We start from the raw sequence: 57,671 nt of genomic DNA, 5'->3' as shown, positions 1-57,671 counted from the left end.
CAGTCGCACTATTGAACCCTGATTGCGTGATTTCATCTGCTGTAATGATGGTGATCGGCTCGATCGAGCTAAACTCATCCCGCCGAATACGGGAGCCTGTAACCAATATGACGCTGCTATCGTCTTCAACGAGTTCCGAATTTTCCGGTGCCGATGCTTCGGCCGCCGCCGTCTCTTGTGCATATACAGGATTTGCGGCGAATATCGCGGCGCTGACTATCGAACTTGCAAATAGCAATTGCGACTTTTTCATATTTTATGCTCCCTAACTACCCTGAGAAAATATATCTAAAGATATAGCTAGGCGGGCTTGAAAGAGATGCACAAGGGGCAATCGATAGTCAGATTACAATTTTCTTACACTGTGCTTTCATAGCAACACTATTATTATTACAATTCGCGTAGAGAAAAAACTTCCCCATATGTAAACATGTCATTTAGGACTTTTTGCTACTCCTCCTCAATCAAGCGCTGTGAAAAGGCCGTTTGATCGTCATGCGGAGTGGGCAATGGACAATCTGGCGCGGCCGGACATAGTTGGGGACTTTGGATCGTTGTTTACCGACGCCATTTTGACCGACGGCAGCGTGTCCATTGTGCAGCCACTTGCCGATTTTATCAGCGAAGGCTCCTCCCGCCCGGATTTGCGGTCTCCGTTCAAATATGCACGCGGCGCTCTGGTGGCGGATATCGCTCATTTCATAAACGTTTCGCACGGGCGGCACCCCGGTATTGTCGATCACGCCGCGCACAAAATTGCCGACGACGCGGCGCGCAAATGGCTGATCAAGGCGATTGACGGTTTTGCCATCGAGCGCAGTTTCATGAACGCATTGACGGTCGCCGCCGGGCCTGAACGCCGTCATCAGGGGGAAAATAAAGTTGCCGCCCTGATTGCAGGCCAAGCGCGCAATTTCGAAATGCTTGCCTCGTCCGAACGAAAGGGTTGCCCGGCAGGCGCCGCCCTGGCTTTTGTGATAGACTGGCATCGCAGCCGCCCCGTGTTGGAAGCAGTGGCGTTGCACGTCGGCATGGATGTGCCCCCCGTCGCCCTACCCGGCATTAACGAGTGCACCGACGTAGCCGAAAACCTCGGCGCAACCGACAATTACCGCCGCGCCATGCGCTTTGGCGCGGAACAGATTTTGGCACAGCAGCGCGGGCTATGGCGCCTGATTGCCGCACGCCATATCGAGGCATTGGCCGTCTAGATTGGTGATTTGTAAATAAAAAGGTCGCCGCACGACTGAATCGTTGACGTCACAAATGTTGATGATATCACATCAGCTTAGTGACATTCTAACGGGGCAATTGTATGAAAAAAATTGTGATTTTCGCAGCGATCGGCATTTCTCTTTCGGGCTGTGCGTCGCGATATACCGCGACCCCTTACCTTGCACCGGCGCAGCCCATTCAGGCAGTCTACCTTGTTCAGGATATCGCACCATCTGAAGCGAGCGCATTTGAAGTTGCGTCCGTGGGTTCCAATTTCGGACTCATAGGCGCACTGATTGATGCAGGTGTTCAGGATAGCCGTAAAGACAGGGTCAACGAAGCGTTGTCCAGCGTCAAATTTGATGCGGAAATGGAAATGCAATCGCTGCTTAGCGAAGCATTGCAGGGTAAAAACATCCAGGTAACAATGCTGTCAGGCGAAGATCGTAAAAAGCGTGAGCTTCTCGTAAAATATCCAAAAAGTGAAAATGGGCAGGCGACCCTTGATGTCGTCGTTCTGAACTATGGATATATTTCGGCAGGCAGCGGGCAGCCTTGGCGGCCAACGGTAATGGCAGATGTTCAAATGATCGATGCCGCTGGCAAACAGACTTTGTTGAAAAACAGGATTGCCTATAATGTCGTCAATCCGCAACAAGGTATCATCACGCTCTACCCTGATCCACAATATATATTCAGCGGCCGCGAAGAAATGATAAACAATCCTGAAAAATTGGCCGAAGGATTGCGTGTCGCATTAAAAGCCGTTGCGGCAGAATCTGTAAAACTTATCCAGTGAGATTATTGATGAATAAGGTTATTTTTTCGGCCATTGGCTGTGCCCTATTGGCTGGCTGTGCGTCCGGCGCGCGTTTTTCTTCACCGGTGACCAAATTTGCCGGCGTCAGTTGCCTTGCACAACCAGATTTAGCTTCGGCAACAAGTTTGGATTTCAAGAAAAAGAAGAAGTTTAATGAACTGTCAGTTCCCGTAGTCGAGACATCAAAATGCCTTTCTACTGCAAGTGGCAATACACCGTTCCAATTGTTTGCGCTCCCGGGTGTCATCGAGAATCGGGTATTTGAAATTGGCAGTGCAGTTGAACCATTACGCGTATTTTCCCCTGATATTGCGACACTGGATGTAAGCGGCAATGTTGTAAGGCGGTTTTCAAAGGATCAGTTTGCCTTTCGCGGCGGCGTCTATTCGGTGCAATTGCGGGCATTGGAAAATGAGAAATATATTCTTGTTACGACCGCCCCGGAAGCCGTCGGTAAATTTTTTGATAGCATTCAGACTTCGACGAGCACTACGACAGTCTACACAGGCTTTGGCGCCTCCAACTGGACAAGCGGTGTAGACCAGAATTACACGCGCGCATTTTCCTACGAAGGCACGATTATCGCGAGAGTTATCGATACGACACCATCCGAAAAGTAAGTCAGAGTCAGGCATAGGGCGCAGTTGATACTTGCATATATATCCTGCGCCACTTAACGAATTAACCGTTCGATTAAGTGATGGGATCTGATGATGCGTTTTGAAGGCACTGACAAATATGTGGCGACCGATGACCTTAAAGTTGCGGTCAATGCGGCGACAAAGCTGCGCCGTCCGTTGCTGGTCAAGGGTGAACCAGGCACTGGCAAAACCGTGCTGGCCCAGGAAATCGCAACCGCCCTTGGTGCGCCGCTGATCGAATGGAACATCAAATCCACCACCAAGGCGCATCAGGGCCTGTATGAATATGACGCCGTGGCTCGCCTTCGCGACAGCCAATTGGGTGATGAACGCGTGCACGACATCCGCAATTACATCAAGAAAGGCAAATTGTGGGAGGCATTCACCAGCCCGCAACTGCCCGTGCTGCTGATCGATGAGATCGACAAGGCCGACATCGAATTCCCGAACGATATGTTGCAGGAACTCGACCGGATGGAGTTCTTCGTTTACGAAACGCAAGAGACGATCAAAGCGGCCGAACGGCCCATCGTCATCATCACCTCGAACAATGAAAAAGAATTGCCCGACGCATTTCTGCGCCGCTGTTTCTTCCACTATATCAAATTCCCGGACCGCGAGACGATGCAGTCCATCATCGACGTCCACTTCCCCGACATCCAGAAAATCCTGGTCTCGAAGGCGATGGATATCTTCTATGAGGTCCGCGATGTGCCGGGCCTGAAGAAAAAGCCGTCGACGTCGGAACTGCTCGATTGGCTCAAGCTGCTTCTGCACGAAGACATGCCGCTCGACGTGCTTCAATCACGCGACCCGACCAAGGCGATTCCGCCGCTGCACGGTGCGCTGCTGAAGAACGAGCAGGACGTGATGCTGTTCGAACGCCTCGCCTTCATGGCGCGACGTCAGGGTGGCTAAATCGTATACGCGATTTCAAGATCGCCCCAGCGTTGGCCATTGATGCGAAGCGGCACATAGACATTGCGGACCACATTATAGGTTTTCCCGTCACCTTCATGCCGGTACACCGCCATGATAAAGTCCTTCTCGCTCGCTTTGGCCGTGATATCGCAGCCTTCGAACAGGACGCGGCCGTTACGGCAATATTTGGTGTCATGTGCCAAATCGCCGATGGGGGGACGTGAAAACTCCCTGAGATGAACGGGCAGAAAGCCTTTGTTGCTGCTGCAGACGACCGACATGATCGCGGACGGATCGGTGGCTTTCACCGATTCCAGCAAGGGTTGCCAATTGCGTTCGGCCCAATCGGTTAGACGCGTGCGGAAACGCGGCGGGTTGCTGCCGCTGATCGGCTGCAGATCTGTATCGAACAAGGCGCTCATTTCCAACGCACCTTCGGCAACCGCTGCTTCGGTCAATGCCTCGACCCGACGCGCTTGCTCCTTTGCGAGTTCCACAAATTTCAAGTCGTCCAGCGATAGCCCGCTGTGAACGATATGGTCGAACATTCCGTTCGCGAGATTTTCCAGCTCGACCAACTGATGATGGGCTTTGCCGACCGCACCGAACATCGCTCCGTTGGCCTCGGCAACCGCATCGCGGACCTGTTGGGACTCGATGAGGCTCTGGTGCACATCGGCCGTGTTTGTCGCGATATCACGGCTACGGTCGCCCATTTGGCCAATGATGTCGCTGACATTGTGGATCAATTCTTCAAGGCTGGAAAACTGGCGCTGCGCTTCGCCGCTTGTCGAAATGCCATCCTGAATTTGACCGACAAATTTGGCGGCTTCGTTGGACAGCGAATTGACCGTCCCGGTTATTTCAACGGCAGCAGCGCGCGAATCAAGTGCCAGCTTTTTCACTTCAGCGGCGACGACTGAAAATGTTTGCCCGGCGTCGCCGGCCTTTTCCGCTTCAATCGCAGCATTCAGCGCGAGCATATTTGTCGTCCGCGCAATCGTATCGATGGACTGGGATACGCGCTTTACTTGCTCCATCGCCGCTGCAAATCCGGTAATATGAGTGCCAAGATTCCCGATCAGTTCAACCAGTGCGGAAAAGCTGGCGAGCGACATTTTCACGGTGTCGTTCCCGCCCATCAGCCGACTAACCGCGGCTTCGGACATGGCGCTGGCTTCGGATGTCGCTTGTGTGACGGCAGCGAAATCGGAATCAAGGCGCAAGGTAAGTTCGGTCAGTTTCGAATGCCGCGATTTCAACCAGTCCGCCGACTGCAACGCTTCTTCAAGAACGCCCGCCGCTTCGGCACATCCGACAGTCACATCACCGCAAATCTTGGCGGTTTCCTTTACCCATTGGTTTTCAGGAATCTCGATTCTGTCCATTTTCATTACAAGCGGCCTTTTTACTGGTTCGCGTGACGTTACATACTTATGGTTATCGCTTGGTTAACCCTGTTGGGGTCAGGCGCTAGGTTGACGGACACCGCCCAAGTCGGCACAAGCTTTCCAAGCATTTTTTCGAGGGCAGAGCCGGTGTTTTTTTCATTCATGGACGAGTTGCGAACCGCGGGCATTTCCGCTTCGCTCAAGGAACATCTTGCGCTGCTAGAGGCGCTGGAAGCCGATGTCATCGCCCAGAATCCGGAGGAGTTCTATTACCTCGCCCGCACCACGCTGGTGAAGGACGAAGCGTTGCTCGACCGGTTCGACCAGGTCTTCGGCAAAGTTTTCAAAGGCATCTTCACCGAATATGGCCAGAATCCCATCGATGTGCCGTCCGACTGGCTGAAGGCGATTGCCGAAAAATATCTGTCACCCGAAGAAATGGCCAAAATCGAAAAGATGGGTAGCTGGGACGAGCTGATGGATACGCTGAAAAAGCGGCTCGAAGAGCAGGAAAAGCGGCATCAGGGCGGAAATAAATGGGTCGGTACCGGCGGGACATCGCCCTATGGCAATTCCGGTTACAATCCCGAAGGCGTGCGGATTGGTGGCGAATCCAAGCACAAACGCGCCGTCAAAGTTTGGGAAAAGCGGGAGTTTCAAAATCTCGACCACACACGAGAACTGGGCACCCGCAATATCAAAATCGCCATGCGCCGCTTGCGCCGCTTCGCCCGCGACGGCGCAGCCGAGGAGCTGGATATCAATGGCACCATCGACGGTACCGCGCGCAAGGGATGGCTCGATATCCAGATGCGGCCGGAACGCAGAAACGCCATCAAGGTGCTGTTGTTGCTCGATGTCGGTGGGTCGATGGATCCGTTCATAAAATTATGCGAAGAATTATTCAGTGCGGCGACGAGCGAGTTCAAAAATCTCGAATTTTTCTACTTTCACAACTGCCCCTATGAAGGGCTGTGGAAAGACAATAAGCGCCGGTTTGCCGAGCGCACCCCGACATGGGATATTCTTCACAAATTCCCCCACGACTATAAAGTGGTCATCGTTGGCGATGCATCGATGAGCCCCTATGAAATCACACATCCGGGCGGTTCAGTCGAACATTTCAACGAGGAATCGGGCGCGGTCTGGCTACACCGGATCAGCAACACCTATCCCGCCACCGTTTGGTTGAACCCAGTGCCCGAAAAACAGTGGGGCTATTCGCAGTCGACCAAGATCATCAAGGAAGTCATAAACGACCGAATGTATCCGCTGACGCTGGAGGGGTTGGATGATGCCATGCGGGAGTTGAGCCGAAAGCATGGGCATTGAGCGGGGTTTGCTGCTAATTGCTTTTTTTCGCTGCTTTTATTTTTCGCTAAAAGGAAGAAGGCGGCAGTTTAATTCTTATAAATCATTGTGTTGATTAAAGTTCAGGATTGTGCGAATCCGTGCATGCGACGTTTTACACGAGATTTGTTTTGTTAAAGAAATCGCAAGAGGATCACTTAGCTGCAGTCATTGATGCGGGCTATCATCTGCACAAGGAAATCGGACCGGGATTGCTTGAGTCCGTTTATGAAACTGTTTTGGCGGCGCGATTGGAACGCCAAGGATTGAAAGTTGTCCGGCAAATGCCTGCTCATATTAGAATTGATGATATGGATTTCGCCAACGCTTATCGGGTGGATCTCTTCGTTAATGATTGGCTCGTCGTGGAACTGAAGGCTTTGGAGAAACTGTCGGGCATCCACATTCGCCAAACGCAAACATATGTAAAACTTCTTAATCAGCCCATGGGACTTGTAATAAATTTCGGCTCTGCATTATATCGGCATGGGGTACGGCGAGTTTACAGCAGCAGATAATGCAATTGCCGACGCCTTCTTCCTTTTCGCCTTCTTCCTTCTAGCGAAAAAAATCCCACCTCAATAAATCAAATACCCCCGACGATCCTCAACCCAAGCCCCCTCATCAGGCCCGCAAACCGCATCCAAATCGTCCGCAGTAGAACCTTCAAAATCGACCCATTCCCGCAAACCGGTCCCGCCATTGATCACATCAATCGCCAATTTCCCGATTTCATATTCATAGGGAAAATCCCGCCAAAGGTCGTAATCCGGGTACAACCGCCGGATCGCCTTGAACGCCAGCGCCTGTATGCGCCATGGGCGAAAGGCCTGATGGTCATAAGACTTCCCTTCGGCATGAATATGGACGCCGTGGCAGAGGCTGTGGACATGTTTGTGGAAAGTCGGTTCAAACCATATTTCGCGCAACGTGCAGCCTGTGAGCCATTGGGGGGCAAAACGGCGCATTTCGGCGATGACCGCGCGGGCGTCGATGTCGGGTGCGCCGAAAATTTCCAAGGGCCGTGTGGTGCCGCGTCCTTCCGACAAAGTCGTGCCCTCCAGCATCACGGTCCCTGCATAAGCGCGCGCCATGTTGACATTGGGCGCATTGGGGCTCGGGTTGATCCAGAGCCTGTCGGATGGCCAGCCAAAGCCGGGGGCAGCATCGGGGTGATAGCCCTCCATTGCCACAACATGATAATCGACATCAATTTTATAATGATCGATAAACCATCGGCCCAGTTCGCCCAAGGTCAGGCCGTGGCGCATCGGGATTGGCCCTGCACCGACGAAACTTTCCCATCCGGGCAAAAGCGTAAGGCCTTCAACGGGCCGTCCTGCCGGATTGGGTCGGTCGAGAACCCAGACCGATTTGCCATGCTCGGCGGCAGCCTCCAGCATATAAAGCAGCGTCGTAATGAACGTATAAATGCGGCAGCCCAGATCCTGCATGTCGATCAATATGACATCGAATGTGCCCATCGATTGTCCGGTGGGGCGGCGTACTTCGCCGTAAAGACTGAACACCGGCACGCCGTGGACAGGGTCGGTGAAATCGGGCGATTCCATCATATTGTCCTGCTTGTCGCCGCGCAGGCCATGCTGCGGGCCGAATGCCGCCGTGATGTTTATGTCTTCGAGCGCGGCAAGCGCATCAAAACTGTGCGTTAGGTCCGATGTCACGGATGCAGGATGAGCGAGAAGAGCGACGCGTTTACCCTTGAGCGGGGCACGCAATTGAGGCTCGGTGAGCAGGCGATCTATTCCAAATTTCATGCCGCGCTTGGTGCCTCCAGATAAAGCGCAAAGCAATCCCTATGATGAAAATCTGGCTTTCCTTCTGGATGCGCCAAAGCCCAATAGGAATTGATGCCGCCCGTTTCGGCTATCACGGCCGACAGCCCTACCCACAACGGTTCTTCGCGCCACTCGTCGGGTAATGGCAACTCTGCTTCCAATGCAAAGTGCGTTTCGCTTGCATCGCCATAAATTTGCGGACGATAGGTCATCAATTCGGTCATGCCCGAACGATATCCTTTAAATTGATAGGCCGCCCATTGGCTGGATGGCGAGAAATTATATTCGAGATAGGCATCCCCGGCTTCGCGCCGGACGAACAGTTCGAAGCACGTGGATCTCCACAAATCATCGGTACGCATCGGGGCCAACATATCCGGAATTTCCAGCGCATTCAGATCACATTCGACATGATAGCGCAGCCATAATGCGCCACTGTTTTCCCGTGTGACAGCCACAGAGATGGTATCAGCCATGAAGGGCGGCGTGGTGGGATGGCAGGTCAGCGTAATTTCCTCTATTGAAATATTGGCCAATCTCGAAACTCCATGCTAGGCGCTGCCGCGTTATGACTGCTTACAAATCCGACCTTCTCCGCCTGCTTGATGAGCGTGGCTACATTCATCAGGCGACCGATGCCGCGGGGCTTGATGCCTTGGCGACGAAAGAAGTTGTCCCGGGCTATATCGGCTTCGATCCCACTGCGCCATCGCTTCATGTCGGCAGTCTTGTGCAGATCATGTTGCTGCGCCGTCTGCAACAGGCAGGGCACAAGCCGATCGTCTTGATGGGCGGTGGCACTGGCAAGATTGGCGACCCCAGCTTCAAGGATGAAGCGCGCAAATTGCTGACCAACGAGGTCATTCAGGAAAACTGCGCTTCGATTAAGCGGATTTTCGAACGTTTCCTGACCTTTGGGGACGGACCGACCGATGCGGTCATGCTGGACAACAGCGAATGGCTCGATGCCCTCGAATATATCCCCTTCCTGCGCGAAGTCGGACAACATTTTTCGATCAACCGGATGCTCAGCTTTGATTCGGTCAAACTGCGCCTCGACCGCGAACAATCGCTCTCCTTCCTTGAATTCAACTATATGATTTTGCAGGCCTATGACTTCATGGAATTGTCACGCCGTGCCGCGTGCCGCCTGCAAATGGGCGGGTCCGATCAATGGGGTAATATCGTCAACGGCATTGAACTTGCCCGCCGCATGGACGGCACCGAAGTATATGGCGTCACAACCCCGCTGATCACCACAGCAGACGGTGGCAAGATGGGCAAGACGATGTCGGGCGCTGTCTGGCTGCATGAGGACCAGTTACCTGCCTATGATTATTGGCAGTTCTGGCGCAACACGGATGACCGCGATGTGGGCCGTTTTTTGCGGTTGTTTACCGATGTGCCGCTCGACGAAATCGCACGACTTGAGGCATTGCAGGGCGCGGAAATTAACGCGGCGAAGATTGCACTGGCCAATGCGGCGACCGAAATGTGCCGAGGTTCGGAGGCGGCAATGCTCGCCGAAGAGACAGCGCGCAAGACTTTTGAAGACGGCGCTATGGGCGGAAATCTTCCGGTATTTGAGGCCGAGGGCGCTATTTCGATACTCGATGCGTTGATCGGATTGAACTTTGTCACCTCAAAAAAAGAGGCGCGGCGGTTGATTGAAGGTGGCGGCGCGCGCATAAATGGCGAAGCGGTTTTGGACGATAATATAATGATTCCATCCGGTCCGGATGAAATCAAATTATCGGCTGGAAAGAAAAAGCACGGAATTTTGCGCTTTTCCTAAGGTTTCTCGGTAAACACCGTTAAAGGATTATTTTACCATTTATTTGTAAATTACCACCATAACCAAGCCATTGAAGGCACAGATAAGGTCGTAATTTATGGCGCAACCCGCACCGAATACCGAAATGGATTTACGCCGCGCAGCACGCCATCGGGCGAACCACAAGGTTATTGCGGAAAGCAAGGTACATGGCGACCAGACGATCCATATCGTCAACGTGTCTGCGCATGGCTTCATGATTGATGACAACACGGTGTTCGAACGTGGTGATCGTGTGGAATTACGCTTGCCAGTCGTCGGCAGGTTAGAGGCCTTGGTCATATGGACCGTCGAGAACCGCGCCGGTTTCCAGTTTGAACGAGTCGTGCGCTTACCGGATTTCCTTGCGCTATTGGACCATGTCGCGCCCAAATTGCGGTAATCAACCTCCCCTGAGCGTCGCGATCCCGGCGTCCCGTTCAAACAGATAGAGACACAGCCGCGCGGCTTCGCCTCTTGGTCCTGCAAGCCCGCCGTCGCGGTCCAGCAACAGCCGCGCATCATCCGCCGCAACACTGATCATCGCGCGCACCTGTTCGGGGGTCGCAACACGGAACGGACTGTCGCCCGACTGCCGCGTCCCCAATAGCTCACCTGCCCCGCGCAGTTTCAAATCCTCCTCGGCAATACGAAAGCCGTCATTGGTCTCCCGCATCAGCGCCAGCCGCGCCCGCGCCGTTTCGCCAATCTGGGCGCTGCGGATCAGCAGGCAGACGGACTTCTCCGCCCCGCGCCCCACCCGCCCGCGCAACTGGTGCAGCTGGGCAAGGCCGAAGCGGTCGGCGGCTTCGACGATCATCAGGCTCGCATTGGGCACATCGACCCCGACCTCGATCACCGTGGTCGCCACCAGCAACCGGGTTTCGCCGCGGATGAAGCGTTCCATGACCGCATCCTTTTCCGGCCCCTTCATCCGCCCATGCACGACCGCCACCTGCTCGCCAAAGCGCAGCCGCAGCATTTCGGCGCGCTGTTCGGCGGCGGCAAGGTCGCTATTCTCGCTTTCCTCGACCAGCGGACAGACCCAGAAAGCCTGCTTCCCCGCCGAAAGATGGCGGGCAACGCCGTCGACAATCTCGGGTAACCGTTCCTGCGAAATCACCCGTGTCTCCACCGGCGTGCGCCCCGGTGGCAGTTCGTCAATCTGCGAGGAATCCATCTCGCCATAGGCCGCAAGCGCAAGGCTGCGCGGGATAGGCGTCGCGGTCATCACCAGCAGATGCGGCACACCCCTGCCCTTGCGCGACAGCATCAGCCGCTGTGACACGCCAAAGCGGTGCTGTTCGTCAATCACCGCGAGCGCGAGCGCCTTATATGTCACCGCCTCCTGAAATATCGCATGTGTGCCGACGAGAATATGGATGCTGCCATCGGCCAGCCCCATTAACGTGGCTTCACGCAACTTCCCCTTTTCGCGGCCGGTCAGGATGGCGATATTGATGGGCAATCCCGCCAGCAATTTCTGCAAGCCCGCAAAATGCTGCCGCGCCAATATTTCGGTCGGGGCAAGCATCGCGCCCTGCATCCCGGCCTCAACCGCGCGGAGCAGCGCACGCAGCGCGACCATTGTTTTGCCCGCGCCCACATCGCCCTGCAACAGCCGCAGCATCGGTCGCGATTGGGCAATGTCGCCCTCAATCTCCGCAATCACCCGCTGCTGCGCGCCGGTCAGCGCAAAGGGCAGTTGCAGCCTGTCCACCAACGCCCCCGTGCCCGCAATCGGCACCGCCTTGCGTTGGTCCATCGCCGCGCGCACCAACCGCATGGTGAGCTGGTTGGAAAACAGTTCATCATAGGCCAGCCGGTCCCGGTTGGCCTCATCATCCTTATGGTGGACCTGATTCACCGCCGCGTTCCACCCCGCCCAATTGCGCGCCGTCAGCAAGCTGGGCTCGATCCATTCGGGCAGGTCCGGCAAATGTTCGAGCGCCGCCGTCGCCAGCTGCCCCATCCGCTTGTTGGTCAATCCTTCCGACAGCGAATAGACCGGTTCGGCGAGGCCGGGGGCGCCAGCCTCCCCCACGGCAACGATATGGTCGGGGTGCACCATCTGCAATTCATCGCCATAACGGTCGAGCTTGCCGGAAATGATCCGCGCTTCTCCCACCGGCAACTGCTTGCGCGCCCAGCCTCCATTGCGGCCGAAGAAGGTCAACGTGATGTAATTGCCCTCCGCATCGGCGGCATAGATCCGCAAAGGTGCCCGCGCGCTGCCGCTGCTGCGGTGGTCCATCACGACCAAATGCACGATGATGTTGGAACCCACATCCGCAACATCCAACCGCTGGACAGCCTTGCGGTAGGTCCAGCTTGCGGGAAAATGGTACAGCACATCCTTGATCCGCACCAAACCGAGCTTCTCAAGCGGTTTGGCCAGCCCTGGTCCAACGCCTTTCATCGCGCGCACTTCTGCAAATAACGGATTGAGAATATCTGGACGCATGGCTAGGGCTGCTTATCCGGAAACTCTCCTAAAACCACAAGCATAAAGGATGCGCCCGATGGACGCCGACCCCTATCTTCGCAAATTACACTTTCGCGCGCACCACCGTGGCACGCGGGAGGCGGACGCCATGGTCGGCGGCTTTTTCGACACTTACCACGCCCATTGGAGCGAGGCGGATTTCGCATGGTTTGAGCGGCTGTTGGAAGAGCAGGATGTCGACATCATGGCTTGGGCCCTACAAACCGCAGCACCCGACCCGAATTTGGCAGGGTCGATGATGGACCTGCTCCAACGGCTCGATTTCATCTCTTTGCCGGAAGGACTGAACACGGCGGAAAAATGACCGACCTGCAGCGTATCATTCACAGCCCGACAGGGCTAACCCTGTCGTCGGTGCCGTCGGGCTTCGCGCCGCTATTGCTCGCGGATCTGACGCGTGCGGCAAAGGCGCGTACCTTGTACATCGCGCCCGACGATAGCGCGATGCGCGCTATTGCCGATGCGGTGCCGTTCTTTGCCCCAGAAGTCGAAATCTTGCAGCTTCCGGCGTGGGATTGCCTCCCCTATGACCGCGCCTCGCCTTCCGTCGCGGTCACATCGCAACGTATGTCCACCCTGCAAGCTTTGCAGCAACCAACATCCAAAAAGCAGTTGGTGCTGACCACCATCGGTGCGGTCATCCAGAAATATGTAACGCCCTTCCGCATCCGCCAAACCGGCGAGCGGCTGACGGCGGGACGCGAGATCACGCGCGAACGGCTGGCCTCGCTGCTGCAATCCAACGGCTATTTCCGCGTCGATACCGTTGCCGAAGCGGGCGAGTTTGCGATCCGCGGCAGTATCGTCGACCTGTTTCCGGCGGGCAGCGAATTTGGCCTGCGCCTCGATTTCTTTGGCGACGAGATTGAAAGCATCCGCCGTTTCAACCCGTCGGACCAACGCAGTATCGACCGGGTCGAGCATTTCGATATCCTGCCCGCTGTTGAAGCGTTGATGGACGAAGAAGCGATCAAGCGGTTCCGCGTCGGCTATCGCGACCGCTTCGGCGTCACCGCCACGGGCGACCCCCTCTATCAAGCCGTTTCCGAGGGCCGCCGCTTGTCGGGCATGGACCATTGGTTGCCTCTGTTCGAAGAACGCATGGCGACCATTTTTGACCATGTCGGCGCAGACGCGCTTGTGATCCGGGACGCAGGCGCCATCGCAGCGGGCCAATCCCGGCTGGATGCCATTGCCGACTATTATGACAACCGCGTCAAGGCGCAGGTTGCGGAACCCGGCAGCTACCGTCCCCTGCCACCCGAAATGCTGTATCTGTCCGGCGATGAAGTCGAAAAGATACTGGCCGACAATGCCGCACACCTGCTGACGCCCTTTGCGCAGCCGGATTCGGACAAGGCCATCGATTTCGGCATCGCGGCGGCGCGCGACTTTGCGCCCGAACGCACGCAAAAGGCCAATGTGTACGAGGCCGTAGCCGGACATTTGAAGGCCCTGCTGAAATCCGGAAGCCGCCCCATCATCGCCAGCTATTCCAACGGCGCGCGCGAACGGCTGAAGGGTTTGCTCAAAGACCATGGCGCGCCGCCGATGGCAGATGCCGATGGCTGGCAACATGCCTTGGGCACATCCGCACCTGTCGGCGGGCGTGGCACCGTCGCCATGGTCGTTCTGCCCATCGACCACGGCTTTACTTCGGCGGATATCGCGCTGATCAGCGAACAGGATATGCTGGGCGACCGGTTGGTCCGCCGCCATAAAAAGCGCAAATCCGCCGATGCCTTCCTTGCCGAATTGGCCGCGCTCAGCCCCGGCGATCTGGTGGTGCATCAGGATCACGGGATCGGCCGCTATGAAGGGCTGATCTCCATCCCGGTGGGCAACAGCCCGCATGATTGCGTGGCCTTGAGCTATGCCGGTGGTGACAAGCTCTATGTTCCTGTCGAGAATATCGACGTCCTGTCGCGCTACGGCTCGGACAGCGAGAATGTCACGCTCGACAGATTGGGCGGCGAAGCATGGCAACGGCGCAAGTCGAAGCTGAAAGAACGCATCCGTGCCATCGCGCACGAATTGCTAAAGACAGCCGCCGAACGTGCGCTGCGCCCCGGCGCGGTCATCGAGGTCGATGATCAGGCCTATGCCAGCTTTGTCGACCGTTTCCCTTATGAGGAAACCGAGGACCAGCTGCGCGTTATCGAGGAAGTACTGGAAGACCTGTCGGCGGGCAAACCGATGGACCGTCTGGTCTGCGGCGATGTCGGCTTTGGCAAGACCGAGGTTGCGATGCGCGCGGCCTTTGCCGTTGCGATGGCTGGTTATCAGGTTGCCGTCATTGCCCCCACCACCTTGCTGGCGCGGCAACATTATACCAATTTTGTCGACCGTTTCCGCGACCTGCCACTCAAGCTTGGCCGTCTGTCGCGCCTAGTACCTGCCGCCGAGGCCACAACGACCCGCGACGGGTTGGCCGATGGCACGGTCGATATTGTCATCGGGACCCACGCGGTTTTGGCCAAATCGCTGAAATTCAAGCGGCTGGGTCTGGTCATCGTGGACGAAGAACAGCGCTTTGGCGTTAACCACAAGGAACAGTTGAAGGCGCTCAAGACCGACGTCCATATGCTGACCCTGACCGCGACGCCTATCCCCCGCACCCTGCAAATGGCGATGTCGGGCTTGCGCGAACTGTCGGTCATCCAGACTCCACCGGTCGATCGTCTGGCGGTGCGGACCTATGTGATGCCGTGGGATCCGGTCGTCCTGCGCGAGGCATTGCTGCGCGAACATTATCGCGGCGGGCAGAGTTTCTTCGTCGTGCCGCGCATTGCCGATCTCACCGAGATCGAGGAATTTTTGCGCACCGAAGTTCCCGAAATCAAATATGTCACCGCGCACGGACAGATGTCGGCAACACAGGTTGAAGAGCGGATGAGCGCCTTTTACGAAAAGCGCTATGATGTTTTGCTGTCCACCACCATCGTGGAAAGTGGCCTCGATATCCCGAGCGCCAACACACTCATCATCCACCGGGCCGACCGCTTCGGCCTTGCGCAGCTTTACCAGTTACGCGGACGCGTTGGCCGGTCCAAGACGCGTGCCTATGCCTATATGACGCATGAGGCGAACCGCGTGTTGACCGAAACGGCGGAAAAACGGCTCAAGGTGTTGGGCGATCTGGACAGCCTTGGTGCAGGATTCCAACTTGCCAGCCATGACCTCGACATTCGCGGCGCAGGCAATCTGGTGGGCGACGAACAGTCGGGGCATATCAAAGAAGTCGGTTTCGAACTGTACCAGTCGATGCTGGAGGATGCGATTTTGGAAGCGCGGGCGGATTCGCAAGGGCTCGCCAAACCGCGCGGCAGCTTCTCGCCGCAGATCACCATCGATGCACCGATCCTGATCCCCGACGATTATGTCCCTGACCTGTCGGTCCGCATGGCGCTTTACCGCCGCCTGAACGAATTGGAAGAAGGTCAGGATATCGAAGGCTTTGCCGCCGAAATTACCGACCGTTTCGGCACCATTCCGGAACCGACGCAAAATTTGCTCAAGCTTATCCAGATCAAGCAAAATGCACTCGTCGCGCAGGTCGCCAAGATCGAAGTTGGCGCGCGCGGAACGCTGGTCAGCTTCCGCGAAGACACCCCGCCCAATGTTCCGGGCCTGCTCGCCTATGTCGCCAAATTGGGCGAAACGGCAAAGCTGCGACCCGACAGCAAACTCGTCATCAACCGCGTGTGGGGCGACCCTGCGTCACGGTTGAACGGATGTTTGCAGCTGTCGAAGGGCTTGGCCAATCTGGCGCGCAAGGCGGGGTAGTCGGGCGTAGGGGACAGGGTCCAATGCCTAGCCTCTCCCCTTTAGGGGAGAGGATACGAAGCCTTAGCCGTCAGGCTTAGGCGAAGTTGGTGAGGGGGAGTTCGGGCACAAACCTCACCGTCCAGCCCCTCTCCGCTGCGACTAGGCGGCAAGCCGCCAAGTCTCGCACCTCTCCCCTAAAGGAGAGAGGGAATGTCGTTGGAACTGTCCCCTTAAGCCCCCACCCTCAATTCGCCCGCAACGCAAACCGCTCAAACTCGGCTGGCGCCAGCGGCGGCGACCTCAGGAATCCTTGAAAATAGTCGCACCCTTCGGCCTTCAACATCTCCAGCTCCTCGGCCTTTTCGACGCCCTCGGCGATAATCGCCATACCCAATGCTTTCGCCATCGCGATGATCGCGCGCATGATGATCCGGTCTTTGCCGGTGCCGACAATATCCGGCGTCATGCCCTTGTCGATTTTGAGATAATCAAGCGGCAAGGATTTGAGATACGCCAAGCTGGAATAGCCGGTCCCGAAATCATCAACCGCGATCCGCATGCCCTTTGCGCGCAGCAATTCCAACTGCGCCGCCGTCCGATCCAGATCGCGGATCAGGCTCTCTTCGGTCAGCTCCAGCGTTAAGCGTTCGGGTGCAAAACCGGCTTGCGCCAGCAGTTCCAACAGATGCGCGCCATAATATTCGGTCAGTTCTTCTGCACCCAGATTGACCGCAAGGCGCAGGTCGCTCAGCGCTGCGGGCCATGCGGCGGCGATGTTGATGGCCTTGTCCTGTATCAGGTGCGACAATTCCTCGCGCAAATCGCACCGGTCCGCCGAGGCGAACAGGTCGCCGGCGCTGATTTCCCCCAATTGGGGATGGTTCAGCCGGGCAAGTGCTTCGGCGCCGACCAGGCGACCGGACGACACTTCGAACTGCGGCTGAAGCAATATCACGATCTCGCGCGCCGCAAGCGCCGAACGCAGCGCGACATCGACCTGCTCCATGGCGGGGTTGAACGGGGCCTGCGCCTCGGCAACCACATAGCGTTTGCCCTTGCGGCCATAGGCTTTGGCAAGCGCGTCGGCAGCACGGGCGGCCAGATTTGGGCGGCTTTCGGTGGGTCGCGACAAGGCGATTCCCAAGCGCGCGTTGATGTGCAGCGGGGCATCGCCCTCGCCCAGATCAACCGATACCATTTCGAGCAGTTTTTGCGCGGCGAGTTCAAGCTGCTTTCCGCCCGCATTGCCATCGACCACCAGCATGAATTCCCGCCCCGGCATCTTGGCCATCAGGCGGATGGGCGATAGCTGTTGCTCGGCAAAGGCGCGGATTTGCTGGCCTACACGCCGGATAGCCGCATCGCCCACGGCACGGCCCAAGCGGTCATTAATCTGCTTCAGATCCTTGATGCCGAGCAGCAGCACCGTCACCGGTTCCTGCGACGCTTCGGCCAGCCATTCGCGCACATGGCGCGCGCGGCGCATGGTAAGCGCGCCATGCGGTCCTATCTTGGTTTGTGTATCGCGCAATGAATGCATCCTGCGGCTTTAGCGGGAATATCTTTCGCAACTCTTGCGATTTTCGCATTTCGGCTTTGTAAGCCGCAAATTTCTGCTTACATGACCAACATGATTGACGGACAAGGGCGACACATTGATTATCTCCGGATCTCGGTCACAGACCGGTGCAATTTCCGGTGTCATTATTGCATGCCGGAAAAACAAAAGTTCCTGCCCCATGCCGATGTTCTGGACTATAGCGAAATCGCGCTATTGGCGAACCGTTTCATCGCGCACGGCATCCGAAAAATCCGCCTGACGGGCGGGGAGCCGCTGGTTCGCCGGGATATAGATATTCTTATCAATGACTTAGGATCGCATGTTCAGGCCGGACGCCTCGCCGAGCTGACCCTCACCACAAATGGCAGCCGGCTAAAACAATTCGCCCCCATTTTAGCGCGTTCAAGCTTCAGCCGAGTCAACATAAGCCTCGACAGCTTGAAACCGGAGACGTTCAAGACGATCACCAGAGGTGGCGATCTGGATCAAGTTCTGGAAGGCATTAGCGCCGCCGCAGCGCATGGGCTGCGTATAAAAATTAACATGGTCGCACTCAAAAATGAAAACCAATCCGAAATTGTCGCAATGGCCGAATTTTGCGCAGCCAATGGTTATGACCTTTCGCTGATCGAAACGATGCCATTGGGCGAAGGCGTGGCGGACCGGCATGATCGATACATTCCGATGGACGATTTTATCGCACCATTGCGGGACCGGTTCGAATTGGAACCGCTGGCGCACCGCAGCTCTGGCCCTGCCCGCTATTGGAACGTCGCGCCGCTAGGGCTCAGGCTTGGCCTGATAACACCGATGACCCACAATTTTTGTGACGACTGCAACCGCCTGCGCCTTACGACCGATGGTAAGATCTATATGTGTCTAGGCTCTTCGATGCATGTCGATTTTCGCACGGCTATGCGGGAAAATGGCATGGAAGCCGTCGACAGACTGTTGCAACAGGCCTTGCGCTTGAAACCAGCGCGCCATGACTTTGAGCGGCAATTGGCCGAACCCGACCAGCGCCTCTCGCGCCATATGAATGCGACTGGTGGATGACGGAATTTTCACGCCTCGCCGTTTTATCATCCGCGACCCCCTCCGCCCGCGAGGCCGAGATGATTTTAAGCGAGCAAATCGATTTCGTGCCGCTGGATGAAGCGGAAGCCGTCATTGTGCTGGGCGGTGACGGCCATTTGTTGCAGGTCCTGCATCAATTATACGAAAGTCGTCGTGACATTCCGGTCTACGGCATGAATCGCGGGACAATCGGTTTCCTGATGAATGTTTGGGAGCCTGGGGAACTGCTCGGCCGTCTGGCGCGCGCCAAGTCCTTCTCGGTCCGGCCGCTGGTTACGACCATCACCACCATAAGCGGCCAAAGCTTTAATTTGCCTGCTATCAATGAAGTTTCGTTATTGCGCGAGACCCGGCAGGCCGCAAAGATCGAGATATCGGTTAATGGCCGTGCGGTTATTCCCGAATTGATTTGCGATGGCATATTGGTGTCCACACCCGCTGGATCAACCGCCTATAATTTGTCCGCCAATGGCCCAATCCTGCCGCTCGATTCGTCCCTTCTCGCGCTTACCCCCATCAGTCCGTTCCGCCCCCGCAGGTGGAAAGGCGCGATCTTGCCCGACCGCTACGTTATCAAATTGAAGATTTTAGAGGCCGGCAAACGCCCGGTCAGTGCGGTCGCTGACCAACGGGAAATCCGCGACATTTCGCACGTCGAAGTGGCGCTTGACCGCAACCGCGCTCTTACGCTTTTGTTCGACCCCGAACATGCGTTGGACGACCGGATTGCGATGGAACAATTTATTGTCTGAATTGGCAAAGGGTGCTTGCCAAAGTTTAAAAAGCGCTGCTATAGGCGCGCCTCTGCCCGAGCAATCGGGCTGCTCCCTGGTAGCTCAGTGGTAGAGCAGTTGACTGTTAATCAATTGGTCGGGGGTTCGAATCCCTCCCGGGGAGCCATTTTCGCCTACATCAGGCCCCAACCCTGCCAAAGCAGGCGCAACGCGGCATATCCGACCAAAAGCGCGGTCAAAGTCTTGAGCAGGCGCGGTGTCAGGATTTTCATGCCCAACATGCTCCCAATCTGCCCACCGGCAAAAACGGCAATCAACAAAGGCCAATAATTGGTTGCCGGTTCAACCAGCGATTGCGGCCCCGCCTTGATCAGTTGCCCCGCCAGTCCGGTGACCGAGTTGATCAGAATATAAATCGAAGCAAAAGCAGCAATCCGCCGGGCATTGGACCAGCGGATAAGATGCAGCACGGGTGCCATGAATATCCCACCGCCAATTCCGGACAGGCCAGCCAACAAGCCCACACCACCTGACAGCACCAGCAGCAGCCGCTTGGAAATACGCCGCGGCGCCATTTTCTCTGGCTGTACCAAGAGCGCCACCGCCGACATCAGCAATGCGCCGCCCAATATCATCAGGAAAACCCACTGTTTCAAAGGAACAAGACCGCCAATGAAAGCCAGCGGCGCCGATACGAGCAACAACGGCATGACCTGCGGCCATTTGACCAGCCCCGCCTTTGCAAACCGGGCGCTGCCGCCAGTTACAACGATAATGTTACACAGCAACGATATGATCGGAATGAGAGCATAATCAATCCCCCAGAGGCCCAGCAAGGCGGTGTATGTCGAACCGCCACCAAAGCCTACGGACGCATAGATCAATGCGACGACGGCAAATAACCCAGTTAGCCAAAACATCGTTCGCGCTCCTTCACATAAGCAATGTCATCCTGAACTACTTATGCGCCGATCCGCAAGATTGTTTTATATTGCTTCCGATCAATAAGCGCCGTGGCAATGCTTGTACTTTTGACCAGAACCGCAAGGGCAAGGGTCATTACGGCGAATATCGGGATTACCAGCGAATGGATCTTCGCCTTGTGGAGCAGGAGTTTGGCGCACTGCACGTGTTGTTACCAGACCCATTGATGCCCCATCGATATCATTGCTGTCATCTTCACCTGTAAATGGATCAATATGCGTAGTCAGAAAATCCGGTAGTTCGGGGAGTTCCGGTGGCACCAAATCCTGCTCTGCCCTGAATTCGTTCGTTGCAATCGTTTTGGTCACCCCTTCACGAATAGCGGCAAGCATTCTTTCAAAAAGGCCAAATGCCTCCTGCTTGTACTCGTTAATCGGGTTTTTCTGTGCATAGGCACGTAGATATATAACCTGCCTTAGGGCATCGAGAGTTGAGAGATGTTCTTTCCAATGGTGATCGAGCGTTTGTAATAAAATACTCTTTTCCACTTGCCGCCACACGGTCGAATCCAAATCCACACCTTTGGCCGCGAATTTTGCTGTTGCCATTTCGGCAAGTCGGGATTCAATTATTTCCGGCTCCATCGCGTCTTCCTGAAGCCAGCTATCAATATCAGGTGCCAGCCCAAGGACGTCTGCGCATTTTTGCTTAAGGCCATCTATGTCCCATTGCTCGGGATAAGTCCCCATCGGACAATAATCACCAACCATCATATTGACCGTGTCGTTTCGCATATCTTCTATAATATCGTCTACGGCTTCGGCATCCATGATATCGCTGCGTTGCTCATAAATAACTTTCCGCTGGTCATTCATGACGTTATCATATTCCACGAGTTGCTTGCGAATATCGTAATTGCGCGCTTCTACTTTTCGCTGCGCTGTTTCAATGGCTTTGGACAGCCATTTACCACCAATTGCCTCGCCATCTTCCAAGCTCGAATTCATCATGCGCGAAAAGAGGGTTTCGGACCCAAAAATGCGCAACAAATCATCGTCCAACGACAGATAGAAACGTGACAGACCAGGATCCCCCTGACGCCCGGACCGTCCACGCAACTGGTTGTCAATCCGGCGGCTTTCATGACGTTCGGTAGCCAATACGAATAACCCACCTGCTTCGATAACTTTTGCTTTTTCAGACGCGATTTCGGCTTTTAATGCTTCGACCGCGGCATCACGTTCGGCGCCATCGGGCTTGTCTCCAAGCTCATCTTCTAACCGGAATTCGAAATTTCCACCTAACTGGATATCGGTACCACGACCCGCCATATTTGTCGCAATCGTCACACTTCCCAAACGACCGGCCTGCGCGACAATATGTGCTTCACTTTCGTGGAAGCGCGCATTCAACACGCTGTGCTTGACGCCTTCTTTTTCGAGAAATTCGGATAATAATTCAGATTTCTCAATCGATACGGTGCCCACAAGAACAGGCTGGCCGCGATCATTGGCCTCTTTAATTGTCTTTGCAATCGCTCCAAATTTGTCTTGAGTATTTTTGTAGAACTGATCGTCTTCGTCCACCCGCTGCACGGGTAGATTCGTGGGAATTTCGACGACATTCAGCTTGTATATCTCGTGAAACTCGCCTGCTTCCGTCGCGGCAGTTCCCGTCATACCTGACAGCTTGGGATACATGCGGAAATAGTTCTGGAATGTGATCGTGGCCAACGTCTGATTTTCCGGTTCGATCTGCACTCCCTCTTTTGCCTCAACTGCCTGATGCAGGCCATTGGACCAACGGCGGCCATCCATCATTCGTCCGGTGAATTCGTCGATGATAATTACTTTGCCGTCTTTTACGATATAATCAGTATCGCGCTTGAACATCACATTGGCTTTAAGAGCCTGATCGAGATGATGAACAACCAACGTATTTTCATAATCATAAAGATTGGAACCTGTCAGCAACCCTGCGGCCTCAAGCAATCGTTCAGCTTTTTCCGTGCCATCTTCGGTTAGCGTTAAATTGCGGCTTTTCTCGTCTTTTTCATAATCACCATCATCAAGCTGCAAAACGACAGCATGAACCTGCATGTACAGTTCGGACTTGTCGTCTGTCGGTCCGGAAATAATCAACGGCGTTCGGGCTTCATCAACCAGGATCGAGTCAACCTCGTCAACGATAGCAAAATTAAACGGTCGCTGCACCATTTGTGCGCGCTCATATTTCATATTGTCACGCAAATAGTCGAACCCGAGTTCGTTGTTGGTCGCATATGTGATATCGCTGTTATAAGCAGCGCGACGCTCATGTTCAGATACACTTGGAACAACCACTCCAGTTGTCAAACCGAGAAACCCGTATATCCGTCCCATCCATTCCGCATCCCGGCGGGCCAGATAGTCATTCACGGTCACAACATGCACGCCCTTGCCCTCAAGTGCGTTAAGATAGCAGGCGAGTGTTTCGGTAAGGGTTTTTCCTTCGCCAGTCCGCATTTCCGCGATCTCGCCACGGTGGAGTACGATTCCGCCAACCATTTGAACATCGAAATGCCGCATCCCCATGACACGTTTTGACGCTTCACGAACGGTCGCGAATGCTTCCGGTAAAATATCGTCCAAAGTCTCGCCAGCGGCCAAACGGTCGCGGAAAAGCTGCGTTTGTCCCGCGAGATTTTCGTCAGTCATTGCCGATATTTCGTCTTCAAGTGCATTTATTTTTTGCACTATCTTCATGATAGATTTGACATAACGATCGTTTGAAGATCCGAAAATGGCTTTTGCTACTCCACCAAACATGGGGGTTTCCTTTTATATTTCGATGTGGGTATGCGTCACCGATATCGGCGACACTAAAGAGAATATGAGTGTGTGCACGACTTCCCGCGCCTTCCAGCCTATTGCCGTGAAACGTCGTGCTTTGTTATCGGAGTCGGGTTTACCGCCGCACGCATATCAAAGGCAGCGTACAACTGCGGACGTGCAGCCTCGCCAAAACCGCTACCGACGCAAAATGGTGGCACCGTTTCCCGATCTTCCGCGAGTGAAACGGAAGCTGTAATGATGGACGCAGAGGAAATAGCTGATCCGAGCGTTGCGGGCGTCGGTGTTACTGGACGCGACGCTTCCGCTGCGGAAAATCCGCTTAACATAGCCAAAAGATAAATCAGCAAACGCATAAAGGGCCCTGTTTCGTGCTGACGGGCATATAGGGGGCCCATGAGTGTAAGTCTATCCCGAAGGCTATTTTAAGATTTGGGCTCTTCAGATGCGATAAATCTATTGTTTCAACATTTGTTTCAATAAAAATTGCTGCTAGCGCGACCGACAGGTAAATTTACCTTCAGAACGCCCCATGTTCAAAGAAAGTTTCTGGTTTTGTTAGCAACTTCACCTCTCGCCCGTCCTTTTCCAGATGCTCCATTGATCGCAGGGGCAACGGCGCGCGTCGCGCGGGCGGGTTATAAGGATTGGGGGCGGTGCGACTTGACTTTTGTGGAGCTTGATGAAGGCACAACCGTTGCGGGTGTCACCACAACCAACATCTGTTGTTCATCCGAAGTCGAATTGTGCCGACTGAATATCAAGGGTGGTACAGCGCGTGCGTTGGTGGTCAATGCCGGTAACAGCAATGCATTTACTGGTCGGCGGGGTCTTGAGGCCGTAGAAGCAATAACGACCAAAGTGGCCACGCATCTGGGATGTAGTTCAAATCACGTATTTGTATCGTCGACCGGCGTGATCGGAGTCCCCCTTCCCAAAGAAAAAGCAGAAGCGGGTCTAACCGCAATTTTCAAAGCAGAGCCTTGTTCTTGGAAGGATGTAGCCGACACCATTGGAACAACCGACACTTTTGCAAAAGGTGCGGTCGCCAGCGTTATGGTTGATGGCGTGAAGGTAAATATCGTCGGCATTATAAAAGGGTCAGGTATGATCGCGCCCGACATGGCTACCATGCTGGGCTATATCTTCACCGATGCAGCGGTTGATGCGGCATTTCTACAGCACCTGATATCGGAATCCAGCCAGAAAAGTTTTAATTGTATCACCGTCGATAGCGACACATCGACAAGCGACACAGTTCTGGCCTTTGCGACCGGGGCTGCCGGGAACACACCGCTCTCTTCATTTGCCGATTCCGGAGCTGACGCGTTTGCCTCCGCCTTTCAGGATGTCTGTTTACAACTCGCCCATCTGGTAGTTCGCGATGGCGAAGGGGCACAAAAATTTATCGCAATAACCGTCAGCGGCGCTGTGGATAACTCTAGTGCACGCCGCGTTGGTCTAGCTATTGCAAATTCGCCTTTGGTCAAAACGGCAATAGCAGGCGAAGATGCCAATTGGGGACGTGTAGTTATGGCCGTTGGCAAAGCGGGTGAGCCAGCCGACCGCGACAAGCTATCCATCCGTTTCGGCGCTACATTAGTCGCACAAAATGGCCTATCCGTTGAAGGCTATGACGAAGCACCTGTTGCTGCGCATCTGAAAGGCCATGATATCGATATCAACGTCGATCTAGGCCTGGGCAATGGCCAGGCAACGGTTTGGACGTGCGACCTTAGCCATGGCTATATCAGCATTAACGCCGACTATCGCAGCTAAAAGGCAGTATCGGGGTTGCCCCCGATACTTCTTTCACTGCGTCAAAGCGCAGCTTCGAGCCAGCCCTTGATTTGCGCCTTGGGTGCAGCGCCCACTTTGGTATCAGCAATTTCGCCGCCTTTGAAAAGGATCATGGTTGGAATTCCCCGCACGCCATATTTGGCAGGCGTATCCGGATGATCGTCAATATTAAGCTTCACGATATCAACCTGCCCACCCAATTCCTCGCTAATTTCTTCAAGGCTAGGGCCAATCATTTTGCAGGGACCGCACCATTCGGCCCAAAAATCGACAAGAACGGGTCGTTCGGATTGCAAAACTTGTGCGTTAAAATCGCTATCGGTGACGGATTTGGTGGCCATGATAATCTCCTTTGTTGGTGCCCAATCTATGCCTTGCATGATACGCTGACAAGACGATCCGGCGATAGAATTGCTATTATCCTACAGAGTCAGGTTTGTGAGGGACCAAAACTATGTCGGGCAGACGAATAAGACGGGGCCCATGTGTATATAACAAGGACGCTTCGACCACTGAACCCGGAAAGATTGCCTCCAACGCAGCGACATAATGCGCCATCTGCCGCAGATATGGTTTTATGACGTCATTCTCATTTTCCGGAACCGACCGCCCCGTCTTGAAATCGATTACACGCACCCGCCCCGGTTCGACGACCAATCTGTCCAATCGTCCTGTTATTACTGTTTCGCCCACCAAAGCCGCTAAGGGCACTTCTGCCTGTGCATTGGGTTTGAAATAATCCGCCCATTCGGGATTTTGCACGACATTTGTCACCGCTTGAAGAAGTTGACCCTTGTCGACGGCATCATCATGGACCATAGTCTCAAGCCATTTGGCTGCAGCGTCCAACGACGCCTCGTCGGTTACGCGCTCGAATAGGGCGTGCAGGATTTTTCCGCGCGTCGCGGCGGCTTGCATCGCCAAAGATGGCGGCGCCTCGCCATAGTCATCATCTTCCAACCGTGATGGCACCAACGGCCTTGGTGGCCGGGACTCCTGCGGTGCCTTTTCAAACATCCATGCAGGAGGCTCAGCTGAACTTTCAGCTAAACCCTTATTGTCATGTGATATTTCACGTGGCTGTGTCGTTAATCCATCGATGCCAACATATCGCATCACTTGACCCCAGCGGGTATCGTTGATCCAGTCGCAGCCAATCAAACGCATCGAGTTTTCGATCTTTGTATACCAACTGTCTGCGGGAGGTACGCCTTTGCTTTGCCCATTAAGGGCACCCCCCATAATCAACCGTTCTTCAGCGCGTGTTATTGCGACATAAAGCAACCGACAGTGCTCTTGCAATTCACGGCTCTGCTGAAGTTCTATGATCTCCAGCAAACTGCCGGATTTTTCGAGACCACGGATAGGCAATAAAGGAACCCTTTTGCCTTCATCTATCAGCAACTCGGATGTTCTATCGGCTTTTTTCTTGGGGTCGGACGTCGCGTCCGCCAATATTACAACAGGCGCTTGCAATCCTTTGGAACCATGTACGGTCATCACCCGAACTTCGTTCGCGCCGCCTTCACCTTCCCGTTTGATAACGTTTTCGCCGTTTTCAAACCAATGTAAAAAGCTTTGTAGTCCGCCGCCCTGTTGCTGTTGAAACAGCAGAGCCATGTTGAGCATTTCTTCTATCGGAACCAACGCTTCGGTACCCAGCCGCGAGACAAACTTGCGGCGGGCGGCGATAGAGCCTGTTAGAATATCTTCAAGAAAATCATAAACCGTAACATAATCAGCGGCATCCAACATGGTGCGCAGCGGTTCCAATTCGCCGGCCACCGGAGCTTTTTCACGCAGATGTTGCCAAAGACTAACCCTTTTTTCTCCGCGATAGCCATGTTCCAAAAGCTGTTCTTGCGTCCAGCCTATGATTGGAGACACTAGAATGCATGCAAGGCTAAGATCATCCTCCGGCTGGAGCACGAACCGTATGGCGGCAAGCAAATCCTGCACCACCAAAGGTTGCGCCAAGCGCAAGCGGTCTACACCGGCGACCGGCACTCCGCGTTCATGCAATTGTGCCACAAGCAGAGACGCAATATCTCCTCGCCGGCTTAACAAAAACATGATGTCGCGCGGTTCCAGATGTCGGTTCTGCGTGGCCAACCAGGGCCGTTCATCAATCAACTCTTTGGCGTAGTCCGCTAGCTTTTCGGCGAGTTCCCGTTTCTGGTTTGGAACCCAGCTTTCCTCTTCATCGTCGCCCGTTTCATCTTCATTCTTGGGGGATACGGGCGCTAGCAACTCGACCTGACCAACGTGCGATGACATATGGCTATAATGATCGGGCACTTCACCCACGACGCCAAAATTTTCGCTTCCCACATTATCGATCAGCGCATTCACAAAATCGAGCACTGGCGCTGTTGATCGAAAACTTTGCGACAGCGTCAGACGTGATAGCTCTCCGCCGGCTCCTGCAATTTCAGCAGAAAATTTTTCACCAGCCTCTTCATATCGTTCCGGGGCAGTGCCCTGAAAACCATAAATTGCTTGCTTAAAATCTCCCACCGAAAAAATGGTCCGGCTCTTTTCAGGCCGCTGCCCTAAACCACTGAAAAAATCCGACGCAATCGCAGAAACAATATCCCATTGTGATGTGTTCGTATCCTGAGCCTCGTCAACCAGGATATGATCGATATTCCTGTCGAGTTTGAACCGCACCCACTGCGCCATATCACTATCGTTCAATAGCGCCGCAGTTCGGCGGATCATGTCATCGAAATCGATAACCCCCCGCACATGTTTGGCACGGCCGTAAAAATGCGCGAGCCTTTTCCCGACCAGCAATGCTTTGGCAAGGCGTTCGGCATAGACCGCCCGGTTCAGTTGATCGAAAATTGACCTTGTCCAATTGTACAAATCCAGCGCCATCGTCGAATATGTGTCATCCAACGGCGTATGACCCGATGAACAAACCAATGCCTCATTCTGGGCATTTGACCAACAACGATGGAGCGACATGAATTCAGCCGCCCTTTGCGCCGGTTCGAGCGCCAGCCAATTGTAAATTATCCGCGCACGCTTCCCCCCGCGACTGTCCGGCTTCCCTTTCGCCCAAGTCATATTCTGCTCGGCAATCGACTGAATATCGGCACGATTTATTTTGGAGTCGGTCAATTCGCGTTCAAGCATCTCGTCCGGCGAGCCTTCAAAAGTCACTCCAGCCAGTCGCCGCGCCCAAATTTCGACACCTGTTCCTTCTGGGATTTCATCCATGACATCGGGAACAGCCGCGCATTTACCGAGAAAGTTCACCGTTGCCTCTTCGCCCAGATCAAGGCTGAGCTTTTGCAAATTGGTGATCGAGTCAATGTCGCCATTATCTTCAGCCGAAATCACCATAGAAGCAAGAGCTTCGCGCAGCAGAGCCTGTTGTTCGGCACCTTCGACCGGCTTGAACCCGGGAACCAGTCCGGCCTCTTCAGGAAAGCTTCCCAGAAGTGATTGGCAGAAACTGTGTATCGTCATTATCTGCAACCCGCCGCTCGGCGCGTCTAGCACTTTTGCAAATAATTCGCTGGCGCGTTGGCGATATTCCGGTCCCGATCTGGCTCCTATAGCCTCCAGATCCCGGAACAATAATTTGTCTTCCAACTGGACCCAAGAGCCGAGCAACTGGCTAATCCTCTCGGCCATTTCCGCCGCACCCGCTTTGGTAAATGTAATGCACAAGAGATTTTCGGGCTCGACATCTTCTTCCAGCAACAGGCGGACAACACGCGCTGTCAAAACCTGGGTCTTCCCCGTTCCTGCCGACGCGCTAAGCCAGATGTTATCGCCGGGATCCACAGCGGCGAGTTGTGAGGGGATAAGTGGGTATAACGGTTTGCGTTCAGCGGCCTTACTCATGGAATTTGGGCCTCTGATATGGACTGACGTCCATCCCATTCCTGAAGACGCATCAATTGGTCATAATCGGCATAGTTGGAATATTCAGGATGCAATTTCGCCGTAAAAGCTTCGGCACCTAATATCCATCGGCTTAGCGCTTCTTCGGCCTGTCCAGTGATGAAGCTTACAAATTCATGGGTCGCAATCTTCTTGTCACTTGCTTGGATCGCGCTCGCGTGGGCTATGTGTCCAAAACTGCCTTGTTTTGGGTCTTTACCCAAACTCCAATATTCAAAACCCATCGCCGTTCCGTGCACCCCCTTTATAGCGCCGCGTTCTGCCATCAATCCCATCAGTCCCAATTGCATGGCATAGCCCGCCCGTATCTGCTTGGGCTGGGGTGACCCACCTGTTTTATAGTCCAAAATTGTCAGGTTACCATCTGCTCTCGCGTCTATCCGGTCCGCTATTCCAGTTATTTTTATTCCTAAAAGCTCAAACTTGCCTTTCTCTTCGGCTGCCAACAAGATCCGCCCTTCTTCGTCACGCAGCCTTTGCGTTTCGGTTGCTATCCAGCGCAAACCTTCGGCCATGCGTGGTTGCCAAAGCGTTCGCAAAATCGGGTCGAGTGCCTTGTTGGTCAACAGGGCCTCTGCCCGTTCCATCAATTTTTCAGGTACACAGCCATCTTCATGAAACCATTTTTTCAGAATATCATGCACCAAAATGCCCCGCCATTTATGGTCAGGTGTAGCATCGACAGCATCCATCGCTCGCAGCCGCAAGACCCGTTTGGCATAAAAGGAATAGGGATCAGACTTCAATTGATCAAAATCGGTAACAGAAATTTTGACCCTGCGCTGTTCAGGTGAAGGCACAGGCCTTGGCCGTTTGGCAAAGTTTTGTTTTACATTCGGGGCATCCAGATGCGCCGCCAACAAAGGCGTTCGGCTATCAATTTGAATTTGCTCACCAAGCAAAGCCTTTATTCGCAGTAGAAAACGGGACGCGACAGCAGGGCCGCTTCTGTCCCGTCGCGCGCGCGTCAAAACCACTTTTTTTGCGCCTAAAGCTGTCGCCAAATCGTGCGCCGACAGTCCAACATTGCGGTCCAGCGTAGCAAGTCCCAACTGGCGTCTAATGGCGGGGGCAAGCCAAGGATCCGGTTGTGAAATTTGCGGCCATGTCTTCTCGTTCAGTCCCGCGCAAATAACCATATCAGCTTGCTGCAACCGGGCTTCTAACAGACCAAAAATGGCCACGCGCGGGTGACCGCCATAAGGTGGGCGAACAACTGAACCGGAAAACAATTCGGTCAATATCGCCGGAATGGCCGAATTGTCTTCCAATGGAATAGCGGAAAGATTGCACCCACTTATTTCTGCCCAAGCGCGCGCCAATTCACGACCGGCTGCCCCTTTCCATATCTGCCCGCGTGTCAACTGGTCGGCTATGACCTGCAAAGCAGTCAACGTATCGGCCAGACCATTTTTGGCACTTTCATGCAGCACCTGCAATTGGCCGCTAAAGTCTGACCACCATTTGTTAAAGGCGTCGTTACCGAGTTCCGCAATCTGTCTATTATAGGCACCAAGGCCTGTACCCGGCGCAGGCCCACGAAGCGTTGAATCCAATAGCCGGGCAAAAGACAGCCATTCGAGCCGGTCGCCCCCCAAATTTACAAGGGGATGTTTTGCTATTTCCAATATGTCGGTCGCACGAAAGCGCCGGGCCAATGCATTCGCCAACGATAAAATCAATGTACCTTCAGGCGATTGCAAAAGCGGCTTTCCGGCGCTGTCATCGACCAAAATACCCCAGCGTCGCAATTGTGCAGCAACCCGAACGGCAATCTCCCGATCCGGCGTGATTATGGCAGTACGGTAACCGGCCGTTTCCAAAGCCTGACGAACATGAACTGCGATAATCATGGCTTCATGCGCGCTATCATCGGCCTCAACCAAATGCATATGCGGTAATTTTTTCCGATCTACCGATAGTTCGCGCCAACAGGCGCTTTGTTCGGGCAGACAAAAAATATCGGTTATGGCTTCTACTGCCTCCATCGCGTCCGCCAACGGCAGCGGGGCGACTTCATCGCGGCTGATGGCCATACGATCAAGCAGCAACCTGAGATGGAATTGCGGGTGCACTTCAACATTGCGCTGTGGCCTGGGGATGCCCTCTTCATTATTGGCGGGGCGCAAATCATCCCAGTCGGTAGCGGGCATATTCATATCGACGCCCGGCAGTATGACCGTGCCATTGGGCAAGCGGGCAACACGACGCAAAAGATTGGAAACCGCAATGGCAGAAGTTGTAATGCCAGCAGCAATCAACGGCGTTGAAGGAGGGCTTTCGCGCAGGCGCTGTTCATATCGTGCGAGCAGAATGTTTCGGCGTTCAGCCGGTCCCAACAGTTTTTGCCGATTAAGCTCGGTTTGATAGGCAGGAACTATTTTGCCAATTTGGCCATAAGCGCTTTGCCAATGCCCAGACAGTTCGGTGCCTCCATCCAATGCGACAAATGAATTGAAATCGACCTGTTCAATTTCCAGTTCATCAATCATTTCCGCCAATTTGCGTGCAAGCCGAAGTGATTCCGCTGTGGTGACCGACTTGTCCTTTGGCCTGAATTTCGTAACCAGTTCTGCCAATAGCAAAACTCGGTTCGTTGGACTGATAACAGGCCAGACAATCTCTTCATTTGTCATCGGGTCCAAAATTGGTCCAAGCGTTTCATCCAGCGCAAGATCGCCGATCGCAACCATTTTAGGTAACAAAAGTCCCGGTGAAACCTTTCGAACGAAAGCTTCAGTCATGGCCTTTATCGCTCGGTTATTCGGCAATAACAGGGTCGTTCGGGTGATCGCCAGCGGGTCGTCTTGGCATTGTGCGATTACATAGTTTACCGTTGCATCGCAAAAATCAACGCCCAAAGGAACCGAATATACATGTGTAGATCGATGGGCGGGTTCAGCGCGGTGCATGACTCTTCAATTTCGCCTCCGTTGCTGTGATCGCGTCTGGATATCCAACATCGAACCACATTCCCTGATGCACTAGCCCGTAACAACGCCCGTTGGATATCGCGCGATCCCAAAAGACATTTGTGGAAAATACGTCGGATGGCGGATCGTTGATAAGGCGTTTGGACAGCATTTGGATTCCCGTCCACACAAAGGCCGCCTGTTGATCGGGTTTGCGGCGGGACAATCGGCCATCGGCATCCAAATCAAAGTCGCCCCGCCCCTGTGTATTGTTTGCCTCGCTAAACGGAATAAGCAGCATGAGGACGTCCATGGCTTCGTCATCCCACACCGACATTAGCCGGATGAAGGTGTTTTCGCCATCATTGGTCCACCAATTGTCGGCATTGACGCAGATAAAGGGATCGTCGGGGATCAGCGGCAGGGCCTGAATCAATCCACCCCCTGTATCCAGCAAAAGATCGCGTTCGTCCGATACGTCCACCTGAAAATCGGTGGCATATTTGGCCATATGCTCTTCGACCTGAGAAGCACGATAATGGGCGTTAATGACTACCTTACCGACACCCGCATCGCGGAGATGCCCCAGCACATGATCCAGCAGAGTTGTGCCTGCCACTTCTACCAAAGGCTTGGGGCGATCCGCTGTCAACGGCATCATCCGGGTCCCCTTTCCCGCGGCCATGATCATGGCCGTATTTACTTTCCGGGTCATTCGGACGCCATTACGTTTGGCGCGATTTTACGGATTTCCGAGGGAATATGTGCGTCAAACCAGTGTTTGAGAGGTCCCAATTGCGGATGGTCCAAATCGCGTTCCAGTAAAGTCCACATTCGTGGCAGAAAGTCGAGATAGCGCAGCTTTCCGTCGCGTTTCCAGAGCCGAGTAAATATTCCGATAATCTTGGTGTTTCGCTGTGCGCCGATCAGGGCATAATGATGCCGGAAATCTTCATTCGCCTCGTTCGACTTGATATAATAATCAAGCATTTCTGACTCAAGTTGCCGCGATACATGGCGTCGTGCATCTTGAAGCAATGACACCAAATCATATGCGGAATGTCCGATGAGTGCGTCCTGAAAATCGATCAATCCTTGCGCGCCGTCATCCAGAAGCATGATATTTTCCGCATGATAATCGCGCAGTACAGTAACAGCCTGTGTCCGCGCAATGGGCTTCAAGGCATCTTTCCAGATCCTGTCAAATTCCGACTGGTCAAAGTCTAGTTGCATCGCCGGCAAATACCATTCGGTCAACAAGCGAACTTCGCGCAAATACGCAGCTTCGTCATAAGGCGGCAAATCAGCACATTCGGTTTTGGATAAATTGATGAGCGTATCGATGGCCTGCTTATAGATACGTACTTCATCTTCTGGTTGTTCATCGAGATGCTCGCGCATCCTCTGGTCCCCGAAATCTTCAATCAATATCAATCCACGATCCAAATTTCTGGAGAAGATTTTTGGCGCGCGAAACCCGTGCCTCGTCAAATATTCCGCCACATCGATAAATGGTCGAGGATTCTCGTGCGGTGGCGGGGCGTCCATCACCATTGCATTGCCTTTTTCGGAGTCAGAAACCCTGAAATATCGCCGGAACGAGGCATCACCCGGCAATGGTTGAACAGTAGATCGAACCCAGCCAGATTGTTGCAAGAATTCATCCAAGCCAGATGGTAAGTTATGTTCGGTTTGCAGCTTCATTCTCTTCCATTTTCATTTGCACGTTACGGGATCCGTCCGCTTGTGGTTCTATCGATATGCAAAGGGACGGGATTGCATAATCAGAACCGGCACGTTCGGCCCATTCAACCAGCGTAATCCGGCCAGCACGTTCTTCGGCAAGGCCGAGTTCTTCAAGTTCGGAAACATTATCGAGACGATACAAATCCGCGTGCGCGACAGCAATGGATAGTTCGGGCGGTTCATATAAATGCACGATTGCATAAGATGGACTAGCAACTTCACCGCAAAATCCCAATCCTTGGAGAATACCGGAACACAGAACCGTTTTACCAGCCCCCAATGGTCCATTGATCGACACCCAATCCCCGCCGCGCAGTTGCTTGGCCAACTGTTTGCCAAAGCTGCGCAATTCTTCTTCCGATCTGAAATTCATCGACCGGGCAAAGTCATTATGATGGTCAGTCCCTCGCCGGGCCGGGATTCCATATTGAACGTTCCTTGATGTGTTTCGATCAATTGCTTTGCAAGTGGCAGTCCGAGACCTTGCAGAATGGATTCATCAGCGGATTGCGAAGATTTTCGGCCGTCACCTGAAAACATCTGCTGGTCTTCGGCGCTCATTCCCGGGCCGTTGTCCGAAACAATAATCTCAAGCAGATCGGGGCTGTTTCTGACAAATAACAGAACTTCGCCATTCGGCTTGTGATAGCGGATAGCATTATCAAGTATTTGGCTGACCGCCTGCCCAATGCGTTTAGGATCCAGAAAAAATGAGCCACTGGCTTCATCCAGCCGCAAATGGAGAGCAACTCCGCGCTCTTTTGCAAAGGCCGCCTTTGCATCAGCAACATCAACAAACAATTTTTTTACATCCACATTCTCACGGGCAATCGGCATCGCACCGGCTTCACTCTGGCTATAATCCAGTACGGTATTTATTTGTTCCGACAACCGTTCCGCTGACGACAGAATTGCCTCAACATATTCGGAAGCTTGATCATTCAATGGTCCGGCTACGCCTGCTTTCAACAAGTCTGCAAAACCACTAATCGACGTCAGGGGCGTTCGGAATTCATAACTCATATTTGCAAGAAATTTGGCCTTTATGCCATCCGCCTCTTGCAACGCTGCATTGCGATCCCGCAACGCTTGTTCGATCTTTAGGCTATCCGACATATCCAACATCGTGAACAAGGCATTGCCGTCCGGCAGCGGAATTGTCGCGATCTGAAATATCCTGTCGTCGGCAAAAGCGGCTTTGCTCCGGCGTTGCTCGCGATTGGCAGTGGTCATCCGAACCAGTTCGCCGATGATCGATATTTGGGAAGGCTTTTTAAGGTGCTTTGCCATAAGCGGAAGTATTTCATCCAACCGTGGATGTTTGATCAAAAGATCATCTGGCAAGCCCCAGGTTTCTGCAAACAGCCTGTTCCAAATACTAATCCGTCCATCCGCTGCGAATACCGCAATTGCTTCAAATAAGTTATCAAATGTTGCCGTTCTCACCCGCAACAAGATATCGCGTGCACTGGCCAATTGAGCTTGTTCCGTTCGATCTTCAAAGATCAAGAGAAGGCCGCCGTCAGGGACAGGTTGGGCCAGCACCCGCAAATGGGTTCCATCGGGCAACAGCCAATTCTCTTCACTCGGCTCCGGATTGCGAAACCAGGTTTCTCTTTCAGCACGCCATGCCGGAAAGTCTCGAACTTCCGGCAACTTTCCATTTTCACGCATACGGTCGAGGACGCGCGCAAACTCCGGTTTCTCGGTTAGCCATTGGTCGCGAAACGCAAACAATCGCTGAAAAGGTAAATTGGCAAAACTAAGTGTGTAATCCGAACCGAATTGGACAACGCCGGCCGACATCATGTTCAATAAATGACGCTGTGCGTCAGACAATTGCCGGAATTCTTGGCGGGCGGTCGTTAAATCCTGAATATCAATGGCCAGTCCAGCAACCCCTGCTTGACCAGCCTCGCCCAGTGGTACGTCAAAAACCCGCAATTGCCGCCGTTCCTCCCCCAATGTGGCCGAGACAATGCGTTCAATTTTCTCACCTTTTTCCATTGCCTCTTTGGCAAAAGCAGCTGCACTTTTTCCGCTCTCGGTTTCCAGCAACTCAATTCCGTCCTGAACCACTTGCAACCCGTCAGAAGCTCCAACAGCTTCGACATATGCCACGTTTACGAAGTTGAGCGACATGTCAGGGCTGCGATGCCACATAGGCAAAGGTGCGGACTCGATTAGGCCGGCCAAAGCCGTAAAGGCTGCTTTTGCCTTTTCGGCCTCTTCGGTTCGGGTTTCAAGTTCGCGCAGGCTTTCTGTTGAATCGAAAAACCAGAGCAAAGCCGCGCCATTTGGGTAAATCACCGTGTCGGCAATTCCGCCAACGACCAGCAGCCTCCGGGGAGAACCCAAGATAGGAAGAGGCAAGGTAAAGTCTTTTCCGGTACGCTGAGTTTCACGCACTTTTTCTTCGAGCCGGGCAAGGTCAGTGCTACTCAGTCCACCATCGGGGTGTCCGCCAAGGTCGGTCAAAGTCAGCGCAGCGGTCGGCAAACCCATCAACCTTGAAAACCGATCCGCAGCCTCGATCCTTCCATCCCCTTTCACAACAACAGGAAATGCAGGCGCGGTTTCCAGCAATCGAGCCAAACGCGATGTCTGGCGCAGCATTTTTTGTGACTGCCGTCGCAACGACAAGCCAATCCAAATGGCCACTGTTGCTCCAACGAGCCATAGTGCCATCAATATGCCTATCAGTGCAATTGGCAGGCCCTCGCCCGTCATTTGTGCATCATCCTTCGCGTTTTCATTTATTTGCTAATGCCTGAAAGGGTGCGCGGCGCAACAAAAAACCCGCTACGTATCCGCAGCGGGTCTTTTTGAAGTCAAAAGTCTGCGTGTAATCAATAACGATAGTGGTCCGGCTTAAACGGCCCTTCGGTCGACACACCTATATAGTTGGCCTGCTTTTGCGTAAGCTTGGAGAGCTTGACGCCCAGCTTTTCGAGATGGAGCATAGCCACCTTTTCATCCAGATGCTTTGGAAGCACATAGACTTCGTTTTTATAATTGGCACCGTTCGTCCACAGTTCAATCTGCGCCAGTACCTGATTGGTAAAGCTTGACGACATCACAAAACTGGGGTGCCCCGTTGCACAGCCAAGGTTCACCAGCCGTCCCTTGGCCAACACAATTATTTGCTTTCCATCGGGGAATTCGACGAGGTCAGTGCCCGGCTTGACTTCGGTCCAGTTGTAATTGGACAAGGCCGAAATCTGGATTTCACTGTCGAAATGGCCAATGTTGCACACAATGCTCATTGGCTTCATGTTCATCATATGCTCCGCGGTGATGACGTCCGCATTGCCAGTCGCCGTACAGAAAATATCCGCCCGGGTCACCGCCTCTTCCATGGTGACAACTTCAAATCCTTCCATTGCCGCCTGTAACGCGCAAATCGGATCGACTTCTGTTACCATCACGCGCGCACCACCATTACGCAGCGATTGGGCAGAGCCTTTACCCACGTCACCAAAACCGGCGACACAGGCGACCTTACCGGCCAACATGACATCGGTAGCACGGCGGATGGCGTCGACCAGCGATTCCTTGCAACCATATAAATTATCAAACTTCGACTTGGTCACGCTGTCGTTGACGTTGATCGCAGGGAAAGGCAGTTCACCTTTTTTGGCTATTTCATAAAGCCGATGAACACCCGTAGTGGTTTCTTCTGAAACGCCCTTCAGATTGCGGACAGTTTCGGTCAGATAGCCAGGCTTTGCTGCAACAAATGCCTTAAGCGCCCGCTGGAATTCGACTTCTTCCTCATTTTCTGGCTCGCTAAAGCTTTCGCCGCGCTCCAACCTTGCACCCCAAAGTGCAAACATGGTGGCATCACCGCCATCATCCAGAATAATGTTAGCAGTGGTGTCATCGCCCCAATCGAAAATGCGGCCGACATAGTCCCAGTAATCGGAAAGGCTCTCACCTTTGATCGCGAAAACGGGGATCTCACGCGCGGCAATAGCGGCAGCAGCATGATCCTGCGTAGAAAAGATATTGCATGTTGCCCAACGGACATCCGCACCCAAAGCCACCAGTGTTTCGATCAACACCGCCGTTTGAATGGTCATGTGCAGAGAACCGACGATCCGTGCCCCCTTCAAAGGCTGAGTTGCGCCGAATTCCTCGCGCAGGGCCATCAGGCCGGGCATTTCGGTTTCGGCAATGTTGATTTCTTTACGGCCAAAATCGGCCTCACCAATATTGGCAATGACATAATCGTTGAAAGCCACAGGCTTGTACTCCGGGAGGGTTTAGAATTGTCCTGCCCTTAGCCTCGGCCGTCTGCGAAATCAAATATAAAGATTACTTTATATGAATACATCTGCAATCATGGTCGCTTGGCGATGCGTGTTGGACATGCAGGTCCCGCCCAAGATTGACCGACCACAAAACTATCGGCCGCAGCAGCCATGGTCACAACGCCATGTGGCTCGGACGACAATTTCGTAGCCAAATCCTTCAACTGTTTGCAATCCATGCTTTTATGACCGTTGCCATAGCTGTTGGCGTAACCAATCGACATCCTGTCGAGTGCGCCTTCTGCCCCTCTTGCCCCATAAGTCTGCGCCAAATGCCCCTTCAAGGCTGTATTTTGCGATCCGATCAGGCTGTTATGTTTGACGACGAAGCGGTTATAATGCGGCAGAAAGTTATCAGGTGTATTCCGGCAACGCAGTGCCGTGACCATCAACATCGTATTCAAATGTTTGATTTTTGCGGCATCCTGAGCCGCATTTGTCCAGCACGCTTGAGCAGGCTGGGAACATAATGCGATACCAACTGCGATCATGATTGCACTTTTTTTCGATTTCAACATCTGCCCTACCCCTTGCTTGTTTCACTTGGGAATAATTGACAATTCTGATTACTGATTTTTCAACGGGTGTGGTTAAGGCGAATTAATCTTACATATGATTGAAACTGCCGCATCTTATGTTTTGCAGATACTGGACTTGCGTTTAATTTGCCGGAACTGAAGGGCACTACACCAAAGACCCGACTTGACTCGGTGCCAGTCGTCCCGGATTACGATTACAAACACCCCCCTTTTGAAAGGATAGAGTTATGAGCATATCAGTTGGAGACAAAATTCCTGACGTAAAGCTGGTCAAGGCTACTGCAGAAGGTCCACAGCCAGTTCAGTCTGCCAATTTTTTTGCTGGGCGGCGGGTTGCATTATTCTCGGTCCCTGGCGCATTCACGCCAACCTGTTCGGCACGGCACTTGCCCGGCTTCGTTGAAAAGGCGGAGGAGCTTGCGGCTAAGGGAATCGATGAAATTGCGTGCACCGCGGTGAATGATGCGTTTGTGTTGGGCGCATGGAACAAGGCCGGGGGCTCCGATGCGATCACCATGTTGGCCGATGGAAACGGAGATTTTGCAGCGGCCTTGGGCCTTGAAATGGACGGCACGGCTTTTGGAATGGGCAAGCGCGGCCAGCGTTTCTCACTGGTCGTCAATGACGGTGTGGTTGAACAGGTAAATGTCGAAGCGCCCGGCGATTTCAACGTGAGTTCCGCCGATCATATGCTCGGTCAACTGTGATTTCCGGCATATAGAGCAATTCTAAAAGCCTTCGGGCTTAAGCGATCTAGGGAGGGGTAACCCTCCCTTTTTTGTTGCGAAATTGCCAAAGATCGTCGACAGATACATATGCCCAGCACAGAATCTACTGACATTATAAGTCAACTTGTTTCCGAATATGAAGCTTCGGTAAAACGCCTTCAAACGGCTCTTTCGCGTTATCTTAAGGATGGAACCGCTCCGACCGAGAATGAACGTCGCGCGCGCGATTTCTGCTATCCGGAATTGATTATCAAATATGGCGGCAAAGAACGGGAAACGGTCTCGAACCTTGCTTTTGGCAAATTGGAGAAAGTTGGAACCTATCGGACCAGCTTTACTAAGCCTGAAATGTTTGCCGACTATGTAGGTGAACAGCTCGACCTGCTAACAGAGCAATATGAAGTGGAAATTTCTGTTGGCCGTAGCGGTCAGGAAATTCCGTTCCCTTATGTTCTAGATGGTTCGGCCGACCTTGAATTGGGATCCACCAGCCCCAGCGAGTTGGCGCGACATTTTCCGACAACCGAGCTTGCGGATATTGGTGATGAAATTGCTGACGGTTTGCTTCGGATAAAGGGCAATGACAATTCGCCGCTTGCGTTATTCGATGCGCTCCGGACTGATTTCTCGCTGGCACGGCTGCGCCATTATACCGGCGCCCCTGCCGAGCATGTCCAAAATTACATCCTGTTTACAAACTATCATCGTTACGTTGATGAATTTGTAAGCTGGGCCTGCACGCAAGTTGGCAACGGTCGTTATACGGCTTTGTCAGGTGCAGGTGGATTGTTTGTCGATCAGCCAACCGACAACGCCGCGCAATTGGTCGCCGACAGCACATGGCGACGCCACCAGATGCCCGCCTATCATTTGATGGCTCCAGACCGGACTGGCGTTACTTTGGTGAACATCGGTGTTGGGCCGTCAAACGCCAAGACCATTTGCGACCATTTGGCTGTTATGAGGCCTGAGGCATGGCTGATGATCGGCCATTGTGGCGGCTTGCGCGAGACGCAGCGGATCGGGGATTATGTTCTGGCGCACGCATATTTGCGTGATGACCATATTCTTGACGAAGTCCTTCCGCCCGAAATTCCGATTCCGCCAATTGCCGAGGTGCAGCAGGCACTTGCGGCCGCGGCGGAACGTGTTTCGGGCACAAGCGGCGCGAACCTGAAGCGGCGGATGCGTACAGGTACGGTTGTGACCACCGATGACCGCAACTGGGAATTGCGCTATTCAGCTTCGGCACTGCGTTTTTCGCAAAGTCGTGCAATCGCCATTGATATGGAATCGGCAACAATAGCAGCGCAGGGTTACCGGTTCCGCGTTCCTTATGGCACATTGCTATGCGTATCGGACAAACCTTTGCATGGTGAAATCAAACTACCCGGCCAAGCCAATCGCTTTTACGAAGAAGCGATAGCCGCGCATTTACAGATTGGTATCCAAACGTGCGAGCTTTTGCGCGATGCGGGGAACAGCCTGCACAGCCGGAAGCTTCGCGCCTTTAACGAACCGCCATTCCGCTAATTTCCAAGGCAGTGCTGGGGTGGCCGTCACCACCCCTTTTTCGCGCCCTTATTTTGGGCCTTCAGCCATTTCATCAGCGGTGCAAAATATTCAATCATTGCTTTACCCGACATTTCGCGACTGCCCGTGAATGCTTCCAAAGCATCTGGCCAAGGTTTAGACGCTCCCAATTCGAGCATCGCATTCAACCGGGCCCCAACTTCTTTGTTGCCATAAAATGAGCAGCGATGCAGCGGGCCTTTCCACCCTGCCGTATCACACGCGGCTTTGTAGAATTGAAATTGCAAAATCCGCGCTAGAAAATAGCGGGTGTAAGGTGTGTTTCCAGGAACATGATATTTTGCCCCTGCATCAAAGCCATTTGAGGGGCGTTCAACAGGTGGCATTATACCTTGATATTGAGTACGCAATTTTGTCCAGGCTGTGTTGTAATCTACAGGTTTTATGTCCCCTGCAAACACACCCCAACGCCATTTATCGACGATTACACTGAACGGCAGGAACGCAACCTTGTCCATTGCCTGACGCAAGAACAATCCGTTATCCTTATCTGCGTCTGGGACCTTTGCAGCATCCAGCAAGCCAATCTGGACGAGGTAATCGGGCGTAATCGAAAGCGCGATCGCATCGCCTATGGCTTCATGGAAACCGTCATTGGCACCGTTCAGATGCAAATAGCTCTGTTTGTTATAAGCACGCTGATAATAATTATGACCTAGTTCATGGTGGACGGTCACAAAGTCATTCGTATTGATTTTAATGCACATTTTGATCCGCAGATCATCGACATTATCGATATCCCAAGCCGATGCGTGGCAGACCACTTCGCGGTCAGCGGGTTTCAGGAATTGTGACCGCGCATAGAAGCTTTCCGGCAGCGGCGCAAAACCGAGCGACGAGAAAAAACCTTCGCCAATCTTGACCATGCCAACTTCATCGATTTTCTTGGCCTTGAGCAGATCGCCGATATCATAACCGATATCACCCGACCCGGCTGGAGCGACAATATCATAAATGTCACCCCATTCTTGCGCCCACATATTGCCGAGCAAATCAGCCCGGATTGGCCCGGTTTTGCTTTGCACAGATTCGCCATATTTCTTGTTTAACTGCGTCCTGACATATGTGTGAAGTTCGTCGTAAAGCGGCTTCACTTCTAACCACAGCTTGTCTGTCAGCTTGGCAAAATCATCAGCGGGCATATCATAGCCAGAGCGCCACATCGCACCGAGATCAGCAAAACCCAGCTCATTTGCTCCCTTGTTGGCAATCTCGGCCATGCGGGCATAGTCATCCTTCATCGGTGCGCCGACATTGTCGTGCCAACTGACCCACATTTCTTTCAATTCTTCGGGATTGCGGTTGGTACCCATTTCGGCCTCGATATCCGATCCGTTGATCGGTTGGCCTTTCAAAGTTCCTTTGCCTTTTCCATAAGCGGAATTGAGCTTTGTTGCGATTTCGGAGAGCTCTTTTGCTGCGCCCGGCATCGTCGGCGCAGGCAGAACCAAGCCACCGCGAAGGATATCCAGTTTACGCTTGGCTATTGCCGACAATCCGGCGACATTCTCATATTTGGCGGCCTCAAGTGCATATTTCACCGATTTCTCGGTTCCGATTTCTCCATATTTCGCAGCCAACGCGTCAGTATCATCGGTAATATAGGTGCTATTGATCCAGGCAACGCGGCTACCTTCGACCGAAAACTCAAACAGGTCTTTTTCGGCGCCTGCCAGAAAGGCCTCGGCTTCAGCCAAAGTTGGCACGGCCCTCCCAGTTACAGCATCGTCAGCGAACGCGACAGTTGGAATTGAAAACATGGCTGCCGCAAGCGCAGCAAGTGAAACGAGGTTTTTCATACGGAGTTCCCAGCAAACAATATGACGGAATGTTGGAACTTTATTACCCTTCCGTCAAGCAGCGCGCATTGTCCTTCGTCGAAGGAATAACGCGACTAGCAGACCAAAGAAAGTCACGAGAAAGGCAGTCGACTTTATCGGCTGTGCTGTAGCAGCCATAGCCGCGAGCATATCGTCGCCTTTGTAGGATATAGCTTGCACAAATTGGCATATTGTTTCGACATAATCGGCGATCCCGACCAAAACCGCTGCGGTAACGATAACCCAACCAAGTCGCCGAAGCGGACGCCAATTGGACTGGGCAAATAACCGTCCCCCGCAATAAGCGCCAAAAGAATAGATTCCGATATAGACAAGGTCGAGCGCGATGCCGAAGCGGGCCAAATTCAAAACACCTGCCGCTTGCCATGCGGCTTGTATGGCATCGACACGAAGCGCATTGCCGGCAGATTGATGATCCCTGATGCCCCAGGGAGAAACCGCATTGGTAAACCAGGGATTCATGGCGATCATCACCGCCAGAATCAGCAATCCACCCAGCCAGAAACGCCAGAAACGCCGTTCCAGTTTGCTTTCCCGCATCATATATCCTCCAATGCCAAAGCCCCTGCCCGTGCATCTTCTGCCGTCAGATGAAACATTACATAGTCTTGGCTGTGCCCCTGATAAACGCGCGCATAGCCACGCACAAACCTTCCGCCAAGTCGTTCCACGGCAGTGCGCGAACGCAGATTATGCGCGCCGATTTGGAACACCACTGTTTTCACATGCGAAAAAATATGCCTGAGCATCAGGGCTTTGGTTTCACGATTAAATCCGCCGCGCCAGTGGGAGCAGGCAAAGAACGTCCAGCCTATTTCGATTTCCTCTGCTTGCGCATCATAATTGGCAAAGCGGCTGCTACCGATGACGACATTGGTTGCGCGGTCGAAAATGGCAAAAGCCCCTTTCGATGCCATCGCTTCTTCGAAAAATCCTTCAAAGATTTCGCGCTTATATCGATCGGGATATGGGTGCATGGCCCAGATGTCGGGATCTGACGCCACCGCGTACAACGCCTCAAAATCCGCATGGGCAAGCGGACGCAATTCGACTTTTTCACCGACAAGTGCCGGCTGAATGTCAAATGGAGTTAGGTTCACCATGCGGCCCGCGTCAAGGCAGCCAAGATCGCGTCCCCGAGCTCGGGTTTAACGACCGCGCTCATATGATTGCCAGGTATCTCGAACAGCTTTCCGTGCGGGAGAAGTTTCGCGAGGTCGGCGGCGGAACCATTTTCCTGGTCCTCAACTCCGCAAATGACGGCCACTGGCAAGTCAAATACCCGCAATAGCGCTTCGTCGGTGTCGACAAATGTATCCAATATATGGCGCAACGCCAATGGATCACCGCCCGTAGTCTTCAAAAAGGCTTCGGCCATATAAGCCGCAGAGCCACGTTCATGCTGGCCCAGATTGTCCAGAACATGCTTGAAATGGCCACTACGATTGCCAGTTTTTGTCAGTCCTTCAAGCCCCATGCCCGAAATAATCGCCCGCCCCGGCTTCGCACCGCGCGCCAGCATCCGCGCGACCGTCCGTCCGCCAAGCGAATAGCCGCCCAAATCGTAATCCGTGATACCCAGATGCTCGAGCAGGGCAAATTGGTCATCAGCCAAAATGTCCCTGGGGTAAAGAGCCGCAGCGTGCGGCTTTCCGCTGTGCCCATGGGCGCGCAGGTCGGGCATGATGACGCGGTATCCAGCGCCAGCAAGCTTTGCCGCATGCCCATATTTGATCCAGTTTGTTTCTGCTTCGGAAAAATACCCGTGGATCAGGATGATCGGACGACCCGTGCCGATTTCCTTCCAGGCGATTTGTACCTCTTCGGTTGTCTTGAAAAAATGAGTGGTTGTCATGACCGCTTGGTCAAACCCTTTTGCTCCATTCGCCAGACCGCCATTTCGATACGGTCCTGACCGAAAAAGGGCTCGCCATCGAACACCAATGTCGGAACACCCCAATGACCCGCGGCTTCGAGCGCGCTTTGGTTGGCGGCAATTTCTGCGTCTAGCGCTTCGGCATCGCTTGCGGCCTCCGCATCCAGTTCCGCAAGATCCAGTCCGGCGCGCGTTGCGGCACCCGCAAGATGGTCTCCTTCGTGCCAGTTCTCTGCGCCGCCCCAGATCAACTGCGAGACCTCGTCGCAAAAGGCGAGACTTTGCCCGCGCCGCGCCGCCGCTTGACCCAGCCGCGTAAGACGGAAAATATAAGGCTGCTCGGCGGAGATTTCGCGCGTGATGACATTCTGGACGATGGGATCGGGGCGCGGTGGGCCAAAAGGAATGTCGTGAAACTGCGCGACGCGGAACATATCGGTGAACGTGTAGCGCAACCAGTTGGGATGGCTGCGCTCAAAAAAGGACGGCTCGCGTATTGCCAGCGGATAGACAGGACGCAGGTTGACGTTCAGGTCATATTCCTCGGTCAAGACACGATAACGCCGCGTCGCGAGATAGCTATACGGGCTGCGAAAGGACCAAAAGATATCTGCCGTTTGGGTCATTGCACCTGTTTACCCCTTCTTCAAATGCCGCCGTCCCAACAGTTCAGCGATCTGCACGGCATTCAATGCCGCCCCCTTGCGAAGGTTATCGGACACGCACCAGAAGGCAAGTCCGTTATCGACGGTGGGGTCTTCACGAACGCGGCTGATATAGGTTGCATCGTCGCCAGCCGCCTCTATCGGCGTCGCATAGCCGCCGTCTTCTTGCTTATCAACCAGCATGATGCCGGGTGCTTCCCGCAGGATCGACTTTGCCTTGGCCGCCGACATTTCACGATCATATTCGATGTTCACAGCTTCGCTATGGCCAACAAAGACAGGCACACGGACGCAGGTGGCAGTCAGCTTGATCTTCGGATCGAGGATCTTCTTGACCTCGACCATCATCTTCCATTCTTCCTTGGTATAGCCGTCTTCCAGAAAGCTATCGATGTGCGGAATGACGTTGAACGCGATCTGCTTGGTGAATTTCTTCGGCTCGGCGCTGTCGCCGACAAAGATATTGCGGCTCTGTTCAAACAGTTCGTCCATGCCTTCCTTGCCTGCACCGGACACCGACTGATAGGTTGATACCACCACGCGAGTGATGTTCGCATAATCGTGCAAAGGCTTCAGCGCGACCACAAGCTGCGCGGTCGAGCAATTGGGGTTGGCGATGATATTCTTGCGCTTGTAACCGTCAATCGCATCCGGATTCACTTCCGGAACGATCAAGGGAATGTCCGGGTCCATCCGGTGAAGCGAGCTGTTGTCGATGACAACGCACCCAGCCGCAGCCGCAATGGGCGCGAATTTCTTGGTTGCGTCAGAGCCAATCGCGAAAATCGCCATGTCCCATCCGGCCCAGTCGAAATTCTCGATATTCTGGACCTTCAGCATTTTGCCGGTGTCGCCATATTCGATTTCGATACCTTGGCTGCGTGACGATGCCAGTACGGCTACTTCGTCCGCGGGGAATTCGCGCTCGGCAAGGATGTTGACGACTTCACGGCCAACATTTCCCGTCGCGCCCGCAACTACGATACGATAACCCATAAATGCTTCCCTCAATTGCGTCATGCTGAACTTGTTTCAGCATCTTAATTAAGACCCTGAAACAAGTTCAGGGTGACGGGTGTGGATGCCGCTTTAGCGACAAAGAAAAAGGCCGGGCTCTTTGTGGGAGCCCGGCCTTTCATGTTCGGATTAAGAACGTCAGCGAGCTCCTGCTTATTCAGCAGCCTCGGTGGTCATAATTGGGCCCTTGTTTGTGGTTCTGGGGTCGCGACGTTCGGCGATACGCGCCTTCTTACCGGTCAAACCACGCAGATAATAGAGTTTCGCACGACGCACGACACCGCGACGAACGACTTCGATGCTGTCGATATTCGGGCTATACAAAGGGAACACGCGTTCAACGCCTTCGCCGAACGACATTTTGCGCACGGTGAAGTTGGAGCCCATTCCCTTGTTCGAACGCGCGATGCACACGCCTTCGTAATTCTGGATACGCGTGCGGTCACCTTCGATAACCTTCACGCCCACCTTAACGGTGTCACCGGCGCGGAAGGCCGGGATTGTCTTGTTTTCTGCCAGTGCCGCAATGGCTTCGGCTTCGAGTGTCTGGATGAGGTTCATGCCCCATTTAATCCTTATTCTTCTGTTGCACGTCAGAGGCAGGCCGAACCCGGGCGTCCTTGTAACGCCCCCAAAGGTCCGGTCTGCGTAACCGGGTGTCATCCTCCGCCCTTTGTTTCCGCCAGGCAGCGATTTTCGCATGATCCCCCGATCGCAACACTTCAGGGATCATCCGCCCTTCCCAATCATTGGGTCGGGTATAATGCGGATATTCAAGCAATCCTTGTTCAAAGGACTCCTCGTCACCGCTGGAAGTGGCGCCCATTACGCCGGGAAGCAGCCGAATGCAAGCGTCTAACAGCATCAAAGCGCCAATTTCTCCGCCGGACAGGACGATATCGCCCATGCTGACCTGTTCGATTTCAAGGTGGGCATCAAAAAGGCGTTCGTCAAAGCCCTCGAAACGCCCGCAGATTATGGTGACCCCGGGGCCAACGGCGAGTTCGCGGATGCGGGCCTGGGTGATGGGTGCGCCGCGCGGGGTCATGGCAAGGATGGGAGCGGTGGGTTGTGCTGCTTTGGCATGCTCAACCGCCGCCGAGAGAATATCCGCCCGCAAAACCATCCCTGCCCCACCGCCAGCAGGGGTGTCGTCCACTGTACGGTGCTTGTCGGTCGCGAAGTCGCGTATGTGAATGGGCAAGCAAGCCCACTTTCCCTCCTCCATGGCTCGTCCCGCCAGCGAAATGCCAAGCGGACCGGGGAACATATCCGGGTAGAGGGTGAGGATTTGCGTTTGGAAGGTCATGGCAGCGGTTCCCATAGTTCGACCGGAAGAAAGTGCCGGTCGGCCTCCAGTTCCTCATATATCCATTCCCGAAAGCGTTCGATTTTGCGAACGCCTTGTCGTCCGTCTCGGGTTACAAGCCATGTGGCTAGCCCCACTTTGTAGAGCGTATCAAAAGGTTGAACCAGCTGCCCGCTTGCCAGCTCTGTCCGCCAGAAAAAAGGTGTCAGTAATGCTATGCCATATCCGCTCAACACGGCGTTCGCCTCCTGCAACTGACTATCGAGTTCGATACCTTGCCGAGGCGCGGGTGGCGCATCTATTCCAGCAGCCGCGAACCAGCCTGCCCACCAATTATCATTCGGGGCAAGTCGTTCGACGCCAAGAAGGTCTAATGGCTCGGTGATTTTATGTGTCTCCATAAATGCTGGGGCGCAGACCGGTGTAACGTGACTTCGGAACAGAAATTCACTGCGAAGTCCCGACCAATTTCCAGTTCCGACGCGGAGGGCTACGTCAACATTTGACTTGTCAAAATCGACCACGTCATTCGTTATGGCAATTCTGACCGCAATGTCAGGGTAACGCATCTGGAATCGACCGATCCGTGAACTGAGCCAAGTGCCACCAAATGACGTGGCCGCGTTGATACTCAAAACATCTGATGCATCAGTTTCAATTGCGGAAAAAGCAACCTCCATTGAAGCGAAAGCATCGCTAATGGGTGGAAGCAAGCGCTGCCCAAGATCGGATAACCGAACTCGCCCCCGTTCGCGAACAAAAAGCCTTTGGCCGACGCGATCTTCCAATTGGCGGATCTGGTAGCTTATCGCTGCCTGCGACATGCCGAGTTCGTCGGCGGCACGGGTAAAATTCTGCAGACGAGCGGCTGCTTCGAACGCACGAACCGCTGAAAGGGGAGGCAGCCTTGACATCGTCAATCTATAAGCTGCGCTTATGGTTTGGCGCAATAGTTTTGTTGGATAAGCTGATATCCAATGCGTATTTGAATAAGCCAGTGTTATCGGAGAATGGACATGATGGAAGAGCATTGGATCAGGGCCTGGAATGATGGCCACAATCAACTCAGCGCCGATTTGGACAAAATTGTTCTTCGCGCACGCGCTTTAGTGCGGCGCAACCGGCTGCCTAAGGCCAAAAGTCCGAAGTTCACAATGTCGGAAAAATCAATGGTATGTGACCACAATCAGGTTGGTGGTGCACTAAATAACGAAAGCTGATTCGATGACAATTCGGCTACCCCATTCAGGCACGGCGTCTTTGGTCATTGGAACCATGAACTTCTTACCGTCGGGGTGTTGAATTTCAAGCACATCACTTGCCCCGAAATTTTCGACGGCGATGCACTTGCCAAGGTCGGTACCGTCCGTGGACACGCAGGGCAGACCTAGCAGGTCGCTGTAATAATACTCGCCCTCGGCAAGTTCAGGCAAAGCCTCACGCGGCACGGTTAGCACTGTGCTACGCAGCTTCTCGGCGGTATTTCGGTCGTTGATTTCGGCAAAGCGGGCTATTGCACCGTCTTTGGTAGGCCGCAACGACTTGACCGTCAGCGAGCCGTCATTGAAACTTTTGTACCGTTTCAAGCTGTCCAGATTTTCTGCAAACAGCTTGAGACGGACTTCACCCGTCACGCCATGCGCGCCTGAAATGGCGGCCAGCGTGACGGTGTTATCGGCCAAGGCTTAGCCCTCGGCCTTTTCTTCGGTAACTTCTTCAGCGGCAGGCGCAGCTTCTTCGGCAGCGGGCGCTTCTTCAGCAACCGCTTCAGGTGCAGCTTCCTCTGCAGCAGGAGCTTCTTCAGCGGCTGCTTCAACAGGGGCCGCTTCTTCTGCCACAGGCGCTTCCTCTGCAGCCGCTTCAGGCGCAGCTTCTTCGGCGACTACTTCTTCAACAACTTCGGGCTCTGGCTCAGGTGCAGGCGCAGCGGCCGCCGCAGCTGCGGCTTCTTCGGCTTCAGCCAGCTTGGTTGCCTTGTCTTCTGCGCGATCCTTGGCTTTCTGGCCTGGCTCACCCTTATTAGGGTTGCTCTTGACTTTGCGTTCCTTGACACCTGCGAGGTCGAGGAAACGGGCAACGCGGTCCGAAGGCTGCGCGCCAGCGGCGAGCCAATGCTTCGCGCGTTCCGTATCAAGGATCATGCGCTCGGCACTATCCTTGGGCAGTTGCGGGTTGTAGCTGCCGATACGTTCAATGAACTTGCCATCACGCGGTGCGCGGGCGTCGGCTACGACGATTTTGTAATAAGGACGCTTCTTGGAACCGCCGCGTGACAAACGCATGGATAATGCCATAAAACTAACTCACCTTTCTGGTATTAAAATACATAAAATTAAAACGTTATTTCTTTTTATTCAAAAGTCGTGCGAGGTCAGGCGGCAGTCCGCCGGCACCGCCACCCATTCCGGGCAACCCTCCCATTCCCGGCGGCATCGCGCCGGGAGGCAGGCCGTGCATGCCCTCCATTGCACCGCCCAGATCTGCGCCACCTTTGCCGCCGCCAAACATCGCGGCCAAGCCCTTGAGGCCACCCATTTTGCGGATGCGCTTCATGGCAGTCGCCATTTCCTGGTGCATTTTGATCAGCTTGTTCACATCTTGCACCGTCATGCCGGAGCCCTTGGCAATGCGGATTTTCCGCTTGGCATTCAACAATTCCGGCTTCGCCCGCTCTTTTGGCGTCATGGAGCCGATGATCGCGTCCATATGGATCAACAATTTGTCGTTCATGCCGCTGGCGTCCATGGCCGCCTTGGCTTTTTTCATGCCCGGCATCATCCCCGCCAGCGCGCCCAGACCGCCCATCTTGGTCATCTGGCGAAACTGGGTTCGCAGGTCGTCCATATCGAACTGACCCTTGGCCATCTTCGCGGCGAGCTTGTCGGCTTCGTCCTTGTCGACGATTTCCGCCGCACGCTCGACCAGCCCGACCACATCACCCATGCCAAGGATGCGGCCGGCCACACGTTCAGGATTAAACGCCTCAAGCGCATCCAGCTTTTCGCCCACACCGGCGAATTTGATCGGCTTGCCGGTAATCGCGCGCATCGAAAGCGCCGCACCGCCGCGCGCATCGCCGTCCATACGGGTCAGCACGATACCGGTCAGATCGACACGTTCGCCGAAATTCTTGGCGACATTGACAGCATCTTGACCCGTTAACGAGTCCACCACGAGCAGTATTTCCTGCGGCGTCGAAACCTTTGCGACCGCCTGCATTTCGTCCATCAGCTGCTGGTCGACATTGAGGCGTCCAGCCGTATCGAGCAACAGCACATCAAAGCCCTGCAGCTTTGCGGCCTGCATCGCGCGCTTGGCGATGTCGACAGGCTGCTGCCCTTGCATGATGGGCAAGGTCGCGACGTCGGTCTGCGTTCCCAGCGTTGCAAGCTGTTCCTGCGCGGCAGGGCGGTTGACGTCGAGGGACGCCATCAGGACCTTTTTGCCCTGCTTCGCCTTCAGCATCTTCGCGATTTTCGCGGTCGTGGTGGTTTTACCCGAGCCTTGCAGACCGACCATCATGATGATCGCCGGCGGCGCAACCGCCAAATTCAGGTCGCTCTGCTCCGCACCCAGCATTTCGACAAGGGCGTCGTTGACGATCTTGACGACCTGCTGTCCGGGAGTGACCGATTTCAGGACCGACTGGCCCACGGCTTTTTCGGTTACCTTGTCGACAAATTCGCGGACAACTGGCAGGGCAACGTCGGCTTCGAGCAAAGCGACGCGCACTTCGCGCATAGCTTCACGGACATCGGCTTCGTTCAACGCACCGCGACCACGCAGGCGGTCAAACACCCCTCCTAACCGGTCGCTCAGCTTGTCAAACATGCGTCTTCCTTACCAAAACGCCCGCTTCCGGGCATAAACGAACAAAAAGCCGGTGAGCGAAACATCGCCGACCAGCCTGGAAAAGATTGATTTTCCATAATTTCAAACGCAAGCTTTCACCCGCGTCATGCGCCCTTAGTCGCATCGCATACCAAAAGCAAGATTCTTTGATCTATTGCGCCCACTGGCCTGTTTTCAGCTTCATACTGAACGGAATTTAATCAAATCTTGACCTTTTTCAGTGAAATAACGTGGTCGATTGGAACATTGAATTCTATGGAACTACAGCCAGCGGACTCTGCGAACGGCACGCCAGCAATCTTGACTCATGTCAAGACAGGCAGCCGCATTGTCTATGGCATCGTGATGTTCGCATCGATAACTATGTTTGTGGCTATCGGCGGACATGTTGGCGCGCAAACGGTACGGACGTTTATAGGTAACAGCCCCGGCGCCGATCAGGTGATGGTGACCGCTTTACTTTTGAACATCGCCCTGATTTTACTGATTTGGCGGCGCACAAGTGTGTTAAGCGACGAAATTGACGTATATCGGAAAGCCGAAGTCCGCGCGCAGCATCTGGCTATGACTGATCCGCTGACCAATCTTTTCAATCGCCGAGCCGTTAAAGAAAAGACAACAGAATTAAGTGCCCGCGCCTCTCGTCGGGGCAAATCTATTGCGTTCATGATGGTCGATCTGGACGGGTTCAAAAAGATCAATGATTTGTACGGTCATGATTCCGGCGACTTTTTGTTGCGTGAAGTTGCCGACAGAATGCGCGATATCATCCCCCCAAGTAGCGTTATCGCAAGGCTTGGCGGTGATGAATTCGGAATCTGTGTCGTTTTTGAACCCGAATATCCCGAATCCGTAGACCGCATCGCAGAAGATCTCGTTGATGCGCTTGCCCGCCCCGTCACGATTTCCGACTCAGAGCAGACGGTGACGGCGTCTGTGGGAATCAGCCGCCCAGAACAGGATTGCGATTCAATCGATATGCTGATCCGCCGGGCGGATATCGCGCTCTATGCGGCCAAGAAAAATGGCCGCAACTGTTACAGCTGGTTTGAAAACGGCATGGAAACAGAGCTGCGTTCCCGCAACTCGTTAGAAGGCGATATCCGGGCTGCAATCCCGAATGACGAATTCGTCCCCTATTTCGAACAACAGATTGATCTGGTGACGGGCGAACTGGTCGGTTTTGAAATGCTGGCACGCTGGGTGTCTCCGGTCCGCGGACTTATTTCTCCCGATGATTTTATTCCCATTGCCGAAGAAACAGGGATGATTGGGGATCTGTCGTTAAGCGTCATCCGCAAAGCAATGGTCGAGGCCAATCTTTGGGATCCGAAGCTTACAATATCGGTCAATATATCGCCGGTGCAGTTGAAGGATCCCTGGCTGGCCCAGAAAATCGTCAAGCTGCTTGTGGAAACAGGATTCCCTGCCAGCCGCCTCGAAGTGGAGATCACCGAAAGCTCGCTTTTCAAAAACCTCGGGCTTGCACAATCAATAGTCGGAAGCCTCAAAAATCAGGGCATCCGTATCGCCTTGGATGATTTTGGCACGGGCTATAGCTCTCTGGCACATTTGCGTGCCCTGCCCTTCGACCGCATAAAGATAGATCGCAGTTTTGTTTCCTCCATGTTTGACAATGCGGAAAGCGCGGCGATCGTGAGCGCAATAGCGGGCCTTGGAGCAAGTTTGGACGTTCCCATTACAGCCGAAGGCATTGAAAACGAAGAAATACTGACGAAGCTAAAAGCCTTGGGATGCACAAAGGGCCAAGGATGGTATTTTGGCCAACCTCTGAATATTGACCAGGCACGCAACCTTTTAAGCCAAAAAGACTTGTTGCCTGCACGCCGCCGACCGCCCGAAACACCATCTTTGCCGCATTCATACCAGCCAGAACGCAAGGCTTCCTGACCCTAACACTGCGGGTAAAGAGGATGAATTCTGGACTCGGGCGCGCACGCACCCTAAATCGCGCGGCATGGCGCGTGGCGAATTTCACAAAATGCACGGATTGGGCAATGATTTTATTATCATTGATGCCCGTCCATCCCCTGTGGTTATGACGCCAGCGCGGGCTAAGGCGTTGGCAGATCGCAAAACCGGGATTGGTTGTGACCAGTTGATCCTTCTCGAACCTTCCGACATTGCGACCGTCCGGATGCGGATTTTTAATCAAGACGGAAGCGAAGTTGAATCATGCGGCAACGCCACCCGGTGTGTGGTTTCCCTTCTTGGAAAGAATGCAACCATCGAAACTGCCGGCGGGATGATTGATGGTGCATATGGCGAAAACAGCATCACCCTGCAAATGCCACCGCCCCGGTTTGATTGGCAGGATATTCCATTGGCTTTTGCGATGGACAGCGCCGCTATGCCACTTGCGTGGGATGAACTGGCTGGCCCCATGGCGGTAAATGTGGGAAACCCTCATGCTATCTTTTTTGTTGATGATGTAGACGCCATCGATTTGGCGCATCTGGGGCCGCAAATCGAGCATGATGCCGCCTTTCCCGAACGCGTAAATGTGAACGTGGCGACGGTCCGGGACGGGGCTCTGCTCTTGCGCGTCTGGGAACGCGGCGTTGGTGAAACACGGGCTTGCGGCACCGGTGCTTGTGCCACGGCGGTCGCCGCCATCCGGCAAGGAAAGGTCGCATCACCTGTCACCGTGAATCAGGCTGGAGGCAGTTTGACCATAGGCTGGGAACCAGGCGGACTGATCGAGATGACTGGCGGAGCGACATATGTCTTCATGGGCGAAGTCGACTGGGACGATTTCGGGTGAGCCAGATTGAAGTGATTAGCATGGGTTGCCGCCTCAATCTGGCGGAAAGCAATGCGCTTGCCGAACAGTTGGCGGATCAGGATGATGTCGTCATCGTCAACAGCTGCGCGGTGACAAATGAAGCCGTGCGCCAAACCCGGCAAGCAATCCGGCAAGCGCGCAAACGGCGCCCCGATGCCCGCATCATGGTCACTGGTTGCGCGGCACAGGTGGAGCCTGAAACCTTCCGCAATATGCCCGAAGTTTCAGCTGTTTTTGGAAATGCCGAAAAACAGGACACCGTTCTGCTCAACCAGATCGTGCAGAGCCCCGACCGTCCCGTCGTCGTATCCGACATTATGACGTTGCAGCAGACCGCGCCGCATCTGGTCACCGCCTATTCGGGAAAAACCCGCGCCTTTGTCGAGGTGCAAAATGGCTGCGACCATCGCTGCACCTTTTGCATCATACCCTATGGCCGAGGCAACAGCCGCTCGGTTCCTGCGGGCAGTGTGGTCGAGCATATCCGCACGCTGGTCGACAAAGGCTTTAAAGAAGTCGTGCTGACCGGTGTGGATGTTACCAGCTATGGCCCTGATTTACCCGGGAAGGACAATCTGGGTTTGCTGGTGGAGCGGATTTTGAAGCTTGTTCCTGATCTGGAGCGGCTACGCTTATCCTCCATCGATGGCGTTGAAATTGACGAGCGCCTGTTTGCGCTGCTGACGGGTGAGCCGCGCGTGATGCCGCATGTGCATCTGTCGCTGCAGGCAGGCGACAATATGATCCTGAAGCGGATGAAGCGCCGGCATAGCCGTGAAACCGCCATCGACTTGGTTGCGCGGATGAAAGCCTTGCGTCCTGAAATTGCCATTGGTGCCGACATCATTGCCGGATTTCCAACCGAAGATGATGCGATGTTCCAGAACAGCCTTGATCTGGTTCGCCAATGCCAGATCGTGCATGGGCATATTTTCCCCTACTCCCCCAAATTGGGAACGCCTGCCGCGAAAATGCCGCAAGTTCCGGCTGGCCAAATCAAGGCGCGTGCCAAGGCGCTGCGCGAAGCGGTCGCCACCGAACGCAGCGCATGGCTCGACATATTGGTCGGTTCGGTGCAGAAAATTGCGGTCGAAAAAGGTGGTCGTGCTGGTCATGCCGAAAATTTTGCTTATGTGGGTCTCGAAAGGCCAATGCCCGAAGGCAGCATCGTGTCGGCCCGCATAATAGAGACAAAGGACGGTATGTTGCACGCAATGGTCATCGCATGAGCGAGGAGAAAGCAGGTTGGAAGGACCGGCTGTTTGGCGGGCTCAAAAAAACATCAAGCAAGCTGACCGATAATATCACCGGTCTGGTCACGAAGGCGAAGCTGGATGCCGAGGATCTGGACGAGATAGAAGATGCGTTGATCGCATCGGATCTGGGACCGGCGATGGCCGCGCAAATCCGGGAAAAAATTGCTGCCGGGCGTTTTGAAAAAGGTATTGATGCCGAAGGCATAAGACAGATTGTGGAAGACGAGATTGCCGCCGTTCTGGCACCCGTCGCAGAACCGCTCGACATCGATGCATTTCCACGGCCCCAAGTTATCCTTGTGATCGGTGTGAATGGGTCGGGCAAGACGACCACGATAGCAAAGCTGGCCCATCTGTTCCTGGAGCAGGACTATGGCGTCATGCTTGCCGCAGGCGATACATTTCGCGCTGCGGCCATCGGACAATTGAAGGTCTGGGCGGACCGTATCGGCGTACCGATTGTCACCGGCCCCGAAGGCGGCGATGCCGCAGGGGTCGTGTTCGACGCGGTAAAGCGCGCAACCGCAGAAGGTATCGATGTCCTGATCGTCGACACCGCAGGACGGCTGCAGAACAAGCGCGAGCTGATGGAGGAACTCGCCAAAATCCGGCGTGTCCTGGGCCGCCTCAATCCTGAGGCGCCGCATGATGTCGTTCTGGTTCTGGATGCCACGACCGGGCAAAACGCCCTGTCGCAAATCGAGATTTTCAAGGAAGTCGCCAATGTCACCGGCCTCGTCATGACCAAATTGGATGGCAGCGCACGTGGCGGCATTTTGGTTGCTGCGGCCAAGCAGTTCGGCTTGCCCATCCACGCCATCGGCGTCGGTGAAACCATCGACGACCTGCGCCCCTTCAACGCGCAGGATCTGGCCCGCGCGATTAGCGGCGGTGCGCAATGACGTCTGAACCAACGAAAAAAAAGCCGTCGGGCTTGCTCAGTTTCGCGCTCGATTTCGGGCCTTTGCTGATCTTCTTTCTAGGCTCGCGTTTCGGCCATTCCGATACCGATCCTGTGCAGGGTCCGCTGGCAGGTACGGCAGCTTTCATGGTAGCGATTGTCGTCGCGATGATCGTGTCCAAATGGAAAACCGGACATATTTCTCCGATGATGAAAATGTCGGCAGTGTTCGTCATCGGCTTCGGCGGTTTGACATTATGGTTCCGCGATTTCGGTTTCATCCAGCACAAGGCAACGGCAGTCTATCTGCTCTTTGCGGCGATCATCCTGATCGGTTGGCTGCGGTCAAAACCCGCGCTGAAATATCTTCTGGAGCAGGCCTATGACGGATTGAGTGAAGAGGGCTGGCTGAAACTGTCACTTAGCTGGGGCCTGTTTTTTCTGGGCCTTGCCGCGCTCAATGAAATTATCATTCCGCTGTTGAGCAACGACCAATATATCACCGTAAAAACATTCGGATTGCCCGCATTGTCATTCCTGTTCGCGATGGCAAATATCCCGATGCTGTTACGGCATGGGCTTAATCTGGGCGAAAAGACAAAAGAAGATAACAAGCCCGACTTGTAACCAGGCCAGCGCTTGGCTAGGCTGTCGACAGATTAGAAGTAAATCATAGGGGATTTTGAATGGCGAAATTTTTTGGAAATCTGCATCTGGTGCTGGTCGCGGGACTGGTATTGGCTTTGGCCGTTATGTTTGGTGTTGATGGGGACGCGTTGACCGCACAGTCTGTAACACGTTGGCTGCACACATTTTTTGGTATCGTGTGGATCGGTCTGCTTTATTATTTCAACTTCGTGCAAATACCGACAATGCCAAAAATTCCTGCTGAATTGAAGCCCGGTATTTCAAAGCACATTGCACCCTCCGCCTTGTTTTTCTTCCGTTGGGGCGCTGCGTTGACGGTTCTGACGGGCGTCATCGTTGCGGTTCTTGCGGGTTATGCACATCAGGCATTCACCCTGCAGGATCCGTTCAAGCTGATCGGTATCGGCATGTGGCTGGCGGTGATCATGGCGTTCAACGTCTGGTTCATCATCTGGCCTAACCAGAAGAAGGCCCTTGGCATTGTCCAGGTCGACGCTGCCGAAAAGGCAGCCGCCGCGAAGATGGCCGGGATGACTTCCCGATTCAACACGATGCTCTCAATCCCGATGCTCTACTGCATGGTCGCGCAGCAGAATGGCG

The 57,671-nt window shown here is 54.0% G+C and carries 52 protein-coding genes, 1 tRNA gene and 1 pseudogene (1 of these 54 running past the window's edge); 24 read left to right on the top strand and 30 right to left on the bottom strand.

The features are described from left to right. Positions 1–106: the beginning of a TonB-dependent receptor domain-containing protein gene (locus ACKVOS_RS03185; protein ID WP_409210570.1), read on the bottom strand. The gene continues 2,747 nt to the left of window position 1, outside the view; the window shows 106 of its 2,853 coding nt (coding positions 1–106); the start codon lies at positions 104–106; its stop codon lies beyond the left edge, outside the window. A gap of 1 nt (position 107) precedes the next feature. On the opposite strand from ACKVOS_RS03185, the gene ACKVOS_RS03180 reads away from it, so the two are divergent. The 5 genes from ACKVOS_RS03180 to ACKVOS_RS03160 all read left to right on the top strand — a co-directional run bounded on the left by ACKVOS_RS03180 (position 108) and on the right by ACKVOS_RS03160 (position 3,594). Beyond that, the gene (locus ACKVOS_RS03180) at positions 108–269 is read left to right on the top strand and encodes a hypothetical protein (RefSeq protein ID WP_409210569.1); all 162 of its coding nucleotides are present in this window, start codon (positions 108–110) and stop codon (positions 267–269) included. A gap of 204 nt (positions 270–473) precedes the next feature. Then, on the top strand, positions 474–1,211 hold the full coding sequence (locus ACKVOS_RS03175) for a DUF6975 family protein (RefSeq protein WP_409210568.1): 738 nt from the start codon (positions 474–476) through the stop codon (positions 1,209–1,211). A 104-nt stretch (positions 1,212–1,315) separates the two neighbouring features. Continuing rightward, positions 1,316–2,014 carry a hypothetical protein gene (locus ACKVOS_RS03170; protein ID WP_409210567.1) on the top strand — a complete coding sequence of 233 codons (699 nt, stop codon included), beginning with the start codon at positions 1,316–1,318 and terminating at the stop codon, positions 2,012–2,014. 8 nt (positions 2,015–2,022) lie between these two features. Next, the gene (locus ACKVOS_RS03165; RefSeq protein ID WP_409210566.1) at positions 2,023–2,655 is read left to right on the top strand and encodes a hypothetical protein; all 633 of its coding nucleotides are present in this window, start codon (positions 2,023–2,025) and stop codon (positions 2,653–2,655) included. A gap of 93 nt (positions 2,656–2,748) precedes the next feature. Then, the gene (locus ACKVOS_RS03160) at positions 2,749–3,594 is read left to right on the top strand and encodes an AAA family ATPase (protein ID WP_409210590.1); all 846 of its coding nucleotides are present in this window, start codon (positions 2,749–2,751) and stop codon (positions 3,592–3,594) included. On the opposite strand, the gene ACKVOS_RS03155 is transcribed toward ACKVOS_RS03160, so the two are convergent. Further along, on the bottom strand, positions 3,591–4,991 hold the full coding sequence (locus ACKVOS_RS03155; protein ID WP_409210565.1) for a methyl-accepting chemotaxis protein: 1,401 nt from the start codon (positions 4,989–4,991) through the stop codon (positions 3,591–3,593). The genes ACKVOS_RS03160 and ACKVOS_RS03155 overlap by 4 nt on opposite strands. A gap of 144 nt (positions 4,992–5,135) precedes the next feature. On the opposite strand from ACKVOS_RS03155, the gene ACKVOS_RS03150 reads away from it, so the two are divergent. Continuing rightward, positions 5,136–6,320, top strand: coding sequence for a vWA domain-containing protein (locus ACKVOS_RS03150; RefSeq protein WP_409210564.1), 1,185 nt, complete (start codon positions 5,136–5,138; stop codon positions 6,318–6,320). A 149-nt stretch (positions 6,321–6,469) separates the two neighbouring features. Beyond that, the gene (locus ACKVOS_RS03145) at positions 6,470–6,856 is read left to right on the top strand and encodes a GxxExxY protein (RefSeq protein ID WP_409210563.1); all 387 of its coding nucleotides are present in this window, start codon (positions 6,470–6,472) and stop codon (positions 6,854–6,856) included. 60 nt (positions 6,857–6,916) lie between these two features. Here ACKVOS_RS03145 and ACKVOS_RS03140 read toward each other — a convergent pair whose 3' ends face one another. Continuing rightward, the gene (locus tag ACKVOS_RS03140; RefSeq protein WP_409210562.1) at positions 6,917–8,116 is read right to left on the bottom strand and encodes an exo-beta-N-acetylmuramidase NamZ domain-containing protein; all 1,200 of its coding nucleotides are present in this window, start codon (positions 8,114–8,116) and stop codon (positions 6,917–6,919) included. Further along, positions 8,113–8,673 carry a DOMON-like domain-containing protein gene (locus tag ACKVOS_RS03135; protein ID WP_409210561.1) on the bottom strand — a complete coding sequence of 187 codons (561 nt, stop codon included), beginning with the start codon at positions 8,671–8,673 and terminating at the stop codon, positions 8,113–8,115. The genes ACKVOS_RS03140 and ACKVOS_RS03135 overlap by 4 nt, the downstream gene beginning before the upstream one ends. A 32-nt stretch (positions 8,674–8,705) precedes the next feature. Here ACKVOS_RS03135 and tyrS point away from each other — a divergent pair, with 32 nt between their 5' ends. Together tyrS and ACKVOS_RS03125 are read left to right on the top strand one after the other, a co-directional pair. Continuing rightward, positions 8,706–9,932, top strand: coding sequence for a tyrosine--tRNA ligase (gene tyrS / locus ACKVOS_RS03130; protein WP_409210560.1), 1,227 nt, complete (start codon positions 8,706–8,708; stop codon positions 9,930–9,932). Positions 9,933–10,029: 97 nt separating this feature from the next. Continuing rightward, positions 10,030–10,353 (top strand): PilZ domain-containing protein, encoded by a 324-nt coding sequence (locus tag ACKVOS_RS03125; RefSeq protein ID WP_409210559.1) that lies wholly within the window; start codon positions 10,030–10,032, stop codon positions 10,351–10,353. Here ACKVOS_RS03125 and recG read toward each other — a convergent pair whose 3' ends face one another. After that, positions 10,354–12,414 (bottom strand): ATP-dependent DNA helicase RecG, encoded by a 2,061-nt coding sequence (gene recG, locus ACKVOS_RS03120; RefSeq protein WP_409210558.1) that lies wholly within the window; start codon positions 12,412–12,414, stop codon positions 10,354–10,356. It lies immediately after the preceding gene. Between the two features lie 58 nt (positions 12,415–12,472). Between recG and ACKVOS_RS03115 the strand changes: the two genes are divergently transcribed. Both ACKVOS_RS03115 and mfd read left to right on the top strand, forming a co-directional pair. Beyond that, a complete protein-coding gene (locus ACKVOS_RS03115) occupies positions 12,473–12,760 on the top strand; it encodes a succinate dehydrogenase assembly factor 2 (RefSeq protein ID WP_409210557.1) in 288 nt (95 codons plus the stop codon). Further along, entirely contained in the window at positions 12,757–16,242 is a 3,486-nt protein-coding gene (gene mfd / locus ACKVOS_RS03110; RefSeq protein WP_409210556.1) for a transcription-repair coupling factor, read from the top strand. Before ACKVOS_RS03115 ends, mfd begins: the two co-directional genes overlap by 4 nt. A 226-nt stretch (positions 16,243–16,468) precedes the next feature. Here mfd and ACKVOS_RS03105 read toward each other — a convergent pair whose 3' ends face one another. Then, on the bottom strand, positions 16,469–17,764 hold the full coding sequence (locus tag ACKVOS_RS03105) for an EAL domain-containing protein (RefSeq protein ID WP_409210555.1): 1,296 nt from the start codon (positions 17,762–17,764) through the stop codon (positions 16,469–16,471). Positions 17,765–17,845: 81 nt separating this feature from the next. Here ACKVOS_RS03105 and moaA point away from each other — a divergent pair, with 81 nt between their 5' ends. The 3 genes from moaA (at position 17,846) to ACKVOS_RS03090 (ending at position 19,762) form a co-directional block, all read left to right on the top strand. Then, complete coding sequence (gene moaA / locus ACKVOS_RS03100) at positions 17,846–18,841, top strand: GTP 3',8-cyclase MoaA (RefSeq protein ID WP_409210554.1); 996 nt, start codon at positions 17,846–17,848, stop codon at positions 18,839–18,841. After that, positions 18,838–19,614: an NAD kinase gene (locus ACKVOS_RS03095; RefSeq protein WP_409210553.1), complete on the top strand. Its 777-nt coding sequence runs from the start codon at positions 18,838–18,840 to the stop codon at positions 19,612–19,614. Before moaA ends, ACKVOS_RS03095 begins: the two co-directional genes overlap by 4 nt. Before the next feature lie 73 nt (positions 19,615–19,687). After that, a tRNA-Asn gene (locus tag ACKVOS_RS03090) sits at positions 19,688–19,762 on the top strand. Positions 19,763–19,769: 7 nt separating this feature from the next. Here the strand turns inward: ACKVOS_RS03090 and ACKVOS_RS03085 are convergent. From ACKVOS_RS03085 to ACKVOS_RS03075, 3 genes are all read right to left on the bottom strand, one after another. Next, positions 19,770–20,516 carry a sulfite exporter TauE/SafE family protein gene (locus tag ACKVOS_RS03085; protein WP_409210552.1) on the bottom strand — a complete coding sequence of 249 codons (747 nt, stop codon included), beginning with the start codon at positions 20,514–20,516 and terminating at the stop codon, positions 19,770–19,772. Between the two features lie 81 nt (positions 20,517–20,597). Next, positions 20,598–23,327: a preprotein translocase subunit SecA gene (secA, locus tag ACKVOS_RS03080; RefSeq protein WP_409210551.1), complete on the bottom strand. Its 2,730-nt coding sequence runs from the start codon at positions 23,325–23,327 to the stop codon at positions 20,598–20,600. 98 nt (positions 23,328–23,425) lie between these two features. Beyond that, positions 23,426–23,707, bottom strand: coding sequence for a hypothetical protein (locus ACKVOS_RS03075; RefSeq protein WP_409210550.1), 282 nt, complete (start codon positions 23,705–23,707; stop codon positions 23,426–23,428). Positions 23,708–23,906: 199 nt separating this feature from the next. Here ACKVOS_RS03075 and argJ point away from each other — a divergent pair, with 199 nt between their 5' ends. Next, on the top strand, positions 23,907–25,130 hold the full coding sequence (gene argJ / locus ACKVOS_RS03070; RefSeq protein ID WP_409210549.1) for a bifunctional glutamate N-acetyltransferase/amino-acid acetyltransferase ArgJ: 1,224 nt from the start codon (positions 23,907–23,909) through the stop codon (positions 25,128–25,130). A 41-nt stretch (positions 25,131–25,171) separates the two neighbouring features. Here the strand turns inward: argJ and trxA are convergent, their stop codons facing one another. From trxA to ACKVOS_RS03025, 9 genes are all read right to left on the bottom strand, one after another. After that, on the bottom strand, positions 25,172–25,492 hold the full coding sequence (gene trxA / locus ACKVOS_RS03065; RefSeq protein ID WP_409210548.1) for a thioredoxin: 321 nt from the start codon (positions 25,490–25,492) through the stop codon (positions 25,172–25,174). A 76-nt stretch (positions 25,493–25,568) separates the two neighbouring features. Further along, positions 25,569–29,009, bottom strand: a complete 3,441-nt coding sequence (addA, locus tag ACKVOS_RS03060) for a double-strand break repair helicase AddA (RefSeq protein WP_409210547.1) — start codon at positions 29,007–29,009, stop codon at positions 25,569–25,571. Then, on the bottom strand, positions 29,006–31,981 hold the full coding sequence (gene addB, locus ACKVOS_RS03055; RefSeq protein ID WP_409210546.1) for a double-strand break repair protein AddB: 2,976 nt from the start codon (positions 31,979–31,981) through the stop codon (positions 29,006–29,008). Before addB ends, addA begins: the two co-directional genes overlap by 4 nt. Continuing rightward, the gene (locus tag ACKVOS_RS03050; RefSeq protein ID WP_409210545.1) at positions 31,968–32,696 is read right to left on the bottom strand and encodes a nucleotidyltransferase family protein; all 729 of its coding nucleotides are present in this window, start codon (positions 32,694–32,696) and stop codon (positions 31,968–31,970) included. Before ACKVOS_RS03050 ends, addB begins: the two co-directional genes overlap by 14 nt. After that, positions 32,693–33,685 (bottom strand): aminoglycoside phosphotransferase family protein, encoded by a 993-nt coding sequence (locus tag ACKVOS_RS03045; RefSeq protein WP_409210544.1) that lies wholly within the window; start codon positions 33,683–33,685, stop codon positions 32,693–32,695. The genes ACKVOS_RS03050 and ACKVOS_RS03045 overlap by 4 nt, the downstream gene beginning before the upstream one ends. After that, a complete protein-coding gene (gene tsaE / locus ACKVOS_RS03040; RefSeq protein ID WP_409210543.1) occupies positions 33,663–34,100 on the bottom strand; it encodes a tRNA (adenosine(37)-N6)-threonylcarbamoyltransferase complex ATPase subunit type 1 TsaE in 438 nt (145 codons plus the stop codon). Before tsaE ends, ACKVOS_RS03045 begins: the two co-directional genes overlap by 23 nt. Beyond that, positions 34,097–36,457 carry a PAS-domain containing protein gene (locus ACKVOS_RS03035; RefSeq protein WP_409210542.1) on the bottom strand — a complete coding sequence of 787 codons (2,361 nt, stop codon included), beginning with the start codon at positions 36,455–36,457 and terminating at the stop codon, positions 34,097–34,099. Before ACKVOS_RS03035 ends, tsaE begins: the two co-directional genes overlap by 4 nt. Before the next feature lie 119 nt (positions 36,458–36,576). Further along, positions 36,577–37,971, bottom strand: a complete 1,395-nt coding sequence (ahcY, locus tag ACKVOS_RS03030; protein WP_409210541.1) for an adenosylhomocysteinase — start codon at positions 37,969–37,971, stop codon at positions 36,577–36,579. Between the two features lie 98 nt (positions 37,972–38,069). Beyond that, the gene (locus tag ACKVOS_RS03025) at positions 38,070–38,558 is read right to left on the bottom strand and encodes an S-adenosyl-L-homocysteine hydrolase (protein WP_409210540.1); all 489 of its coding nucleotides are present in this window, start codon (positions 38,556–38,558) and stop codon (positions 38,070–38,072) included. 248 nt (positions 38,559–38,806) lie between these two features. On the opposite strand from ACKVOS_RS03025, the gene ACKVOS_RS03020 reads away from it, so the two are divergent. After that, complete coding sequence (locus ACKVOS_RS03020; protein WP_409210539.1) at positions 38,807–39,286, top strand: peroxiredoxin; 480 nt, start codon at positions 38,807–38,809, stop codon at positions 39,284–39,286. Positions 39,287–39,394: 108 nt separating this feature from the next. Beyond that, positions 39,395–40,840 (top strand): AMP nucleosidase, encoded by a 1,446-nt coding sequence (locus tag ACKVOS_RS03015; RefSeq protein WP_409210538.1) that lies wholly within the window; start codon positions 39,395–39,397, stop codon positions 40,838–40,840. A 26-nt stretch (positions 40,841–40,866) separates the two neighbouring features. Here ACKVOS_RS03015 and ACKVOS_RS03010 read toward each other — a convergent pair whose 3' ends face one another. The 9 genes from ACKVOS_RS03010 to ACKVOS_RS02970 all read right to left on the bottom strand — a co-directional run bounded on the left by ACKVOS_RS03010 (position 40,867) and on the right by ACKVOS_RS02970 (position 48,522). Then, positions 40,867–42,699, bottom strand: coding sequence for a M2 family metallopeptidase (locus ACKVOS_RS03010; protein ID WP_409210537.1), 1,833 nt, complete (start codon positions 42,697–42,699; stop codon positions 40,867–40,869). A 54-nt stretch (positions 42,700–42,753) separates the two neighbouring features. Beyond that, positions 42,754–43,284, bottom strand: coding sequence for a hypothetical protein (locus ACKVOS_RS03005; protein ID WP_409210536.1), 531 nt, complete (start codon positions 43,282–43,284; stop codon positions 42,754–42,756). Then, positions 43,281–43,844: a GNAT family N-acetyltransferase gene (locus ACKVOS_RS03000; protein ID WP_409210535.1), complete on the bottom strand. Its 564-nt coding sequence runs from the start codon at positions 43,842–43,844 to the stop codon at positions 43,281–43,283. The genes ACKVOS_RS03005 and ACKVOS_RS03000 overlap by 4 nt, the downstream gene beginning before the upstream one ends. After that, the gene (locus tag ACKVOS_RS02995; protein WP_409210534.1) at positions 43,838–44,596 is read right to left on the bottom strand and encodes an alpha/beta fold hydrolase; all 759 of its coding nucleotides are present in this window, start codon (positions 44,594–44,596) and stop codon (positions 43,838–43,840) included. The genes ACKVOS_RS03000 and ACKVOS_RS02995 overlap by 7 nt, the downstream gene beginning before the upstream one ends. Next, positions 44,593–45,243 carry a 2-hydroxychromene-2-carboxylate isomerase gene (locus ACKVOS_RS02990; RefSeq protein ID WP_409210533.1) on the bottom strand — a complete coding sequence of 217 codons (651 nt, stop codon included), beginning with the start codon at positions 45,241–45,243 and terminating at the stop codon, positions 44,593–44,595. The genes ACKVOS_RS02995 and ACKVOS_RS02990 overlap by 4 nt, the downstream gene beginning before the upstream one ends. Positions 45,244–45,252: 9 nt before the next feature. Beyond that, positions 45,253–46,278, bottom strand: a complete 1,026-nt coding sequence (locus ACKVOS_RS02985) for an aspartate-semialdehyde dehydrogenase (protein ID WP_158898929.1) — start codon at positions 46,276–46,278, stop codon at positions 45,253–45,255. A 174-nt stretch (positions 46,279–46,452) separates the two neighbouring features. Beyond that, positions 46,453–46,860 (bottom strand): 50S ribosomal protein L19, encoded by a 408-nt coding sequence (rplS, locus tag ACKVOS_RS02980; RefSeq protein ID WP_409210532.1) that lies wholly within the window; start codon positions 46,858–46,860, stop codon positions 46,453–46,455. Between the two features lie 7 nt (positions 46,861–46,867). Then, complete coding sequence (gene trmD / locus ACKVOS_RS02975) at positions 46,868–47,608, bottom strand: tRNA (guanosine(37)-N1)-methyltransferase TrmD (RefSeq protein WP_409210531.1); 741 nt, start codon at positions 47,606–47,608, stop codon at positions 46,868–46,870. Further along, a complete protein-coding gene (locus ACKVOS_RS02970; protein WP_409210530.1) occupies positions 47,605–48,522 on the bottom strand; it encodes a LysR substrate-binding domain-containing protein in 918 nt (305 codons plus the stop codon). The genes trmD and ACKVOS_RS02970 overlap by 4 nt, the downstream gene beginning before the upstream one ends. A 102-nt stretch (positions 48,523–48,624) precedes the next feature. On the opposite strand from ACKVOS_RS02970, the gene ACKVOS_RS02965 reads away from it, so the two are divergent. Further along, complete coding sequence (locus tag ACKVOS_RS02965) at positions 48,625–48,828, top strand: hypothetical protein (RefSeq protein ID WP_409210529.1); 204 nt, start codon at positions 48,625–48,627, stop codon at positions 48,826–48,828. Here ACKVOS_RS02965 and rimM read toward each other — a convergent pair. The 3 genes and pseudogenes from rimM to ffh all read right to left on the bottom strand — a co-directional run bounded on the left by rimM (position 48,811) and on the right by ffh (position 51,439). After that, positions 48,811–49,290 carry a ribosome maturation factor RimM gene (rimM, locus tag ACKVOS_RS02960; RefSeq protein WP_409210528.1) on the bottom strand — a complete coding sequence of 160 codons (480 nt, stop codon included), beginning with the start codon at positions 49,288–49,290 and terminating at the stop codon, positions 48,811–48,813. The two genes, ACKVOS_RS02965 and rimM, sit on opposite strands and share 18 nt — an antisense overlap. A 150-nt stretch (positions 49,291–49,440) precedes the next feature. Next, positions 49,441–49,902 (bottom strand): annotated as a pseudogene (gene rpsP, locus ACKVOS_RS02955) (30S ribosomal protein S16); the annotation flags it as partial. A 46-nt stretch (positions 49,903–49,948) separates the two neighbouring features. Further along, positions 49,949–51,439, bottom strand: a complete 1,491-nt coding sequence (gene ffh, locus ACKVOS_RS02950) for a signal recognition particle protein (protein WP_409210527.1) — start codon at positions 51,437–51,439, stop codon at positions 49,949–49,951. Positions 51,440–51,715: 276 nt separating this feature from the next. Here ffh and ACKVOS_RS02945 point away from each other — a divergent pair, with 276 nt between their 5' ends. The 6 genes from ACKVOS_RS02945 to ACKVOS_RS02920 form a co-directional block, all read left to right on the top strand. Continuing rightward, positions 51,716–53,371: a putative bifunctional diguanylate cyclase/phosphodiesterase gene (locus tag ACKVOS_RS02945; protein ID WP_409210526.1), complete on the top strand. Its 1,656-nt coding sequence runs from the start codon at positions 51,716–51,718 to the stop codon at positions 53,369–53,371. Positions 53,372–53,438: 67 nt separating this feature from the next. Beyond that, positions 53,439–54,245, top strand: coding sequence for a diaminopimelate epimerase (dapF, locus tag ACKVOS_RS02940; RefSeq protein WP_409210525.1), 807 nt, complete (start codon positions 53,439–53,441; stop codon positions 54,243–54,245). After that, positions 54,242–55,495 carry a tRNA (N(6)-L-threonylcarbamoyladenosine(37)-C(2))-methylthiotransferase MtaB gene (gene mtaB / locus ACKVOS_RS02935; RefSeq protein ID WP_409210524.1) on the top strand — a complete coding sequence of 418 codons (1,254 nt, stop codon included), beginning with the start codon at positions 54,242–54,244 and terminating at the stop codon, positions 55,493–55,495. The genes dapF and mtaB overlap by 4 nt, the downstream gene beginning before the upstream one ends. Continuing rightward, positions 55,492–56,424, top strand: coding sequence for a signal recognition particle-docking protein FtsY (ftsY, locus tag ACKVOS_RS02930; RefSeq protein ID WP_409210523.1), 933 nt, complete (start codon positions 55,492–55,494; stop codon positions 56,422–56,424). The genes mtaB and ftsY overlap by 4 nt, the downstream gene beginning before the upstream one ends. Next, positions 56,421–57,050 carry an inner membrane-spanning protein YciB gene (locus tag ACKVOS_RS02925; protein WP_409210522.1) on the top strand — a complete coding sequence of 210 codons (630 nt, stop codon included), beginning with the start codon at positions 56,421–56,423 and terminating at the stop codon, positions 57,048–57,050. Before ftsY ends, ACKVOS_RS02925 begins: the two co-directional genes overlap by 4 nt. Before the next feature lie 59 nt (positions 57,051–57,109). Further along, positions 57,110–57,671: urate hydroxylase PuuD (locus tag ACKVOS_RS02920; RefSeq protein WP_409210521.1), on the top strand; the 562-nt coding region annotated here is incomplete at its 3' end.

Source organism: Sphingorhabdus sp. (assembly GCF_046154385.1).
Lineage (GTDB): Bacteria > Pseudomonadota > Alphaproteobacteria > Sphingomonadales > Sphingomonadaceae > Sphingorhabdus_B.
The sequence above is the reverse complement of the archived record's forward strand: the minus strand, read 5'-3'. Positions and strand labels throughout refer to the sequence as shown.

Excerpts from the sequence above, each read along its gene's own strand:
- ACKVOS_RS03180 (WP_409210569.1), top strand. The coding sequence starts at position 108 with ATGACGCTGCTATCGTCTTCAACGAGTTCCGAATTTTCCGGTGCCGAT.
- ACKVOS_RS03170 (WP_409210567.1), top strand. The coding sequence starts at position 1,316 with ATGAAAAAAATTGTGATTTTCGCAGCGATCGGCATTTCTCTTTCGGGC.
- ACKVOS_RS03165 (WP_409210566.1), top strand. The coding sequence starts at position 2,023 with ATGAATAAGGTTATTTTTTCGGCCATTGGCTGTGCCCTATTGGCTGGC.
- ACKVOS_RS03160 (WP_409210590.1), top strand. The coding sequence starts at position 2,749 with ATGCGTTTTGAAGGCACTGACAAATATGTGGCGACCGATGACCTTAAA.
- ACKVOS_RS03155 (WP_409210565.1), bottom strand. The coding sequence starts at position 4,991 with ATGAAAATGGACAGAATCGAGATTCCTGAAAACCAATGGGTAAAGGAA.
- ACKVOS_RS03140 (WP_409210562.1), bottom strand. The coding sequence starts at position 8,116 with ATGAAATTTGGAATAGATCGCCTGCTCACCGAGCCTCAATTGCGTGCC.
- tyrS (WP_409210560.1), top strand. The coding sequence starts at position 8,706 with ATGACTGCTTACAAATCCGACCTTCTCCGCCTGCTTGATGAGCGTGGC.
- ACKVOS_RS03125 (WP_409210559.1), top strand. The coding sequence starts at position 10,030 with ATGGCGCAACCCGCACCGAATACCGAAATGGATTTACGCCGCGCAGCA.
- recG (WP_409210558.1), bottom strand. The coding sequence starts at position 12,414 with ATGCGTCCAGATATTCTCAATCCGTTATTTGCAGAAGTGCGCGCGATG.
- ACKVOS_RS03115 (WP_409210557.1), top strand. The coding sequence starts at position 12,473 with ATGGACGCCGACCCCTATCTTCGCAAATTACACTTTCGCGCGCACCAC.
- mfd (WP_409210556.1), top strand. The coding sequence starts at position 12,757 with ATGACCGACCTGCAGCGTATCATTCACAGCCCGACAGGGCTAACCCTG.
- ACKVOS_RS03105 (WP_409210555.1), bottom strand. The coding sequence starts at position 17,764 with ATGCATTCATTGCGCGATACACAAACCAAGATAGGACCGCATGGCGCG.
- moaA (WP_409210554.1), top strand. The coding sequence starts at position 17,846 with ATGACCAACATGATTGACGGACAAGGGCGACACATTGATTATCTCCGG.
- ACKVOS_RS03095 (WP_409210553.1), top strand. The coding sequence starts at position 18,838 with ATGACGGAATTTTCACGCCTCGCCGTTTTATCATCCGCGACCCCCTCC.
- ACKVOS_RS03085 (WP_409210552.1), bottom strand. The coding sequence starts at position 20,516 with ATGTTTTGGCTAACTGGGTTATTTGCCGTCGTCGCATTGATCTATGCG.
- secA (WP_409210551.1), bottom strand. The coding sequence starts at position 23,327 with ATGTTTGGTGGAGTAGCAAAAGCCATTTTCGGATCTTCAAACGATCGT.
- ACKVOS_RS03075 (WP_409210550.1), bottom strand. The coding sequence starts at position 23,707 with ATGCGTTTGCTGATTTATCTTTTGGCTATGTTAAGCGGATTTTCCGCA.
- trxA (WP_409210548.1), bottom strand. The coding sequence starts at position 25,492 with ATGGCCACCAAATCCGTCACCGATAGCGATTTTAACGCACAAGTTTTG.
- addA (WP_409210547.1), bottom strand. The coding sequence starts at position 29,009 with ATGAGTAAGGCCGCTGAACGCAAACCGTTATACCCACTTATCCCCTCA.
- addB (WP_409210546.1), bottom strand. The coding sequence starts at position 31,981 with ATGCACCGCGCTGAACCCGCCCATCGATCTACACATGTATATTCGGTT.
- ACKVOS_RS03050 (WP_409210545.1), bottom strand. The coding sequence starts at position 32,696 with ATGACCCGGAAAGTAAATACGGCCATGATCATGGCCGCGGGAAAGGGG.
- ACKVOS_RS03045 (WP_409210544.1), bottom strand. The coding sequence starts at position 33,685 with ATGAAGCTGCAAACCGAACATAACTTACCATCTGGCTTGGATGAATTC.
- tsaE (WP_409210543.1), bottom strand. The coding sequence starts at position 34,100 with ATGAATTTCAGATCGGAAGAAGAATTGCGCAGCTTTGGCAAACAGTTG.
- ACKVOS_RS03035 (WP_409210542.1), bottom strand. The coding sequence starts at position 36,457 with ATGACGGGCGAGGGCCTGCCAATTGCACTGATAGGCATATTGATGGCA.
- ACKVOS_RS03025 (WP_409210540.1), bottom strand. The coding sequence starts at position 38,558 with ATGTTGAAATCGAAAAAAAGTGCAATCATGATCGCAGTTGGTATCGCA.
- ACKVOS_RS03020 (WP_409210539.1), top strand. The coding sequence starts at position 38,807 with ATGAGCATATCAGTTGGAGACAAAATTCCTGACGTAAAGCTGGTCAAG.
- ACKVOS_RS03015 (WP_409210538.1), top strand. The coding sequence starts at position 39,395 with ATGCCCAGCACAGAATCTACTGACATTATAAGTCAACTTGTTTCCGAA.
- ACKVOS_RS03010 (WP_409210537.1), bottom strand. The coding sequence starts at position 42,699 with ATGAAAAACCTCGTTTCACTTGCTGCGCTTGCGGCAGCCATGTTTTCA.
- ACKVOS_RS03005 (WP_409210536.1), bottom strand. The coding sequence starts at position 43,284 with ATGATGCGGGAAAGCAAACTGGAACGGCGTTTCTGGCGTTTCTGGCTG.
- ACKVOS_RS03000 (WP_409210535.1), bottom strand. The coding sequence starts at position 43,844 with ATGGTGAACCTAACTCCATTTGACATTCAGCCGGCACTTGTCGGTGAA.
- ACKVOS_RS02995 (WP_409210534.1), bottom strand. The coding sequence starts at position 44,596 with ATGACAACCACTCATTTTTTCAAGACAACCGAAGAGGTACAAATCGCC.
- ACKVOS_RS02990 (WP_409210533.1), bottom strand. The coding sequence starts at position 45,243 with ATGACCCAAACGGCAGATATCTTTTGGTCCTTTCGCAGCCCGTATAGC.
- ACKVOS_RS02985 (WP_158898929.1), bottom strand. The coding sequence starts at position 46,278 with ATGGGTTATCGTATCGTAGTTGCGGGCGCGACGGGAAATGTTGGCCGT.
- rplS (WP_409210532.1), bottom strand. The coding sequence starts at position 46,860 with ATGAACCTCATCCAGACACTCGAAGCCGAAGCCATTGCGGCACTGGCA.
- trmD (WP_409210531.1), bottom strand. The coding sequence starts at position 47,608 with ATGACCTTCCAAACGCAAATCCTCACCCTCTACCCGGATATGTTCCCC.
- ACKVOS_RS02970 (WP_409210530.1), bottom strand. The coding sequence starts at position 48,522 with ATGTCAAGGCTGCCTCCCCTTTCAGCGGTTCGTGCGTTCGAAGCAGCC.
- ACKVOS_RS02965 (WP_409210529.1), top strand. The coding sequence starts at position 48,625 with ATGATGGAAGAGCATTGGATCAGGGCCTGGAATGATGGCCACAATCAA.
- ffh (WP_409210527.1), bottom strand. The coding sequence starts at position 51,439 with ATGTTTGACAAGCTGAGCGACCGGTTAGGAGGGGTGTTTGACCGCCTG.
- ACKVOS_RS02945 (WP_409210526.1), top strand. The coding sequence starts at position 51,716 with ATGGAACTACAGCCAGCGGACTCTGCGAACGGCACGCCAGCAATCTTG.
- dapF (WP_409210525.1), top strand. The coding sequence starts at position 53,439 with ATGGCGCGTGGCGAATTTCACAAAATGCACGGATTGGGCAATGATTTT.
- ftsY (WP_409210523.1), top strand. The coding sequence starts at position 55,492 with ATGAGCGAGGAGAAAGCAGGTTGGAAGGACCGGCTGTTTGGCGGGCTC.
- ACKVOS_RS02925 (WP_409210522.1), top strand. The coding sequence starts at position 56,421 with ATGACGTCTGAACCAACGAAAAAAAAGCCGTCGGGCTTGCTCAGTTTC.